This is a genomic window from Sphingomonas colocasiae (genome assembly GCF_019880585.1).
Lineage (GTDB): Bacteria > Pseudomonadota > Alphaproteobacteria > Sphingomonadales > Sphingomonadaceae > Sphingobium_A > Sphingobium_A colocasiae.
Map to the genome: position 1 here is coordinate 1 of NZ_JAINVV010000006.1, position 57671 is coordinate 57671.

General features: G+C 64.4%; 54 protein-coding genes and 2 pseudogenes (1 of these 56 running past the window's edge). 22 read left to right on the top strand and 34 right to left on the bottom strand.

Annotated features, from left to right (window positions below):
- Positions 1-155 precede the first annotated feature (155 nt).
- The 4 genes from K7G82_RS13350 to K7G82_RS13365 all read right to left on the bottom strand — a co-directional run bounded on the left by K7G82_RS13350 (position 156) and on the right by K7G82_RS13365 (position 3950).
- On the bottom strand, positions 156-1379 hold the full coding sequence (locus K7G82_RS13350; protein ID WP_246623543.1) for an NAD(P)/FAD-dependent oxidoreductase: 1224 nt from the start codon (positions 1377-1379) through the stop codon (positions 156-158).
- A 223-nt stretch (positions 1380-1602) separates the two neighbouring features.
- Positions 1603-1848 carry a hypothetical protein gene (locus tag K7G82_RS13355; RefSeq protein WP_222990407.1) on the bottom strand — a complete coding sequence of 82 codons (246 nt, stop codon included), beginning with the start codon at positions 1846-1848 and terminating at the stop codon, positions 1603-1605.
- 450 nt (positions 1849-2298) lie between these two features.
- A complete protein-coding gene (locus tag K7G82_RS13360) occupies positions 2299-3312 on the bottom strand; it encodes a YihY/virulence factor BrkB family protein (protein WP_222990408.1) in 1014 nt (337 codons plus the stop codon).
- Positions 3313-3758: 446 nt separating this feature from the next.
- Positions 3759-3950: a hypothetical protein gene (locus K7G82_RS13365; protein WP_222990409.1), complete on the bottom strand. Its 192-nt coding sequence runs from the start codon at positions 3948-3950 to the stop codon at positions 3759-3761.
- Between the two features lie 132 nt (positions 3951-4082).
- Here K7G82_RS13365 and K7G82_RS13370 point away from each other — a divergent pair, with 132 nt between their 5' ends.
- The gene (locus tag K7G82_RS13370; protein ID WP_222990410.1) at positions 4083-4331 is read left to right on the top strand and encodes a hypothetical protein; all 249 of its coding nucleotides are present in this window, start codon (positions 4083-4085) and stop codon (positions 4329-4331) included.
- 17 nt (positions 4332-4348) lie between these two features.
- On the opposite strand, the gene K7G82_RS13375 is transcribed toward K7G82_RS13370, so the two are convergent.
- Positions 4349-4552: a hypothetical protein gene (locus tag K7G82_RS13375; protein WP_222990411.1), complete on the bottom strand. Its 204-nt coding sequence runs from the start codon at positions 4550-4552 to the stop codon at positions 4349-4351.
- A gap of 192 nt (positions 4553-4744) precedes the next feature.
- Here K7G82_RS13375 and K7G82_RS13380 point away from each other — a divergent pair, with 192 nt between their 5' ends.
- Entirely contained in the window at positions 4745-5002 is a 258-nt protein-coding gene (locus K7G82_RS13380) for a GlsB/YeaQ/YmgE family stress response membrane protein (protein ID WP_222990412.1), read from the top strand.
- Between the two features lie 392 nt (positions 5003-5394).
- Positions 5395-7554: a catalase gene (locus tag K7G82_RS13385; protein WP_246623544.1), complete on the top strand. Its 2160-nt coding sequence runs from the start codon at positions 5395-5397 to the stop codon at positions 7552-7554.
- 252 nt (positions 7555-7806) lie between these two features.
- Here K7G82_RS13385 and K7G82_RS13390 read toward each other — a convergent pair whose 3' ends face one another.
- Together K7G82_RS13390 and K7G82_RS13395 are read right to left on the bottom strand one after the other, a co-directional pair.
- A complete protein-coding gene (locus tag K7G82_RS13390; RefSeq protein WP_222990413.1) occupies positions 7807-8004 on the bottom strand; it encodes a hypothetical protein in 198 nt (65 codons plus the stop codon).
- Positions 8005-8053: 49 nt separating this feature from the next.
- Complete coding sequence (locus tag K7G82_RS13395) at positions 8054-8287, bottom strand: hypothetical protein (protein WP_222990414.1); 234 nt, start codon at positions 8285-8287, stop codon at positions 8054-8056.
- Positions 8288-8527: 240 nt separating this feature from the next.
- On the opposite strand from K7G82_RS13395, the gene K7G82_RS13400 reads away from it, so the two are divergent.
- The 8 genes from K7G82_RS13400 (at position 8528) to K7G82_RS13435 (ending at position 13369) form a co-directional block, all read left to right on the top strand.
- Entirely contained in the window at positions 8528-8770 is a 243-nt protein-coding gene (locus K7G82_RS13400) for a hypothetical protein (protein WP_222990415.1), read from the top strand.
- 223 nt (positions 8771-8993) lie between these two features.
- Entirely contained in the window at positions 8994-9467 is a 474-nt protein-coding gene (locus tag K7G82_RS13405; RefSeq protein ID WP_222990416.1) for an Hsp20 family protein, read from the top strand.
- Between the two features lie 141 nt (positions 9468-9608).
- Positions 9609-9764 carry an isopropylmalate isomerase gene (locus K7G82_RS13410; protein ID WP_222990417.1) on the top strand — a complete coding sequence of 52 codons (156 nt, stop codon included), beginning with the start codon at positions 9609-9611 and terminating at the stop codon, positions 9762-9764.
- 224 nt (positions 9765-9988) lie between these two features.
- Positions 9989-10171 carry an HP1242/YdcH family protein gene (locus K7G82_RS13415; protein ID WP_222990418.1) on the top strand — a complete coding sequence of 61 codons (183 nt, stop codon included), beginning with the start codon at positions 9989-9991 and terminating at the stop codon, positions 10169-10171.
- Positions 10172-10390: 219 nt separating this feature from the next.
- Positions 10391-11206, top strand: coding sequence for a trypsin-like peptidase domain-containing protein (locus K7G82_RS13420; RefSeq protein WP_246623545.1), 816 nt, complete (start codon positions 10391-10393; stop codon positions 11204-11206).
- Between the two features lie 101 nt (positions 11207-11307).
- Positions 11308-12147, top strand: coding sequence for a hypothetical protein (locus K7G82_RS13425; RefSeq protein WP_222990419.1), 840 nt, complete (start codon positions 11308-11310; stop codon positions 12145-12147).
- Positions 12144-12935 carry a MipA/OmpV family protein gene (locus K7G82_RS13430; RefSeq protein ID WP_222990420.1) on the top strand — a complete coding sequence of 264 codons (792 nt, stop codon included), beginning with the start codon at positions 12144-12146 and terminating at the stop codon, positions 12933-12935. The genes K7G82_RS13425 and K7G82_RS13430 overlap by 4 nt, the downstream gene beginning before the upstream one ends.
- A gap of 176 nt (positions 12936-13111) precedes the next feature.
- On the top strand, positions 13112-13369 hold the full coding sequence (locus tag K7G82_RS13435) for a DUF6894 family protein (RefSeq protein ID WP_222990421.1): 258 nt from the start codon (positions 13112-13114) through the stop codon (positions 13367-13369).
- Between the two features lie 433 nt (positions 13370-13802).
- Here the strand turns inward: K7G82_RS13435 and K7G82_RS13440 are convergent, their stop codons facing one another.
- The 3 genes from K7G82_RS13440 to K7G82_RS13450 all read right to left on the bottom strand — a co-directional run bounded on the left by K7G82_RS13440 (position 13803) and on the right by K7G82_RS13450 (position 15322).
- Positions 13803-14213, bottom strand: coding sequence for a hypothetical protein (locus K7G82_RS13440; RefSeq protein WP_222990422.1), 411 nt, complete (start codon positions 14211-14213; stop codon positions 13803-13805).
- A gap of 726 nt (positions 14214-14939) precedes the next feature.
- Positions 14940-15158, bottom strand: a complete 219-nt coding sequence (locus K7G82_RS13445; RefSeq protein WP_222990423.1) for a hypothetical protein — start codon at positions 15156-15158, stop codon at positions 14940-14942.
- On the bottom strand, positions 15155-15322 hold the full coding sequence (locus K7G82_RS13450) for a hypothetical protein (RefSeq protein WP_222990424.1): 168 nt from the start codon (positions 15320-15322) through the stop codon (positions 15155-15157). The genes K7G82_RS13445 and K7G82_RS13450 overlap by 4 nt, the downstream gene beginning before the upstream one ends.
- Before the next feature lie 223 nt (positions 15323-15545).
- Between K7G82_RS13450 and K7G82_RS13455 the strand changes: the two genes are divergently transcribed.
- Positions 15546-15863, top strand: a complete 318-nt coding sequence (locus tag K7G82_RS13455) for a hypothetical protein (protein WP_222990425.1) — start codon at positions 15546-15548, stop codon at positions 15861-15863.
- 58 nt (positions 15864-15921) lie between these two features.
- Here the strand turns inward: K7G82_RS13455 and K7G82_RS13460 are convergent, their stop codons facing one another.
- From K7G82_RS13460 to K7G82_RS13475, 4 genes and pseudogenes are all read right to left on the bottom strand, one after another.
- Positions 15922-16185, bottom strand: coding sequence for a DUF6894 family protein (locus tag K7G82_RS13460; protein ID WP_222990426.1), 264 nt, complete (start codon positions 16183-16185; stop codon positions 15922-15924).
- Between the two features lie 407 nt (positions 16186-16592).
- Complete coding sequence (locus K7G82_RS13465; RefSeq protein WP_246623546.1) at positions 16593-17180, bottom strand: ATPase; 588 nt, start codon at positions 17178-17180, stop codon at positions 16593-16595.
- Positions 17177-17533, bottom strand: coding sequence for a ParD-like family protein (locus K7G82_RS13470; protein ID WP_222990427.1), 357 nt, complete (start codon positions 17531-17533; stop codon positions 17177-17179). The genes K7G82_RS13465 and K7G82_RS13470 overlap by 4 nt, the downstream gene beginning before the upstream one ends.
- A gap of 285 nt (positions 17534-17818) precedes the next feature.
- A pseudogene (locus K7G82_RS13475) lies at positions 17819-17953 on the bottom strand (IS3 family transposase); the annotation flags it as partial.
- Between the two features lie 323 nt (positions 17954-18276).
- Here K7G82_RS13475 and K7G82_RS30220 point away from each other — a divergent pair.
- Positions 18277-18402: a hypothetical protein gene (locus tag K7G82_RS30220; protein WP_343228578.1), complete on the top strand. Its 126-nt coding sequence runs from the start codon at positions 18277-18279 to the stop codon at positions 18400-18402.
- Between the two features lie 286 nt (positions 18403-18688).
- Here the strand turns inward: K7G82_RS30220 and K7G82_RS13485 are convergent, their stop codons facing one another.
- Positions 18689-18865, bottom strand: a complete 177-nt coding sequence (locus tag K7G82_RS13485; RefSeq protein ID WP_222990428.1) for a hypothetical protein — start codon at positions 18863-18865, stop codon at positions 18689-18691.
- A 265-nt stretch (positions 18866-19130) separates the two neighbouring features.
- Here K7G82_RS13485 and K7G82_RS13490 point away from each other — a divergent pair, with 265 nt between their 5' ends.
- From K7G82_RS13490 to K7G82_RS13515, 6 genes are all read left to right on the top strand, one after another.
- Positions 19131-19328: a CsbD family protein gene (locus K7G82_RS13490; protein WP_222990429.1), complete on the top strand. Its 198-nt coding sequence runs from the start codon at positions 19131-19133 to the stop codon at positions 19326-19328.
- 123 nt (positions 19329-19451) lie between these two features.
- On the top strand, positions 19452-21353 hold the full coding sequence (locus tag K7G82_RS13495; protein WP_222990430.1) for an AsmA family protein: 1902 nt from the start codon (positions 19452-19454) through the stop codon (positions 21351-21353).
- Positions 21354-21701: 348 nt separating this feature from the next.
- On the top strand, positions 21702-22292 hold the full coding sequence (locus tag K7G82_RS13500; RefSeq protein ID WP_222990431.1) for an RNA polymerase sigma factor: 591 nt from the start codon (positions 21702-21704) through the stop codon (positions 22290-22292).
- Positions 22289-23335 (top strand): FecR family protein, encoded by a 1047-nt coding sequence (locus K7G82_RS13505; RefSeq protein WP_222990432.1) that lies wholly within the window; start codon positions 22289-22291, stop codon positions 23333-23335. The genes K7G82_RS13500 and K7G82_RS13505 overlap by 4 nt, the downstream gene beginning before the upstream one ends.
- A 77-nt stretch (positions 23336-23412) precedes the next feature.
- Positions 23413-26034: a TonB-dependent receptor domain-containing protein gene (locus K7G82_RS13510; protein ID WP_222990433.1), complete on the top strand. Its 2622-nt coding sequence runs from the start codon at positions 23413-23415 to the stop codon at positions 26032-26034.
- Complete coding sequence (locus K7G82_RS13515) at positions 26031-28271, top strand: Atxe2 family lasso peptide isopeptidase (protein ID WP_222990434.1); 2241 nt, start codon at positions 26031-26033, stop codon at positions 28269-28271. Before K7G82_RS13510 ends, K7G82_RS13515 begins: the two co-directional genes overlap by 4 nt.
- Before the next feature lie 142 nt (positions 28272-28413).
- On the opposite strand, the gene K7G82_RS13520 is transcribed toward K7G82_RS13515, so the two are convergent.
- The 4 genes from K7G82_RS13520 to K7G82_RS13535 all read right to left on the bottom strand — a co-directional run bounded on the left by K7G82_RS13520 (position 28414) and on the right by K7G82_RS13535 (position 32806).
- Positions 28414-30135 (bottom strand): asparagine synthase-related protein, encoded by a 1722-nt coding sequence (locus tag K7G82_RS13520; protein ID WP_222990435.1) that lies wholly within the window; start codon positions 30133-30135, stop codon positions 28414-28416.
- Positions 30135-30806, bottom strand: coding sequence for a lasso peptide biosynthesis B2 protein (locus tag K7G82_RS13525; RefSeq protein WP_222990436.1), 672 nt, complete (start codon positions 30804-30806; stop codon positions 30135-30137). The genes K7G82_RS13520 and K7G82_RS13525 overlap by 1 nt, the downstream gene beginning before the upstream one ends.
- A 60-nt stretch (positions 30807-30866) precedes the next feature.
- The gene (locus K7G82_RS13530) at positions 30867-31004 is read right to left on the bottom strand and encodes a benenodin family lasso peptide (RefSeq protein ID WP_222990437.1); all 138 of its coding nucleotides are present in this window, start codon (positions 31002-31004) and stop codon (positions 30867-30869) included.
- Between the two features lie 509 nt (positions 31005-31513).
- On the bottom strand, positions 31514-32806 hold the full coding sequence (locus K7G82_RS13535; protein ID WP_222990438.1) for a YdcF family protein: 1293 nt from the start codon (positions 32804-32806) through the stop codon (positions 31514-31516).
- A 157-nt stretch (positions 32807-32963) separates the two neighbouring features.
- Here K7G82_RS13535 and K7G82_RS13540 point away from each other — a divergent pair, with 157 nt between their 5' ends.
- On the top strand, positions 32964-33251 hold the full coding sequence (locus K7G82_RS13540; protein WP_222990439.1) for a type II toxin-antitoxin system ParD family antitoxin: 288 nt from the start codon (positions 32964-32966) through the stop codon (positions 33249-33251).
- Between the two features lie 212 nt (positions 33252-33463).
- Here K7G82_RS13540 and K7G82_RS13545 read toward each other — a convergent pair whose 3' ends face one another.
- From K7G82_RS13545 to K7G82_RS13565, 5 genes are all read right to left on the bottom strand, one after another.
- Positions 33464-34465 carry a GSU2403 family nucleotidyltransferase fold protein gene (locus K7G82_RS13545; RefSeq protein WP_222990440.1) on the bottom strand — a complete coding sequence of 334 codons (1002 nt, stop codon included), beginning with the start codon at positions 34463-34465 and terminating at the stop codon, positions 33464-33466.
- Between the two features lie 105 nt (positions 34466-34570).
- Positions 34571-35503, bottom strand: a complete 933-nt coding sequence (locus tag K7G82_RS13550; protein ID WP_222990441.1) for a HEPN domain-containing protein — start codon at positions 35501-35503, stop codon at positions 34571-34573.
- Positions 35504-35702: 199 nt separating this feature from the next.
- Positions 35703-36551, bottom strand: coding sequence for a tetratricopeptide repeat protein (locus K7G82_RS13555; protein ID WP_222990442.1), 849 nt, complete (start codon positions 36549-36551; stop codon positions 35703-35705).
- 31 nt (positions 36552-36582) lie between these two features.
- Positions 36583-39366: an insulinase family protein gene (locus K7G82_RS13560; protein WP_222990443.1), complete on the bottom strand. Its 2784-nt coding sequence runs from the start codon at positions 39364-39366 to the stop codon at positions 36583-36585.
- Positions 39367-39425: 59 nt separating this feature from the next.
- Positions 39426-42962, bottom strand: a complete 3537-nt coding sequence (locus tag K7G82_RS13565; protein WP_222990444.1) for a TonB-dependent receptor domain-containing protein — start codon at positions 42960-42962, stop codon at positions 39426-39428.
- Between the two features lie 338 nt (positions 42963-43300).
- Here K7G82_RS13565 and K7G82_RS13570 point away from each other — a divergent pair, with 338 nt between their 5' ends.
- Entirely contained in the window at positions 43301-43897 is a 597-nt protein-coding gene (locus K7G82_RS13570) for a hypothetical protein (RefSeq protein ID WP_222990445.1), read from the top strand.
- Positions 43872-44786 (top strand): annotated as a pseudogene (locus K7G82_RS13575) (nucleotidyl transferase AbiEii/AbiGii toxin family protein). The gene K7G82_RS13570 and the pseudogene K7G82_RS13575 overlap by 26 nt, the downstream one beginning before the upstream one ends.
- 108 nt (positions 44787-44894) lie before the next feature.
- Here the strand turns inward: K7G82_RS13575 and K7G82_RS13580 are convergent.
- The 10 genes from K7G82_RS13580 to K7G82_RS13625 all read right to left on the bottom strand — a co-directional run.
- The gene (locus K7G82_RS13580) at positions 44895-45629 is read right to left on the bottom strand and encodes a hypothetical protein (protein ID WP_222990446.1); all 735 of its coding nucleotides are present in this window, start codon (positions 45627-45629) and stop codon (positions 44895-44897) included.
- 412 nt (positions 45630-46041) lie between these two features.
- The gene (locus K7G82_RS13585) at positions 46042-48438 is read right to left on the bottom strand and encodes a peptidase M16 family protein (protein WP_222990447.1); all 2397 of its coding nucleotides are present in this window, start codon (positions 48436-48438) and stop codon (positions 46042-46044) included.
- Positions 48439-48852: 414 nt separating this feature from the next.
- Positions 48853-51657 carry a TonB-dependent siderophore receptor gene (locus K7G82_RS13590; RefSeq protein WP_222990448.1) on the bottom strand — a complete coding sequence of 935 codons (2805 nt, stop codon included), beginning with the start codon at positions 51655-51657 and terminating at the stop codon, positions 48853-48855.
- 401 nt (positions 51658-52058) lie between these two features.
- On the bottom strand, positions 52059-52991 hold the full coding sequence (locus K7G82_RS13595; RefSeq protein WP_222990449.1) for a FecR family protein: 933 nt from the start codon (positions 52989-52991) through the stop codon (positions 52059-52061).
- 154 nt (positions 52992-53145) lie between these two features.
- Positions 53146-54003, bottom strand: coding sequence for an energy transducer TonB (locus tag K7G82_RS13600; protein ID WP_222990450.1), 858 nt, complete (start codon positions 54001-54003; stop codon positions 53146-53148).
- Complete coding sequence (exbD, locus tag K7G82_RS13605; RefSeq protein WP_222990451.1) at positions 54000-54428, bottom strand: TonB system transport protein ExbD; 429 nt, start codon at positions 54426-54428, stop codon at positions 54000-54002. Before exbD ends, K7G82_RS13600 begins: the two co-directional genes overlap by 4 nt.
- A gap of 12 nt (positions 54429-54440) precedes the next feature.
- Entirely contained in the window at positions 54441-55313 is an 873-nt protein-coding gene (gene exbB / locus K7G82_RS13610) for a tonB-system energizer ExbB (RefSeq protein ID WP_246623569.1), read from the bottom strand.
- A gap of 189 nt (positions 55314-55502) precedes the next feature.
- Entirely contained in the window at positions 55503-56111 is a 609-nt protein-coding gene (locus tag K7G82_RS13615) for an RNA polymerase sigma factor (protein WP_222990453.1), read from the bottom strand.
- A 435-nt stretch (positions 56112-56546) separates the two neighbouring features.
- Positions 56547-57020, bottom strand: coding sequence for a hypothetical protein (locus K7G82_RS13620; RefSeq protein WP_222990454.1), 474 nt, complete (start codon positions 57018-57020; stop codon positions 56547-56549).
- Positions 57021-57145: 125 nt separating this feature from the next.
- Positions 57146-57671: the 3' end of a metallophosphoesterase gene (locus K7G82_RS13625; RefSeq protein WP_222990455.1), read on the bottom strand. The gene runs 602 nt beyond the window's last position; 526 of the gene's 1128 nt are visible here — the last part of the coding sequence; its start codon lies beyond the right edge, outside the window — the gene reads right to left on this strand; the stop codon is at positions 57146-57148.

The window sequence follows — 57671 nt, forward strand, 5'->3', positions numbered from 1 at the left end:
TCCCTTGACGCTCATGATCATCTCCTTTGCAGATGCAGGAGAAAACCGATCAAGGGGGGTGGAAGTTGCCCCGAGCCCCGACAGTTTATTTTTGCAGCCCCATGCAACCTTGGCTCCTCCGCAGAGTTTGGCAGCGCCGCGCACGCGCACCGCATCTAGAATTCGCGACTGAACCCGAACAGGTCGGCGTCCGCATCGCCTGCCCCGCAGATCTCGCTTCGCAATATCTGGGCCGCCATCATCGAGAAGGTGATGCCGTTGCCGCCATAGCCCATCGCGGCGAAGCAGTTCGGCATGCGCGGAACACGGCCGACGGTCGGAATGCCGAGCGGGTTGTTTCCGAAACTGCCGGCCCATGCGAAGGCCGGAGCCGGATCGATCGCAGGAAGCAGTGCGTGCAGCTTGCGCTCGAGGATAGCGGTCTTGGCGGCGATCCTGGCGTCGCGCTGGTCCGGGTCCGCGATATCCTCGTCCTCGCCCCCGCAGATGACCGCGCCGTCCGGCGTCGTGCGGATGTAGAGATAGGGATCCGACGCCTCCCAGATCATCGCGGCGCCCGGCCAGATGCGCCCGGGCTGGGGCCGCGTCGCGATCACCCAGGTCGACATGATGGAGTTGCCCTTGCGCGGCACGCCTTTCAGCATCTCATAGCCCGTCGCGAAAATGACGTTGCCCGCGCGGATCTCGCCGCCACCGCCGAGGCCAAGCGTGACGCCATGTCGCGAGGGCTCGACAGCGACCACGTCGGCAGGCGCGTAGAGGCGCGCGCGCCGCGACTGCGCGATCCGCAGATAGGCGACGGCCATCCGGCGCGGATCGGCGCTATAATTGCCGAAGCCGACAATCGCGTGGCGCCCGCGAATACCGTAATGCCGCTCGAGGTCCGCAGGGCCGAGCAGCTCGATCTCGAAGCCGGCGTCGCGACGCGCATCGGCTTCGGCTGCGAGCGCATCGGGACCGAGGATATTGCCGTCGAGATAAAGCGAAGGCCTGGTCGCCGCATCGACCTTCAGTCCGAGGCGCTGGCTGCGCGAGCGAAGCGCATCCACCGCGAGGCGCGAGCGTCGCCAGATGCGCGTCGCGCGCTCGCGCCCGATCCGGGCCGTCATGTGCGAGAGCGGCATGTCGAGTTCATATTGCAGCAGCGCGGTGGAGGCCGCCGTCGAGCCGACCGCAGGGCCGCGGCGATCGACGATGACGACGTCAAGTCCCGCCTCGCTCAGCATCTCGGCGATGAGAGCGCCCGAAATGCCCGCGCCGACAACGGCAACGTCGCACGTGATGGAGCGTGTGAAGGGACGCACATCGAGAGCGGGTCGCCGCCGCTCCATCCAGATCGGGCGCCCCGTCCTGAGGTCGCGATGGTGCGTTGCCGACATGTCATCTCCATCCATGCAAGTGCGGACGGCCAGGGAAAAGGCCGTTGCCGGGACACAACGCGCCAGCCGCCGATCGCTTCCATGCGATTGGCGCGATCGCGGCTCGGAATTTCCTGCGGCAGGGTCGCTGTCAAATCCCTTGAACCGAACCGGATCCCCCGGTTCCTCATCCGCATGGGCGTGCCCGGTCCCCGGGTGCAGCGTCCGACAGCAACGTCGCCCCTTATGGGACGATACGCCCGCTCATCGCCCTCGCCCGCTCACCGTCGAGCGTCAGCCGGTAGCGCCGTCGCCCCGCGCTGACCTCGCTCTCCACCAGACCTGCCGACAGCAAGGCGGCGGCGGTGCGCGGATTGATGTCGGGATGAACGCCGCGCCATTCACCCGGACGGAAACGCGCGAGCGCAGTTTGCTGCGATGTGGTGAGACGCAGGACGGCTACGGTTTCGTGGCGCAGTTCCGGCGTCATCGGCCGGCATCCGCCCACGGCGCCCGCCGCGCCGGGGGATCACGCATCGTCTCGCATATCATGGTGGCCGCGCTTCTCGGTCAGCAGGCCGGTTTTGACAAGCCTTCCATAAAACCATTCGTCGCGGCACGGCATCGCCCCCGCCAGCCGCCGGGACGCCGGGCGATGGATCGCGCTTGAGGAACGGGCCGGCGCCTTTAGCCTCAAGGACCTGGACATGCGCGCCGACCACCCGGCAGAGAACCGACGGCCCCCTTTTGCCCGTTCAACGAGCGGAAGACGGCTTCCCTCATGCCAGGGAGCGGCACCGAGCCGGTCAATCAGATCCGTTTTGGACGATATCGCCGCCGACGCCAGGACAGCGGCGGGGATCCGGCCAAGCCACCGCCGTGCGCAAGCCGTCATGATCTGCGCGGCCACGCAACGGGCATCATCGGCGGCCCCGGGGTATCAGGGCGCCACGGCGACCAGGTCGGAAACCCTCGCACCGCGGCTGCCGGCGGACCGGTCCGGCCCTATGGTGGTGTCGATCGCGGTCTGCTTCTCCAGTTCGGCGTTCAGCTCGGCGCCCACGCACAGCAGATAAGCAAGCAGATACAGCCAGAGCAGGAAAACCACCACGGCCCCCAGCGCGCCATATGTCGCGTTATAGCTGCCGAAATGGGCGACATAGGCGCTGAACCCCGTGGTCAGCAGCAGGCCGCCCAGGGTCATCAGCAGGGACCCCGGCGTGATCCAGACCCATTTGGCCCGCGCCCTGTCGGGGGCGTATCGAAAGGTGACCGCGACCATGAAGGACATGCCGGCGCCCGCCAGGAGCCAGACGGCGGCGCGGGCGATCCAGACCAGCAGGATCGGTTGCCCTTCGAGCAGCGCCTCCATCGCCACAAGCAGGGCCGAGACACAGATCAGCGCGACGCCCGAGGCGATGAAGCCGATCGTGAAGACCAGCGTGACGAGGTTCAGGTGGAAAAAGCCGCGCGTCTCGCGTTCCTCATAGGCGATGTTGAGCGCCATGATCAGGCCCGAGGACGCCCGCATCGCGCCGTAGACGGACGTGATGATGGCGAAGAGCAGCGCCCAGCCCTTCGTCGAGGAGGCGGTCGCCACCATGTCCTGCAGCTGCCGGGCGACGATGCTCGCGACATCGGCCGGCATCAGCGAGAACAGGTCGCTCATATATCCGGCGATCGATGCGGGATCGGCGGCAATGCCGTATATCAGGACCGCCGCGCCGATCAGCGGCACGAAGGAGAGAAAGGCGAAGAAAGCGACACCTGCGGACACGAGCGAGACATTGTCCTTGCCGGTCTCGAACCACACGCGCTTCAGAATCTGCCACCAGGCCGCCCTCGGCATCGCCCAGGGCGATCGCGCGTCCCGCCCCGGGGCGCCGTCATCGAGCGCCGTCACCATCATGCCGCCTTCGGGAAGGGACGGAGTCCCCGATATCATCTGGTCCATCCGCTCTCAACGAAAGGGCGATGGTCCGGTTCAATGCCGCCCTGCTCGCCCCCGGCCGTTCACGGATCGACCGCCGACATGTCCCCGGAAAAATGTCGCTTTCTAACAATATGTCGACGGCAAGCCCGGTTAGGCGCAATGCGCGACCCGAAGAGTCCTTGTAACAGGGGGTTCTTTTCCTGGCGACCCGGACGGCATGCCGTCCGGGTCTTCCTTTCCGGCGATCCGCCCCAGGATCGCCCCGGGTGGACAATGCCTTCATCATGGCCGGGCCGGACGCGACACCGGGGACGCTTGGCCGCGTTGACAAATTGCTTCCAGCTCCATGGGAACCAATGCTTGTCGCGCGGGTGTCATGGATCGCATCCATGGCCTGATCTTGACGGGCTGGAACGGCTCGCTGCCGATTGAGGGTGACAGGGACGGGTACGAACCTGCAGGCTCCGCTAATCGGGACGGCTCGCCCGTTCCGGATCCTCGTGCTTCAATTCGCGGTCCGCCTCGTCGATCGCGCGAAGCAATTGCGCGAAACACGGGGCGTCATCCACGGCATATGCGCGCCGGAACGCCGGCCCCAGCCGCCCCAGATCATCCGCCGTCAGAAGACCGATCGCTATGATCCGTTCGCCATCCGCCAAGCGCGCCTCCTTGCCTTGTCCAATCGCAAACCAAGCTCGACGCCATTGGTGCCCTTCGGAGCGAGAGCGAAACAATCATCGGCAATGGAACCTTGTGCCTCCACGATCGCTCTGATCTGAAAGGAGATTTCCATGAGCAACTGGATCGGCGCGCTGGTGGGCGCCGCCCTCGACCGCCGCGACGGCGACAGCGGCCTCAAGGGCGCCGCGATCGGCTATGCGGTACAGGGTGTGGCACGCGTCGCGGTTCCCCTGGCGGTGACGTTCGCGATCGGATGGGCGGTGCAGAAGGGCTTCAAGACCACGATCGACCGGTTGCGCAACGGAAAGCCGGAAGCCGGCGGCGGGACGACCGCGACGGCCACGCGGCAGGCCGGATAGAAGACTCGCCCGCGCGCTTATTCCGGTTCATCCGGAAGCTGGAATCCCCTGGCTTCCAGGGCGACCGCGACATCGGCCTTGCCGCTCTCCTGAAGCGTGTTGCAAACCGAGCAGCGCCAGCGAACGGTCTGGGCGACCCGGAATGTGAAGGGTTGCTGGCCACCGCAGCCCGGTGTCGAGCATGCCAGCTTGAGCGTGTTCCTGAGTGATGGATGGACCATGAAGCCATTTAACCGGCGCTCACCCCGGACGCCAATCCATTCCGCATTTCCGGAACGTCATCCGGCCCCGGCCCGTGCGTGAAGACTTCGCCAGACGCGCCTGAACCGGCGTCCCCGGGCGACGGAACAAATCGTCCCGGCCGTCCGTATCATGGCTGTCGAGCAAATTTTCGCACGAACGGGAGGATCATCATGAGTCTGATCATCTGGCTTGTCATCGGCGGCGTGATCGGCTGGCTCGCCAGCATCGTCATGCGTACCGATGCCCAGCAAGGCATTTTCCTCAACATCGTCGTCGGCATCGTCGGCGCCTTCCTTGCCGGCCTCGTCGTCAGCGGAGGGTCGATCAACAATTCGGGTTTCGACGCCCGGTCGCTGATCGCATCGTTCATCGGCGCGGTGGTGCTCCTGGGCATCGTCAACCTGGTCCGCCGCGGATCGGTACGCTGATCGCATGACAGGGCGGCAGGCGGCGGTTTCGGGCGCCCGCCGCGCCTGACACCATCAAGCCCCGCCGATCGCGACGATGCACGAGCATCCTCGCGCGGGCAGCGGTTCGAAACCCGGGAAACCACTTCGTCGGGCTTGCCGGAGCACGCTTGAAATCGGCGAGCTCCCATCGAACCGCCCCAGCCGGCGCACGGATCGGCGGGAGGCGCGATGCACGGGCTCATGCCGAGCGGGCGCCATCGGATCTCGTCGATCCGCGCATCCGGCGCGCCGGAACCCGCGCGGAGGCACCGACGTTCAGGAGGCTCGATCACCGATCGCCGACGAAATTGGTTCGAGGGCCCTCTTCGCCCGCGGACGACGTCCCCGATCGCCTGCAGGGAGGAAATGTCATGTCGAAGCGGCCAAAGAGCACCATGAGCCCGGCGAGCGACAACGCACTCGCGCAAAACCGGCCCGGGCAGGGCGAGACCCCGGTGGAAGACCATGCCGGCAATGGCGGCGAGCTCCACCAGGATATCGCGCCAGACGCCGGGCACGACGATGCGGACGCGTATCTGACCGACAATTTCGGGCACAGGATCGCCGACAACCAGAACAGCCTGCGCGCGGGCGAACGCGGCCCGACCTTGCTCGAGGACTTCGTCCTTCGCGAAAAGATCTTCCACTTCGACCATGAGCGCATACCCGAGCGCATCGTGCATGCACGCGGATCGGGCGCGCACGGCGTCTTCGAATGCACCAGGGCCATACCGGAACTGACCAAGGCGTCGATCTTCCAGAAAAAGGGCAATAGCTGCCCGGCCTTCGTGCGCTTCTCGACCGTGGCCGGCGGCGCGGGATCGATCGACACGCCGCGCGACGTGCGCGGCTTCGCGGTCAAGCTCTATACCGACAGCGGCAACTGGGATCTGGTGGGCAACAACATCCCCGTCTTCTTCATCCAGGACGCGATGAAGTTCCCCGACCTCGTCCACAGCGTGAAGATGGAGGCTGACAGGGGCTATCCGCAGGCGGCGTCGGCGCACGACACGTTCTGGGATTTCATCGGCCTGATGCCTGAAGCCATGCACATGATCATGTGGGCGATGTCGGATCGCGCCATCCCCCGCTCGTTGAGGATGATGGAGGGGTTCGGCGTCCACAGCTTCCGCTTCGTCAACGCGCGCGGCGAGGGGCGCTTCGTCAAGTTCCACTGGAAGCCGGTGCTCGGCATCGAGTCCACGACCTGGGACGAAGCCGTCAAGATCGCCGGCGCCGATCCCGACTTCCACCGCCGCGACCTGTTCGAGGCGATCGCCGCCGGCGACCATCCGCAATGGGACCTGGGCGTGCAAGTCTTCGACGAGGCATGGGCGGCCGAGCAGCCCTATGACATCCTCGATCCGACCAAGCTCATCCCGGAAGAGGATATTCCCGTCGAGATCATCGGCCGCCTCACGCTCGACCGCAATGTCGACAATTTCTTCGCCGAGACCGAACAGGCGGCATTCCTGCCGAGCAACGTCATCCCCGGCATCGACTTCACCAACGACCCGCTCCTCCAGGGACGGCTCTTCTCCTATCTCGACACCCAGAAATCGCGCCTGGGCACCACCAATTTCCACCAGATTCCGATCAACGCGCCGAAATGCCCGTTCCACAATTTCCAGCGCGACGGGATGATGCAGACGCTGGTCCCGACCGGCCGGGCCAATTACGAGCCGAACAGCCTCGCCGAGGCCGGCGAGGCCTCCGGCCCCCGCGCATGCCCGGAGACGGGCTTTGCTTCCTTCACCGCGAACGCCGAACGAAACGACCCCGCTCAGAAGCTGCGCGTGCGCGCCGAGCTGTTCGCGGACCATTACAGCCAGGCACGGCTCTTCTACCGGTCGCAGACCGGGAACGAGCAGGCGCACATCGCCTCGGCGCTCGTGTTCGAACTCTCCAAGGTGCAGCTCGGGCATGTCCGCGCGCGCGTCGTCTCGCGGCTGCGCAATATCGACGAGGATCTCGCCCGGCGCGTCGCGCAGGGGCTCGCCATCGACCTGCCGGACAAGGCCAAAGCGGCGAAGGCGCCGATCGACATGCCCCCCTCCGACGCGCTCTCCATCCAGAAACAGGCCAGGGACACGCTCGAGGGCCGCAAGGTCGGCATCCTCTTTGCCGAAGGCTCCGACAAGGCATCGATCGACACGCTGAAGGCCGCAATCGAGAAGGCCGGCGGCAGCGTCTTCCTCGTCGCGCCCAAAGTGGGCGGCATCAAGGTGAAGGGCGGCACGCTCAAGGCCGACGGCCAGCTCGCCGGATCGCCGTCGGTGCTGTTCGACGCGATCGCCTCGGTGCTCATGCCCGAGGCGGCCGAAGCGCTTTCGAAACAGGGCGCCGCGGTCCAGTGGTTCATGGACGCCTATGGCCATTGCAAGACGATCGCGCATTGCAAGGGCACCCAGGCGCTGCTCGACAAGGCCAATGTCGAACCCGATGACGGGGTCGTGCGGATCGAGGACTTCATCAAGACCGGGGCGAAGCGCCACTGGGCGCGCGAGCCAAGGATACGCGATCTCGCCTGAGCCCGGGCGGAGAAACGCCGGCAAGGATGCCTGGCGCCATGCACGCCGCGTCCATGGCAGCGAAACCGCCGCCGGGCAAAGCGCGTTGTCTCCGGCATGTCACGCACCTGCCCCGGCCGACCGGCCGGGGCTTTTTCCTTCCGGCGGCATGATGCGAAACCGCCGGCCTGCGACGCCCCGGGCGGGACCTGCGCCGCCTTGCACTGGCCCGGCAGCGGCGACACCTCCTCCTCGCCTCTCCGATCGCGAACGCTATTGCGGCCCGGCCCCCTCGCCCGGCCCCATCAGCCGAACCAGTTTCGAGATCACATCGTGCCAGAAGATCAGGCCCTCCTCGTCGTCGCGCTCGATACAGTCGTCGACCTGGCGCTTGACGAAACCGTCGATCGCGTCGCCATGGCGCTCCAGCAGCTCGGCAGCGAAGGTCCAGCGTTGATGCTCAGTGGCCACAAGGCCGCTCCTTTCCGAGGTCCATCCGAAGCCTGCCCGGCCGGCCCTCTCACTGCTTCGTCGCGATCGCCGCGTCGATCTCGGGAGACGTGTCGCCAAGCTCGACGCTTCTGCGCCACAGGCAAGCGCCCAACGCCAGGAGCTCGGCTGCCTGCGCATCGCTCAGCGCGCCATGATGGTCGTTGAGGAAATGCGCGAGCCGCAGCACCGCGTCGGCGACGCGTTCGCAAGGCGCCTCCTCCGACATGATGGCCATGATCGCGACAAGCCCCATCCGAGCCACGGATCAACTCCATACCAATATGCGACCATAGCAGCTTTTTTTTGTGAAGTGGCCGGGGCCGCATGCCTCGATCGGTCCGCGCATCGCGACGCCCGTCAGGCAGCCAGGGCCGCGAGGCGAAGACCGGTTGCGCCTTCTACACCTGAGGCGCCTTCCATTCATTGATCCAGATTGTTGAGCGCCGGATGCCGGTGTCGTAATTTCCGGATCGCTTCGAGCCGGAGCGGCTGGGAGACGGCCATGACCTTCGACACCGAGAAAGCCTATATCGAACGGCGCCTGCGCCAGGAGCGCGACATGGCCGACCGGGCAACCGATCCATGCGCCTTTCGCACTCATATGGAGCTCAAGCGCCGGTACGAGCAGCGGCTGGCCGCCCTTCTTTCGCACCAGGAGGAAATACGCCCGGACGATGGCGCGGATCGCGAGAACAGCGCTTCCCTCCCGCTCAGTTCGGGGCCGGACGATGGAGCAGGCAGGTGAAATCCCGTCGGGGATGTGATCACGATGCCGGCGCGGCCGCGGTCGCTCCGGGATGGTCCACGCCCGGACGAAGCCGCACGACCGGCCTCTTGAAACCCGGTGCGGCCTGACTAGCTAGATCATGCCGGGCGCCGTTTTCAGGGTCCGGCAGGACATGGAGGGCGTCGGCTCTTTGTTTCCGGCGCAGCTCATGCCCCGATCGCTTCAAACGGAGGATTTGGAAATGAGGACCAATTTCGACTTTGCCCCCTATCGCCGCTCCACGGTGGGCTTCGACCGTCTTTTCGATCTGCTGGAAAGCGGGACGAGAGCCGAGGGCAGCGAGGGCTATCCCCCTTTCGACATCGCGCGCGACGGCGAGGACAGCTATCGCATCACGCTCGCGATTGCCGGTTTCCGGCCCGACGACATCGAGATCGTCGCGCACCAGAACCAGCTCATCGTCACCGGCAAGCCGCGCGAGGATGACGAGAAACGCGACTATCTGCACCGGGGCATAGCGATGCGCGCCTTCGAACGGCGCTTCCAGCTCGCCGATTTCATCGAGGTGGGCGACGCGATGTTCGAGGACGGCCTGCTCACGATCGCGCTCAGGCGCGTGGTGCCCGAAGCCATGAAACCGCGACGGATCGCGATCGCAAGCGGCTCCGCCGCGCACAGGCTCGAAGCACCGGCCGGGACGCATCAAGCCGCATGATCGCATGGGCTTGCCGGCGCCGCGCGCACCGGCAAGCCCGCAATCGCCGGCAATCGCCAGCGGCGATGAAACCAGTCCCGCGACACGGGCGTTGCCCCCCGACCTGCGGCCTTGTCCGCGTGGCGATCCGGAGAAATGACGATGTCCGAAGTGGTCAGAAAATCGGCACGGCAAAGAACCCTGCTGGGTATCGGCGGCGCGATCGGCTCGGGCGCCATCGTTGCCGCATTGCTCTATGCGCGGCGTCGCGAACCCAAGGAAGCGGCACCGGCGCCCCGCCCGCCCGACACCGACTGAACACGCCCCGGGCCCCTGACGGCGCCGCCCGGGTCCGCGCCGCCCCCGGGTCTGCGCCCGACCGGCAGCGTCGCCGTGCCTCCCCGTCCCGGGAACCGGGCCCGCACGGCCGCAACGCGTCGCAATCGATGGCCAGAACGGTTGAAATCGGACCGGGGCCGTTCCTATTATCGCCTCCGCACCCCGCGCGGGTGCAACATCCTCAACTTGGCATGGAGATGAAGATGTCCATTCACATGAGTTACCTCAAGCGCGAGCATGCCCGCCTCGACGCCGAGATCGAGCGGGCCTCGCGCGAGCGCCGTCCCGACGAGATCCTGATCGCCCGGCTGAAGACGCTGAAGCTGGCGGTGAAGGATCAGATGGCGGCCTGTCGCGAGAGCAGCGGCGACAGCCGGGCCGCCTGACGCCCCGCAGCGGCGAAGCCGGTCCGGCTTCGCCGCCCTGGCCTGCGCCGGGCCGAATGCACCGACGGCGCGTCGATCGATCGGGCCGACCCGGGCAGATAGACCCCAGGCAGATATCGGCCTCGCCCACGACCCGACGACCGGACCTGGATGACGGACGCAACCCTTGCCGCAGGCGCCTCCAGGGCGGAGGGCGGCGACATTGAAGTGAGAGGTGAGATGACGCGGAAGATGGTTCTCGCAGTGGCGGCGATGCTCGGCGCGACAGCGCTGGTACCCGCCTGCCAGAAGGCCGGCGGCGGCGACCAGTCCGCGAACGGCGCGGCCCTGGCGGCTTCGGGCGAACCGGTGCCGCTCGACCGGCTGAGCGTGGCCCCGCTGGTGCGCCGCGTATCGCCGGCGGTGGTCAACATCGCGGTCGCCCATCCCTCGCCCTATGCGCAGAACCCCCTGCTGCGCGATCCCTTTTTCCGCCGGTTCATGGGCGTGCCGGACAATGCGGTCAAACCGCGCCTTTCGGCGGGGTCGGGAGTGATCATCGATGCGGGGCGCGGACTGGTCCTGACCAACAATCATGTGGTGGGCGAGGGCTCGGCGATCATCGTGATGCTGCAGGACAAGCGCCAGTTCCAGGCCGAGGTGATCGGGATAAGCCCCGGCACCGACCTCGCGGTGCTGCGCATCCCGGCCGAACGACTGACCGCGGCACCGCTCGCGGCCGCCGATACGTCCGAGGTCGGCGACTATGTGGTCGCGATCGGCAATCCGTTCGGCCTCGGGCAGACCGTGACCGCGGGCATCGTGAGCGCGCTCGGCCGGGGCCTGACGCCGGAGAGCGGCATGGGCCTGATCCAGACCGACGCACCGATCAACCCCGGCAATTCGGGCGGCCCCCTGATCAACATGCGCGGCGAGGTGATCGGCATCAACACCGCGATCCTGGCGCCCGGCAGCGAGGGGAACATCGGCATCGGCTTCGCCGTGCCCGCCAGCGTCGTGCGCTCGGTCCTGAGGCAGGCCGACCGGGCGATCTGAACGATCGCGCGCCGGACCGACCGCCCCCTCGCGGCCCGGCAAGGCAGCAGCAGCGCCTGACCGCCCGTGGAACCAGTGCGAACGTGCTTCGTTTGCGGCCGATGACCGGAGACTCTCCCGATTTTCCCGCCGGCGCCGACAGGCGCTCCACGGCGCAACGCCTGGCGATCGCCCTGCTCGCCGTCGCCCAGATCCTCGTCACGCTTCTTCCCGCGGCGGGGCTGGGCGAACCGATCGGGGACCGGTCCGACGGCGCCCGCACGCTGATCACCCCGGCGGGCTGGACATTCTCGATCTGGGGCCTGCTCTATGCGGGCTCGCTCGCCTATGCGGTCTATCAGCTGCTCCCCGCGCAGCGGCGCAACGCCCTGATCGGCCGGATCGGCTGGGCCAGCGCCGGCGCGTTCCTCGGCAATGCGGCCTGGGCGCTCTATGTCCAGTTCGTCGCGCTGGATATCGTGTCGGTCGCCATCATCGTCGCCACGCTCTCTTGCCTGCTCGACATCTATCGCGTCTTCTCCGCTGCGGCGCCCGGCTTCTCCCGCGCCGACCAGATGCTGGTGGTCCTGCCGCTCAGCGCACTGGCCGCATGGCTGACCGCCGCGACGATCGTCAACATCGCCGCGGTCCTCGGCCATTCCGGCCTGGAGGCCGGCGAGGCGGCGCCGATGCTCGGCGGCGCCGTCATCCTCGCGGGCGGACTGATCGCGAGCGCCGCGATCTGGCGGGGACACGGCAATCCCTGGTTCGCGATCGTCTTCCTCTGGGCGCTCGCGGGCATCCACGGCGCCGGTTCGGGCAGACATGACGAGATCATGGTCGCATTGGCGCTGGCCGCGATCGCGGTCACCGTCTCGGCGCTGGGCCAGCTGGCCTCGCGCGAGAACCGGCACCGCTGGCTCACCGCCACGACCTCCGCCCGGGCGGGCGGGCGGCGATGAGGCCCCGCACCCGCCCGATGCCGATGGCGGTCATGGCGCTGGCCGCCATCGCCACCCCGGCTTTCGCCGAGGACGGCGAGCCGGAGAAGCGCCGCACGCGCATCGGCCTGGGCGCCCAGCTCGTGCCGAGCTACCCGGGCGCCGACACGTTCAGCGTGCGGCCGCTCGTCGATATCGCGAGGGCCCGGGGCGACCGGCCGTTCGAGTTCGAGGCCCCCGACGAGAGCTTCGGATTTCCGGTGTTGCGCGAGGGCGGTTTCGCGTTCGGCCCGGCACTGGGCTTCGAAGGCAGCCGCAAGGCGCGCGAGGTCGGCACGGCCCTGCCCCGGGTGGGGTTCACGTTCGAGGCGGGCGCGTTCGTCCAATATGCCCTTTCGGAAAGCCTGAGGCTTCGCGCGGAAGTGCGAAAGGGACTTGGCGGTCACAAGGGCCTGATCGCGAACATCAGCGCCGACCTGGTGAGGCGCAAGGGCGACGACTGGCTCTTCTCGATCGGCCCGCGGATCACGATCGCGGACAAGGCGCATCATCGCGCCTATTTCTCGGTGGCGCCCGCCAATGCCGCGCCCTCCGGCCTGCCCGCCTATTCCGCGCGCGCCGGCGTGCAGGCCGTCGGCCTGACCGCGGGCCATATCGCGCAACTGACGCGGCGATGGGGCCTTTACAGCTACGCCAAATATGACCGGCTCGTCGGCGACGCGGCACGCTCGCCGATCGTGCGGCGGCACGGCGCGCGCGACCAGTGGAGCGGCGGTCTCGCGCTCACCTACAGCTTCGGCGGGCGCTGATCCCCGGCACACGATCGCGCCGCCGGACAGGCAGGGCGATGCGGCAACAGCCCGCCCCGGGCACCAGGCGATGTCACCGCCTCGCGCGGTGACAGGCCGGAGGCGACGCGCGCACGCGCGATCGTTTCGAAGCGCGAAGCGCTGAAACCATTGCGCCGCACGGTCATTGGCCTTTCATGGCCCGCTTCATCCTCAAAGTGACCGAAGGCATCAAAGCGCCGGAGGCGACTTGCCTCGACCTCGAAAATGCCCAGGCGGCGCGCGAGCTGGCGACGCTTCACGCAGCGGAGATCATGCGCGACTGGCCAGATCTCATCTGGGACGGCGAATTGCGGGTGCAGGTGCTGGATGAAGCAGGCTTCGTCCTCTTCTCGCTGTTCGCGATGGGCCGCCCGTCCCGCGGCGACCGGCAACGCTCACCCGAGCGCTATTGACGCCCTGAGCCTGGGAGGAGCCGCCAGCTCTTGCGTCGCGCCCGGGCACGATCGCCGGACGCGCGGAGAGGCTCACTTATGTCCCAGGCGCGGCGTCCGGCTAGCAGACCCACCATGCCCAGAGAAGCGCGGCATTGAGGGCGACGATCAGCGAGACAACCGAGATTTGCTTCATGCCGGATCAACGGCGCGCCGGCCGTACGGTTCCAGGGAGCCCGAAGGAAAACCCGTCAAAACCAGGATGTTCCGGCATATCCCGACCATCATATGCAAGGAGGCGGACGGACTGATCCGTTGCCGCCCGCCAGACCTCGAACGAACCACGCCGCGCCATGTCGGCGGCTTGCCGCGCGCGCTTCGCCCGCCGGAAAGGCCTTGACGGCCCCCGCACCGACGCCCGGCCGGATACTTCCCGGCGCGGGGCACGCCGGCGCTATGCGGCAGCTCCCCTGGACCAGTCGCCCGAGGCGCCCGCCACAGCCGCCCGCCCCGACACGGGAAGGATCCAGGGGTCGAGCATGCCGGCGCGCGGGCCCAGGCTGATCCGCTTGACCCGGGCGTCGCGGGGATCGGCTTCGAAGACGATGACGCCCCGGCTGCCGAGCCTGGCGGCGACGAGATAGAAGCCGCGATAGGAGAGCCCGGAATAGAGCATCGCTTCCTTCACGCTCAGCGTCTTCTTCGCACCGACCACGCAGAAGAGCTTGGCATCGGGCGTCAGGATCTCGAAGCCATGGTCCTTCCGGAAATGGCGATTGAGAGCCAGGAGCATGTCGTATCGCGTATCGGGGGACAGCGCTTCACAGGGATCGGCGGAAGCGAGATGGGAATTGCCTGTCGTCATACGTCTCCACGCTGTTTGCATCGATGCGACCTCGCCGTTCATCGATGCACGGGGCTTGTGAGTGCGACCTCGAGCGATAGAGATCCGGAAACCGGGTGACGGATCTATCCCCGCAGCTACGCGCGAAGATGGTGAAAAGTTTCAGGCGCCCGGTTCGCCGCGATGCGGGATCATGGTCCCGGCCCCTTCAGCGCAGCCAGCCAATATGCGCCCGTCCCACGACCTGCACGACCTTGGAGCCGTCCGCGCCCGCGTGAATCGGAAGCGAGGATCATGTGCGAGGCTCAAGCGCGCGCGGTTGCGATATTCAGGGCGGCGGTGCCGGGTGCGCGGAAATATCGGCCTGCGCGCGGTCGCAAGGGCTGTTCGAGCAGAAGGAAGCGAGACCGGCAGCAGGCGCGAGCGGTCTCCGAAGCCGGCCAGGATCGCGCGACACGCGGACGCCGCGTCCGGCGATCGCGACATGGCCCGGGACGGCGCCGTTGCGGCTTTCCGGTTGCCCGAGGCGCGTCCTCTCTCGTCACCGCCGCCCGGGCGGGCGGGGCATCGGCGATAACGACACGGACGGGACCGACGAGGGTCTCGACCGTCGCCTGTTGGTCGTTCCGGACCAGAAGGACGCGTATATCCGCGACTTCGCTCTTTGCGAGGCGGCGCGGGACACAACGCGCCACACCAGCGCCATGGCTCTCGAAGGGCCCGCCGGCGAATGTCCGGCGATCCGGCTCAGGCCATCGCGCCGGCGCGGGTCGCCTCCGGTTCGACCTGGCTCATGACGGCACGCCTGGGTTTGCATGCGGCAAGCCGCAGCCATCTCTCGGCGGCCGCGAAATGGATGCGCGCACGGTTTGCGAGCGGCTCGGCCTCGGCGAGGCTCATCGCTTCGCGCGCCCGCTCGAGCAGCATCTCGCGGGTCTCGAGCAGATGGTCGGGCGCGACCGTCATCGCGCGCACCCGCTCTCGTCAGGCCGGGGCGCTCCGGCGCGCTTCTCGCATTCGATCGCCATCTGCTCGTGGAGCATGCGCGCGAAGCGGTCGGGTGCCAGCCGCGCGAGTTCCCGTTCCTCGTCCGCGCGGCGGCGGAAATAGATCGGGTGAATGTCCTGCATATGCACGTAACTCCCCTTCAAGGATGGACGCGCGGCCCCTCGGGCACCGCCCAGTCGGAGCAGAAACCCGGCATGTTTTTTTTGGTTCCTTGACGATCTTGCGGTTCGCCGCCGGCCACGCGCACCCCGCTCGCCGCAGACGCGCGCGTGCGGCCGCCTCGCGACCTTGCCAACCCGGCCGCGCGAACATCGCGGCAGGAACGTTCGGCGCGAGCTCGTGTTCTTGAGGCTCGGTTATGCGCGCCCGCTCGCGATCGTCGCCGGCCTTCTCGTGCTTGCCGTCCTCGCGGTCGCGGCGTTTCCGGTCGGGCTGTTGCGCGCGACGGCGGAGCGCCGCCTGTCCTCGCATTTCGGGGCGCCGGTCACGCTCGGCGCGCTGTCGCGCCGCGAGGCCATCTCCTTCACGCCGGAGATCGTCGTCAAGGACGTGCGCATCGGCCAGCCTAGGCTGATTTCAACAGACAGGTCAAGGATTGCTGGCCAGTGGATAATTGCAACTCGCCCGTTTAGCGCACATTGCCTTTCGATTGGAAAGCCGTGAATCTTTGCGGGGAATGGCTGCCTAACAAGGCTCGATATCGAAGGATAGCCATGAGGTGCTAAGACGCTAACGGTGGTTCCGCCCGCATTGAGACGGCCGGTGACTGCACGCCGACGACCATGATCGAGAACAGGATCAACCCGTCCTCCGTCGTGACATCAAGGCGTACGTCGTCATCCCAGACCATATCCGGGCGCTCTCTCAGCATTTCGCTAACAAACAGGACAGCCTTCCGACGAGCGTCCCCCACATTTTCAAATTCGAGAGGGTCGCCGTCCGGTCCTCCGGCATCGCGTGCCGTGCGAAAATGATACTGAGCCATGCGGCCTCAATCGATTGGTTGCTTTTTTGGTTTCCATTGATTTCCAGACGTAACAAACGCCCCTCACCGGCGAGGCCCTCCCGACGCACTTGGCGGCAGGAGGAGCCGGTTAACAACGATCAGCGGGGTATCGGTAATCCAGCGGCCACCGAAGGCAACAGGCTATATCGCCCGTGCTCGCCCCGGCGCCAGAAATGCCGAGCAGGATCGTTTCCGGTACCCGCCGCAGGTGGGATCCACGCGGACCCGAGGAGATTCTGGAAACAACCGCAATTTTTGGCCGTGAAACCCAGAAACTTGAGCCGGCGCGCGTTCCAAACTGGGCACGCTTTCCGGAAGCGCGTTGGAGAGCGAGGATTGCAAATGTCGATGCCAGCGGCTGAAACTGCCATCATCCGCACCCGACCTCAGATCTCGAGGTCTGTTTCATAAACCGATTTAATCCAGGCCGGCAGCCGCGGCTCCGCGAAGACCAATCGGCCGCTCGAGAATGTCAGGCAATGGCTTGGCGGCTTGTTGAGGCTGGAATTGTCAAAGACCATGCCGCGATCCGCCTTCAGGATCCCGGCGCGGATGAAAGGCGCACCGCGCTCATAGCGGGCACGAATCTTATCCTCGGGGACGACATGTCCGCCTTCTGCCACGCGCGCACCGACACGCGCGACAGAGAGTTCTGGCGTATCGACACCGATATGCATGACGATCACGGTGAAGCCCCTGGCCCGTGCCTCCTCGATCAGGTCAAGCTTGGAGGCATGCGAGAAGACGGTCTCGGTCACGAAATCCCGTTCTCGTGCGAGATAGTCGGCCCTGCGCAAGGACGCGATGCGAGCTGCTTCATAGGATGCGGCCGGTGACGGATCGCACAGTTCATCGCGCTGGATGATGTCGGCGTTGATGAAGGGTCCCGCGAAACCGGGGGCGATGCGAGTCTCGTAGAGCGTAGACTTGCCGGCACCGTTCGGCCCGGCAAGCACGATCATCGTCGGCGTCATGACTTCCGGGCAGTCTTCTCACGCGTGAGGTTGCCCGCCACGTCGAGGCCGACACCCAGTCCAAGTTTCCGCCGCCTAGCAAAGAAGGCAGTCTCACCAGACCCAGCCTGCCCCATTTTCTCGACAAAGCCGTCGAGCCAGACGTCCTTCTCCTCATCAGTGAGGTCGGTTGTCTCGATATCGCCGGCCAGCGCAGCGGTAATACGCGCATGATCGAAATTGCCAGATTTCTCGATAGCACGGCCGATGCGTATCCAGTGGGCGATCTGGCCGGAGATCGAGCGGCTCTGCAACTCGGATTCGCGACGTACGATCTTCATGATGTCATCGCCAAGCTTGATAGACTGGGCCAACGGTCACCTCCAGATTACAAGGTAGCATTTTGCCACCTCAACCTCAAGCTTCACCCATTCCTCGAGGGTGTCTGATTGTTCCCAACAGCGACAGCGGGTGTCCACTATCTTCCCTGAGATGTGATCCGCGCTTCATCTGGCTGCTGTAGGCTTCCCGCCGGAGAATCACGCGTGATCCGACTCATGCGGCTATCGGTGATCCGCGGCCTTAAATTGAGGGGATTTGCGGCAGGACCGCAGCGCTCGATGGCGCAATTATCGCGAAGAACTGAGTAGCCCAGATTTCTAGACGCCTTCGGCTTTAAAAATCTGCCGTCGTTCGAACTCGATGGGTGACAGCATGCCGTTCCTGATCTGCTTGCGCACCGGTCTGTAGAACATCTCGACATAGTGGAACACGTCCTGCCGGGCTGCCGAACGGCCAGCTGGACTATATCTCTGTCCAGTCGTCGAACCTTGCCGCGATCAAGGTACGCGGCATCGATGCCCAGGCGGATTATCGCTTCAGCCTTCCTTCCGCGCTGGCGCTTGCCGACGGGACCGCCAATCTCAGCCTGCAGGCGACCGCGAGCTGGCTATTCGAACGCTCGCAGCAAGTTCTCGCGACGCTGCCGGCGGTCGATTGCGCAGGCCTGTTCGGAACCGGCTGCACTGGTACCGGTTCTCAGGGCATTCCGAGTTTCAAGCTCAATCTTGGGGCTACATATGACAGTGGCCCCCTCACCTTCCGTCTCGAAGGACGCATGATCGGCTCATTCGACCTCGTGCCAGGGCAGACCTGGCCGGTGACGCATGTGGGGAACTACTGGTATCTGGACATGACCGCCAAGGTCCGGATCTTCGACAAGGTCGAAGTGTTCGGTGCCTGACCAACGTTTTCGACAAGCAACCGCCTCTGCTGGGCAATGCCATCGCCGGCGAAGCCAATACATCACTCGGCCTCTGGGACGTTGCCGGCAGGCGCTTCTTCATGGGCGGACGGCTGCAGTTCCAGGATAACCGATCAGGGTCCTGTCAAACAAACTGCACCGGCCGTTAACCGATACAAGCGAAACCGATAAAATGCCGGCCCCGGTCAACGGACCGATGCCATCGCCCCTACGAGAAAACGGGCCCGCTGACGCGGGCCCTGATCGGTCACGGTGGCGAGATGTTTCAGTCTTGGGTGCCGGGCACGCCTGTCTCGGGCGGCTTGCCGTCCTCGATGCGGCCTTCGTTGCGAAGATCGCGACCTTCCTGCGCCTTGCGCTTCGATTCCGGGCTGTCGCCATTCTCGAAGGCTTCCTCCTTCACATAGCCGGCCGCTTCCTTGATCTGCCTCCTGACGCTCATGATCATCTCCTTTGGAGATGCACGAGAAAACCGATCAAGGGAGGGGGTGTAAGTTGCCCCGAGCCCCGACAGTTTATTTTTGGAGCCCCACGCAACCCTGGCTCATCCGCAGAATTTGGCAGCGCCCCGCACGCGCACCGCATCTAGAATTCGCGGTCGACCCCGAACAGGTTGGCGCCACCCTGCCCGCCTCGCCTGCATCGCGGCCGGAACGTTCCGTGCGAGCTCGCGTTCTTGAGGCTCAATTATCCAATGGAGACATGTGATGAACAGCGACACGCTCAAGGGCAATTGGGAACAAGTAAAGGGTCACGTTCAGAAGAAATGGGGCGAGCTCACCAACGACGAGATCGACCAGATCAACGGCAGCCGCAAAATTCTCGCCGGAAAGATCCAGGAAAAATACGGACGGGCGCAGGAAGACGCAGAGCGCGAGATCGACGATTTCGAAAAGACCTATTGATCAACCTGAAACCGGCAAGGGCCCGCGCACGCGATTGCGCGGGCCCCGCCGCGCGCATGGCAGCCGCATCCGCCGAAATCGACGCGCCACGGTGACGCCTTTCCCGACATCGCGGGGCGATCGTTGAGAGCGCCGCCGTTCTCCGCCTATGCGCGGCCTCTCGCAATCGTCGCCGGCCTTCTCGTGCTTGCCATCCTCGTGGTCGCAGCCTTTCCGGTCGGGCTGTTGCGCGCAACGGCGGAGCGCCGGCTGTCCTCGCATTTCGGGGCGCCGGTCACGCTCGGCGCGCTGTCGCGCCGCGAGGCCATCTCCTTCACGCCGGAGATCGTCGTCAGGGACGTGCGGATCGGCCAGCCGGCATGGGCGGGCAAGGGCGACTTCCTCCGCGTCTCGGAGGCGCGCGCGCGCATGCCGATCCTGTCGCTCGTGACCGGACGCGCGATGCCCCGCGCGCTGCATGTGAAGGGCCTGGCGATCGCGCTCGTCCGCGACGCGACCGGCCGCAGCAACTGGTCGCCCCAGGCGCGCGCCGGCGAGACGCGCGACGACGGCGGCGCCACAGGCCTCGAAACGCTGGTCATCGAGAATGGCCGTTTCTCGCTGCGCGACGCGAAACGGCGCCTCGAGCTTGCCGGCACGCTGTCGGCCGATCCCCGCACCGGGCTGGCGGCCAGCGCGGCGGGCCGCTTCGACGGCGCGCCCGCGCGGCTCGAGGCGACGGGCGGCGGCACGGCTGTCGCGCCCGGCAAGGCCTGGCCCTTCCATGCACGGCTGACCTCGACGCCGTTCGCGCTCGATGCACGCGGGACCATGGCCGGGGTGCTCGATACCGGCGACATGCGCATGACCATGCGGGCGCAGGGCGACAGCCTGAAGCGGCTCGACCAGGTGATCGAGGCGGGCCTGTTCGGCACCCAGCGGATCGACCTGCGCGCCGAGGTGCGCCGCACGGGACGCGACTGGTCGATCGACCGGCTCGAGGGCGTGATCGGCCGCTCGCGATTGCAGGCATCGGCGACCATCCTCAAGCGCGACGGCCGGACCAGGATCGACGCGCGCATCCGAGCCGTCCAGCTCGATTTCGACGATCTGGCGGATGATGCCGGGCTCGCCGCGGCGCGCGCGAAGGAAGCGCGCATCGGAAAGCGGGTGATCCCCGACACGCGGATCAACCTGAGCAGGATGGGCCCGACCGACGGCGTCATCCGCTTCTCGATCGACCGGCTGCTGGTCAAGGGCGGGTCGGTCTTCCGGAGCCTCAGGGGCGAGCTGAGGCTCGACCGCCGCGTCCTCACGGTCGAGAACGCCGTGGCGGGGCTCGCGACCGGACAGCTCAAGGGCCGGGTCAGGGTCGACAGCACCGGCACCGTCCCGGTGTTCTCGAGCGAGCTCACGCTCGAGGGAACGACGCTCGGCACGCTGATCGGCCAACCCGACAAGATCGAGGGACCGCTGCGCGGCATCGTCCGGATCACGGGACGGGGCGACACGATCCGGCAGGCCTTCGCCAGCGGCGACGGCAAGATCGCCTTCGTCGCGAGCGGGGGCGCGATGAACCGGACGGCAGCCTATGTCCTCGGCCAGGACCTGGGCGGCGCGATCGGGCAGTCGCTCAGCGACAGGGACGCGATGGTGCCGCTGCGCTGCGCGATCCTCGCCTTCGATGCGCGAAAAGGCGTGCTGCATCCCGCACCGCTCGTCGTCGAGACCGACATCTCGCGCGGAACGGGCCGGGGCGAGATCAAGCTCGACGGAGAGACGCTGCAGCTCGCGGTGAACGGCGCCTCACGTGAGAAGGCCGCACTGGCGCTCGTCGATCCGGTGCGCGTCAAGGGCACGCTCTCCAGCCCCGAGATCAGCGTCGCCCCCGCAAGGGCGGGCGGCGGCGAAGCGGGCGTGCTCGGCACGATCGGACGGTCGATCGGATCCGCGCTGGGCCTGCGCAGGAACCCGAACCGGACCACCCCGCCCCCCGCCGCCAGCGGCCCGGACTGCGCGCGGCTGGCAAGCGCCGCGCTCCGCTGAGCCGCACGCAAGGCCGAACCCGCCGTCTCCCCGTCCCCAACGGACGCGGGCCCGGTCCGCCCGCGCCGCATGCGCATCGCGCGGCAGGCACATATGGAACGACCGCCCCGCACCGGCGCGGGCATGGTCCCTGGACTGCCTCCGGCTCCGGCGCTTGCCTCGCGCCCGCCCAGGCGTCATCATGCACGCGAGCGCGCAGCATCAATCCGGCGAGCGCGCTTCGGGACAGACCCGCCAGGCATCATCGACGCCGCTCCATCGCAGGACCGGCGGCCGCTAAGCGGCAACGCCTGGACATGACGGCGCGCGGGGCATCGCCCCGGGCGGTCATGGCCGCGCGGTATTCAGATGACGCAGCATTTCCCGGGGAGCGCGCCGCGCGCGCGCATCCCCGCCGGCCCGACGAACGGGGCCGGCCATGCCGGCACCGCACAAGGTGACGGACGCGCCGAGATCGATCGCCTCTACCGGGAGGCGGCGCCCTCGCTCAGGCGCTTCTTCAAGAACCGGCTGCGCGACGGCGACGCGGCCGACGACATGGTTCAGGAGACCTTCCTGCGGCTGAGCGGGTCGGCGGCGCCCCGCGCCTTGCGCAACCCTGCCGCCTGGCTGCAGCGCGTCGCGCGCAACCTGGTCTTCGACCGCACGCGGCGCGCCCGCGCGCACGGAGCCCCCGTCCACCTCGCGCTCGACGAGGCGGAGCTGCCGCCGGTCGCCCCCGATCAGCTGCTCGCGCTCGAGGCCGAGGACATGCAGAGATGCTATGAGGCGGCGCTCGCCGCGCTCACCGCGCGCACGCGCGAGATCTTCCTGCTCCACCGGATCGACGAGCTGGGCTATCGCGAGATCGCCGGCCGCCTCGGCATCAGTGTCGCGACGGTCGAATATCACATGATGCGCGCGCTCGCGCATTTCGACAGGATGCTCGGGCAAAGATGAGCCGCGACGGGGACGACGCGATCGACGGAAACGAGGAACAGCTGCGCATCGAGGCGGCCGGCTGGTTCGCGCGGATGCGGCGCGACGACCGGCGGACGTTCGAGCGCGACTTCGAGACCTGGCTCGCCACGCCGGCGAACCGCGCCGCCTATAACCGGATCGCGGCACGCTTCGCCGATGCCAAGATCCTGCACCGCAGCCTGCCCGCAAGTCTCGATCCCGATGCCGCCAGCAACACCACAAACTCCCGCCGGACCGGTACCCGCAAGGCCGCCATCGCGCTCGCCGCGGCGTCGCTCGCGGCGCTCTGCCTCTTCTTCCTCTTCAACGCCTGGCCCGACCGACCGCAAGCAGGAACCACGCCGGCCGAACGCAGCGCGCGCATCGAGACCAGGACCGGCCAGATGCTGCGCGTCCGCCTTGTCGACGGCTCGCGCGTCACATTGGACGCAGGCTCGCTGGCAAACATCCGGTTCGACGACGGCGAGCGCGTGATCCGGATCGAGCGCGGCCGCGCCCGCTTCGGGGTCGCGCATGAGAACCGCCCGTTCATCGTCGAGACCCATGAGGGCCGGGTGACCGCGCGCGGCACGCTCTTCGACGTCGCGCTGACGCCTGCCGGGGCCTCGGTCGCGCTCATCGAAGGCGCGGTGGAGGTCGCGGCCGCCACATCGCCCTCCGCCCCCAAAGCGGCCCGGGCAATCCGCCGGCTCGCCGCCGGCCAGGCGGTCACGCTCGCACGCGGCGCGGTGACGCCGCTCCCCGCCCCGGCTCTCGCCGCGACGGACTGGGCGCGCACGCGCGTCGAGCTGCGCGACGTGCCGCTTAACCGGCTGCTCGACCGCGCCAACCGGCTCGGCGCGGTGCGCATCGACGCCGATCCCGCGCTCATGGACCGGCGCATCTCGGGGCGGTTCCGGCTCGACGATCCCCGGCATCTCGCGACGACGCTCGCGCGGCTGCTCGACCTGGAACTCGACGCAAGCCCGGACAATGCGATCACGCTCAGACAGACCATGAAAAAAATTCCACCCGCCCCCTAAGGTCCCCCCGAAGCCCTGCGTCGAACCTCCCATCGAAGCCTCCGCGCGCCAGCGGCGGCCAACAAGGGGGAGGTTTCATGCATATCCATCTCGACGGGCGCACCGCGCTCATGGCGGGCATCGCCGCGACCGCGCTCGCCGCGGCCATGCCGGTACAGGCGGCAGCCAGCGGACAGTCGCAAGAACCCGCAACGGCAAAACAGGCACGTCCGTCACAACCGCCGCTCATCGCCTGGAACCTGCCCGCCCAGCCGCTCGGCGAGGCGCTGCTCGCCATCGGCCGCGCAACGGGACTCGAGATCGTCTTCGCCAGCGAGGATGTCGCGGGCAGAAGCGCGCCCGCGCTCAATGCCCGGCTCGGCGCGGACGCGGCGATCGCGCGACTGATCGCGGGCACCGGGCTTGTCGCCGAGCGCGAGGGCGACACGATCGTCGTGCGCCGCCCTGCAAACGGAACCGCAAGCGGCGACGACATCGTCGTCACCGGCTCGCGCATCCGGGGCGCCCCGCCGGCCTCGCCGGTGATCCGGCTGACGTCCGAGGATATCCGCAATGCCGGGCAGAGCGATCTCGGCCAGACGCTCCGCGCCATTCCCCAGAATTTCAACGGCGGCCAGAATCCGGGCGTCGGCGGCGGCGTGCGCGGCGCCGACAATGTCAACGTGAACTCGGGCTCCAGCCCCAATCTGCGCGGCCTCGGCCCCGATGCGACGCTGACCCTGCTCAACGGCAAGCGCATGGCCTATGGCGGGGTCAGCAATGCGATCGACATTTCGGCGATCCCGGTGGACGCGGTCGACCGGGTCGAGGTGGTCGCCGACGGCGCCTCGGCGCTCTACGGCTCGGACGCGATCGCGGGCGTCGTCAACATCCTGCTCAAGCGCGACTATGAAGGCGTGTCGGCGAACGCACGCTTCGGCGCCGCCACCGACGGCGGCGATGTCGAACAGCAATATGGCCTGCTCGGCGGCGCGAAATGGTCCAGCGGCGGCTTCATGGCAGCGGTCGACCGGAGCCACAGCAGCGCCATCCTCGCGCGCAACAGAAGCTACACCGCCAACCAGGAGGATACGGCGACGCTCTATCCCGAGATGCGCTCGACGAGCGCGCTCGCCAGCCTGCACCAGTCGCTGGGCGGCGGCGTCACCGTCTCGACCGACCTGCTCTATAATGAGCGCACCCATGTCATCCAGGCGCCCTTCTCGGCGACGGCGCCCTATGACTTTTACGGGACGATCAGCCGGGCGCGCTCCGAGCGTTTCTCGATCGCGCCGCAGCTGAACGCGAAGATCGGCGGCTGGGCGGTGAGCGCGGGCCTCGTCCGCGCCGAGGACAAGGCGCATCTCTCGACCATCTACGCGACCGGCGGCGTCGACCAGTATGACACGCGCATCTGCATGTGCAATTCACTGACGTCCATTGACCTCGCCGCCGACGGCAAGCTGTTCGACCTCGCGGCGGGCGGCGTCCGGCTGGCTCTCGGCGGCGGATACCGCGAGAACCGCTTCGACCAGAAGCGCAGGCGGATCAGCTTCGTGGGTGCGGCGACCACGGTCTCCGATTTCAGCGCGGCGCAGGAAAGCTGGTACGGCTATGGCGAGCTGTTCATGCCGCTGGTGTCGCCCGACATGGCGATCCCCATGCTCGACCGGCTCAGCCTCAGCGCGGCCCTCCGCTACGAGAATTACCGCGCCATGGGCGAGGTCGCGACGCCCAAGCTCGGGGTGATCGCGACGATCTCGCCCGACCTCAAGCTCTCCGCCAATTGGGGCAAGTCGTTCAAGGCGCCGACGCTCTACCAGCAATTCCTGAGCCAGGACACGGCGCTGCTCAATGTCGCGGGCGCGCCCGCCGGCAGCACGATGCTCTATCTCTCGGGCGGCAATCCGGACCTCGTCCCCGAACGCTCGACGAGCTGGACCGCGACCGCGAGCCTGACCCCGCGCGCGCTCCCCGGCTTCACGCTCGAGCTCAGCTATTTCGACATCGCCTATTCGAAACGCGTCGTGACCCCGATCGCCTCGACCACGGGCATCCTCTCCAACCCGCTCTACGCCGCGTTCGTGACGCTCGCGCCCAGCCTCGCCCAGCAACAGGCGGCGATCGCGCTGTCGGGCCTCGGGCTCAACAACCTCACGAGCAATGCCTACGACCCGGCGCGCGTGCTCGGCATCGTCGACAACCGCTACACCAATGTCGCGCGACAAAAGGCACGCGGCGCGGATATCTCCGCGCGCTACCGCGCCGAGCTCGACGACGACGCCGCGCTCACGCTCCAGGCCTCGGCAAGCTATATCGAGAGCGAGCGCCAGCTCTTCGACGGCCAGCCGTTTCTCCAGGTCGCGGGCACGATCTTCAACAGCCCGCACTGGCGGCTGCGCTCGGGCGCGGTCTATGAGCAGGGCGGGCTGAGCGTCGCGGCCTGGCTCGGCCATATCGGCAAGGTGACCGACGACCGGACGGCCACCCATGTCCAGGTCGCGGGGCAGACCAGCCTCGACCTGACGGTCCGCTACCGCACCCATGAAGGCACCGGCGCCACCGACAATATGGAGTTCGCGCTCAGCGTCCAGAATCTCCTCAACGACAAGCCCGCGACGATCCGGACCGACCGTGTCCAGTTCGTGCCCTATGATTCGACCAATTATTCGGCGATCGGGCGTTTTGTCGGTTTCTCGATCACCAAGCGCTGGCAATGAGCCCGAAGCTCGCGGCAACGCTCCTCGTCACCGCGGCGAGCCTGGCATCAGCCCAGGCCGCCTGCGGCGACCTGCTGCCACCCACGGCAGAGAGCAAAATCAAACCACGCCCGGTCACGGCGGAAGATCTCGCGACGCTGCGCGATATCGGCCAGCCGGGCGACCGGGTCGACCTGCCGAGCCCGCTCGGCCTTTCGCCCGACGGCAGGCACCTCGCCTTCATCCTCAGGCGCGCCGATCCGCCGACCAACAGCTATTGCCAGGGCCTCGTCCTCATCGATCTCGCAAGCGACACACACGCGCCCAAGCCCCCGCGCCTGCTCGACACGGGCGGCGACCTGATCCGCGAACGCTACAAGCTGTTCGGCCATGCGCTGCCGGAAAGCGGGGTGCCCCGGATCATCACCCCAATCTGGTCACCCGACGGACGCCATATCGCCTGGCTCAAGCGGACGGGCGAAGCCGCGCAGATCTGGCTCGCCCGGATCGACGGCAAAGACCCCAAAGCCCTCACCACCGACACGACCAATCCGGCGGGCGTCGAGCAATTCATCTGGTCGGCCGACGGACAGGCCATCGTCTTCGGTAGCCGCACCGGCGAACTCGCCGCAAAGGCGCAAATCGCCGAGGAAGCGAAAACCGGCCATCTCCTCGACGAACGCTTCCGCCCGCTGACCGGCCGCACGCCCTTCCCGCGCGAGGCGGGCATCACCACCAGTCATTTCGCGATCGACACGACAACGGCCAGGATCCGCCCGGCGACCGACACCGAGACCAAAGGCCTCGACCGCATCCCACCGACACTGCCCAAAACCACCCTCGCCGCCGCGACCGGCCCCGAGGACCGCCTCGCCTGGACGATGCCAGGCTCGGGCTTCCTCGACCGGCGGCTGACCGCCAGAGTGGCGGGCAAGGATCATGGCTGCGACCTGTGCGGCGGCGAGATCGTCGATTTCTGGTGGTCGGATGCGGGCACGCTCTTCTTCCTCAAGCGCCAGGGCAAGGCACGCCAGGCGCTGGCGCTCCATCGCTGGTCCCCGGGCAAGGGCGCACCCAGGACGCTCACCACCACCGAGGACCTGCTGATCGGCTGCCGCCCGGCCGCACAGGACGACGCGATCTGCCTCACCGAAGCCTCACTCAGTCCTCGCCGCATCGTCAAGATCGACGGCAGCACCGGAAAAACCTCTCCGCTCTGGAACCCCAATCCCGGCTTCGACCGGCTCGAAAAACCCGTACTCAAGCGCCACTACTGGACCAACGAGAACGGCATCGAGACGTTCGGCGATATCGTCCTGCCTAAAGGCAACCAGAAGGCTCCCTATCCCCTCGTCATCGTCCAGTACGGTTCGCGGGGGTTCCTGCGCGGCGGGACCGGCGACGAATATCCTATCCTGGCGCTCGCCGCGCACGGCCATGCGGTGCTGAGCTTCCAGCGCCCGCTCCATCTCGCCGTCCTGCCCCCTACCGACCCACACGCGAACATCGCCGACGCCAATCTGACCACCGCCGGCGCCAAAGAGACGGGCAGCAGAGCCACGGACGCCAAAGACGCGACCACAAGCGATACGGGCGAACATGCCGAGCGCCGCAGCGTCCAGTCGTCGCTCGAACGCGGCATCGCGCTGGCGCTCAGGACCTACCCAATCGACCCGGACCGGATCGGCATCACCGGGCTCAGCGATGGAGCGACGACACTCGCCTGGGCGCTGATCGATGGCGGCCGCTTCGCCGCCGCGGCGATGAGCAGCTGCTGCCTCGATCCCGGGCTGGTGCCGCTCTTGGGCGAAGCGCAGATCGACGCCGTCGCCAAGGGCGGCCTCCCCAGACCCGGCGAGCCGTCCAACGGCTTCTGGTCGCCCGTCGCGCTCTCGATCAATGCCGGCAGGATCACGACGCCGATCCTGATGAACCTCGCCGACGACGAATTTCTGGGTGCGCTGTCGAGCTATTGGGCGCTCAGACAAGCAGGCAAGCCGGTCGAGATGCATGTGTTTCCCGACGAGCATCATATCAAATACCAGCCCGCCCACCGGCTCGCCATCTATGAGCGCAATCTCGCCTGGTTCGATTTCTGGCTGAAGGACAAGGAGGATCCCGCGCCCGCCCTCTCCGCGCAATACCGGCGCTGGCGGGCGATGAAGGTGCAGGCCGGGCCGTCGGCGGAACAACCCGGCACGCAGATCGGCGTGATCTCCGTGGCAGGACCCAAGCCCCAGATGCGCAATGATCGATAAAGGGCAATTCTATCGATCATCATTGCCCATGATCGTGATCGATAGGCACGCCGTCCATCGATCACGCCCCTTGCGACAGCCGGCTCTCATTGACCGATCCCGTCGGATCAACACGAACGGATCCGCATCGCCTGCGCGCCTGTCAGCCTGCCCCGCTCCAGTGCCGCGCCCAGGCCTCGGCATCGACCAGCGCGAGGATGCGATGGACGTCGCCGCGCTCCGCCTCTCCGCACGCGATCGACGCCTCGGCCGAAGCCCCGTCGACCAGCCCTTCGCGGACAAGCAGCCCGTCGAGCAGATGCGCACGGATGCCTGCGCGATTGCGCTCGACGATCTCGACGCAAAACGCATCGGGCCCGCCCTTCGAGCGCCTATGGACGATCGCCTCGGGCAGCCGCCCGGCAAAGGCCCGGCGCGCGACCGCCCGGTTCTCGCCGCCTTCGCACCAGCGCCACCTCGGGATGGAGAGACAGGCCTCGACGATCGGCTGGGCAAGCAAGGGCAGCACCGCCTCGGCGGGGCCGCGCGCATAACCCTCCGCGTAACGCTGCGCGCGGACCAGCGAGGCGATATGCGCGCGCTTGCCCGGCGGCAGGCCCCGCGATTCCTCCAGCCAGGGATGAAAGGGCAGTCGCCTCGCCAGCCGCACCGCCCCGGGCGTCAGGAACGCGGCATCCTCGCGCCACATGCCCCGACCACGGCGCAGCATCCGCCCCGCCACGCTTCGCCAGACCGCGGGAATGCCGACCCCTGTCAGGCGCGCGATATCCGCCGCGCTCGCCATCGCCGCCCGCGGCCCCTCGGCCATCAGCCGATCGATGACGGGCGCGGCCGACATGGTGAGCCCGAAGACATTGTCGCCGCCGTCGCCGCTGAAGATCGCATCGGCGCCGAGCGCGCGGGCATGGGCCTGGCGCAGCCGGTCATAGCCTTGCGCGAAGGTCCGCGCCCCCGGCCAGGGCGGATGCTCGACCGAGGGCAAGCGCACATCGATCCCGCCATGATCATACCAGCGCGAAGCAAGCGGCCGGCCGAGCGATCGTGCGAGCATCCCGGCATAGCCGCGCTCGTCACCACGCGGATCGCGACTGGCGACGGTCAACAGGTCGACGGGGCATGGCTGGCCGGCAAGGCTGGAAGCCAGGATGGAGGAATCGAGCCCGCCCGAGACGGTCAGGACAATGCGGTGATGGCGGCCGGCAAGCGCATGGACGGTCCGGTCGATCACCGCCTCGAGCGCCGATGCGTCCATCCCGAGATCGCGCACATGGTCCGAGGGCCGCCACCAGCACGATGCCGACGCACTCCGCCCGATCGTCAGCATTTCGCCGGGAAGCAGTTCGGTAACGCCGGCAAGACAGGTGCGCGCGCCATGATGGCCGGGAAAGAAGAGGCGCGCGGCGAGCGACGTATAATCAATAGCGATGCGGGTCTCGATCACATCGCAGAGGAGCCGCGCATCGCCCGACACGATCCAGAGGCTCGGCAGCTTCGCCCAATAGACCGGAACGGCACCGGAAGGATCGCGCAGCAAGCGCGTCTCGCCCGATGCGGAATCACAGACAGCCGCCACATAGCCGCCCCAGTAACGATCGCGCAGCACCGAGGCCGGATCACCCGCAATCGCCGACGCCGCTTCGTCCCCCAGCCGCCCGACGGCCGAGAAATCCTGGCTCCCGAACAGGCGCCCGACCACCGCCAGCCCGGCAACGCCATCGGCCGGCACCGGCAAGGTCAGATCGGCAAGCAGCGTGAACCCGCGCGTCTCGCAGCGATTGACGAGGCCCCATTGGCCGGCGCGCGTCTCGATCTGGCGCCGCCCGCCCGTGTCGGCGCCGATCGCCAGGATCCAGCGCGGCGACATCAGGCGACCAGGATGGGAGTAAAGAGCCGCGCCTGATCGAGCGGACAGCTCAGCACCCTGTCGCCCAGCTGCACCCAGCAATGCGCGGCGAAGGGCCGCGCCGAGACTCCGAAGACCAGCCGTGCATCGGTGCCGTTGCGGCGCAGCGCCCGGAACAGCGCGACCGACTTGGCGAGACACCGGTCATGGACGGAGAACCATAGATCGGCGCGCCGGTGCGCGGCGACGATATTGCCAAAGGGCACGCGCTCGCCGCCGCCACGCAGCGGCACCCCCCGGACACGCCGGACGAGCGCGCCAAGCGGCCGCCCGCGCACGGCAAGGCCGGCGCGGAGCTGGCAGACCAGCGCAAGCGCGACCGCCCTGCGCGACAGGACGGCATCGTCGCGACCGACAAAGTCCCGGCAAACCGGCTCGGCGATCACAGGCACGATCCCGCCCGCGCCCCCGCCCTCGAGGTCACCCTCGACCAGCAACCCGGCGGAGACCAGCCGCGCCAGCGACGGACATATGTCCGCCCCGTCCGTCGTCCCGCCAGCCATGGCGAAATCCAGAAAGGCGCGCTCCTCGTCCGCCCGCAGCGCGAAATAGCGGTCGCGCGCGAGATCGAGGAAGATCGCGCGATTCTCAGCGACGCAGAAGGACAAACCGGATCGAAGTCGAAGGCCCATGGCGCACCCACATGAAAAAAGTGCGCGGAAGGCCGAAGCCTCCCGCGCACCCGTCACGGATCAGTCGTCGGAAAGACCCGAGGCCGGATCCTGTTCGTCGGGCACATCGCGCTGGCCCTTGCCGAAGCCCCGGGTTTCGAGGCTGGCGACGCCGAGGTCGAGCGTGACGCTGTCGAGCGTTTCGGTCTGACGGTTCATGACTTGCTCCTTTCCGCCGCCGGGATGGCGGCATGGAAAGGCTGGACCCGGACAAGCCTTATACGAACTCTATAGTCCGCCGATGGAGCGAATGTCGGCGGACAGGCCGATCCCGCCGGGCGCCGGATCCGAGCGCCAACGCCAGCCCTCCTCCGGCGCCAGCGAAACGACGCACCCGTTCTCGAAAAAGGGACAATAAAAGGGCGGCGATCCAGAACCGGTCCGACCAGGGCAGGAAAGGGAATAACCGCCCGCCGGATACCGGCAACGCGCGACCGCCGCCCCCCAGTCAGTTGTCCGGCTTGCCGCCGGTATAGTCCAAACGAGCAAGCTACCGATATCCGCAGCAGGCTTGCAACGAGCACGAAAGCGGCACCCGGTGCATCGATTCCGTTCATTCCGTCTCACGATATGTGGGACGCCGGAAGCATCGCCCGCGCGGGGCGCGGTGATCCCTGCGGGAGCAGCGCGGGTTGTGCGGCGACCAGTTGGGCGCGCGCGGTAAAGCTTCAGGGATCGAGGGGTTCGTTGGGGTCGGTGTGAAGTGCGCGGAGATCCGGCATGACGCTGGCTTCCACCGGGGAGATGGTGCGGGGGTCGCTATAGGGCGGGTAGCCGAGTTCGCGGCGGGACCGTTCGGCGAGGCCGTCCTTGCCGGGGTCGGCGATGTATTGCGTCTGCCAGACGCTGGTGGTGACCAGGAGCGGTTTGTCCATGGGGGCTCCGGCGCGGAAGAGGAGCCGCACGGCGTTGCGCAGATTGGTGGTGGTGTGGCGTGCATAGGGATCGGTGAGGATGGCGCGTTCGGGCACGCCGTAGCGCTTCATCAGCACCGCCTTCATCTCGATCGCCTCGGCATGGGGCGAGCGGTTGGGGTGGACGTGGCCGCCGGAGAGGATGATGAGCGGCGCCTGCCCCGCGCGCCAGCGTTCGGCGGCGAGGCGGAGGCGGAGGACCGCGATCGCCGACAGGGATTTCTCGCCGGGCTCGAGACCATTGCCGGGCACGAGGATGGCGCTGTAGCGGTAGCGGCCCCAGCGCAGGCCGCGGGCGAAGTGGTTGGCGGTCCTGTTCAGGCCGGCATCGAGGGGCTCGTAACGCGCGGCCTCGTCGCGCTGGGCGAGGATCAGCAGGTCGACGGCATAGACGGACCAGACCGAGCCGAAATATCCGCTCCCACTACCAAGCGCGGCACGCATGGCCAGCGCATCGCCCAATCGCCCCTGGAAACGCGGCAAAGCGGCTTCGCGGTCGAGACCGTCGATCGCGGGGTAAGCGGGTTTTTCGCCCAGCGCGTAGAGGCGGTAGACGCGATTGATCGCGCGCGCGGCATCGCGCCAGGCGGCGGCAAGCAATTCGGGATCGGAAAGATGGGCATGGAGCTGATAGCGGCCGGAGGGACGGACATGCCCGGACACAAGAGACGCAACAGCGGGATCGGAAACAGCCAGCCGGACCAGCACCGAGGCGACAGTCTCGATCTCCCCCTCGCCCAGCATCAGTCGCTCGACGGGACATGATGTCGCATCGGCCGCCGCGCACGCGGCCTGCACCGCCGAGCGCGTCTCGACCAGTCGGTCGCGGACCGCGCGCAGCGCTGGATCGCGGAATAAGACGTGTTGAACTTCGGGAGATTTTTCGAACAGAGTCAGCAGATAGGCGATGCGGTCCTGCAATGGCTCGGCGGAGACGAGCGGCCGATAGGATGCGGACTGTGCATGGGCGGCGGGCAAGGCGGCGATCGCGACAGGCGCGAACGCCAGGGTCAGCGCGGCTCTCGCCGTGATCAAGGGTCGGGTCATATCCACCGGGTTGTTCGTGTTCGCACTTCAAACGAACCAGGCGGCGGTCCCCGCAGTGCTGCGATACGATCTCCTTTCGCTAACCTCGAATGCGCGACGGGCATGTGTTGGCAGATGCCAAATGCGCTATGGTGCCTCGGCTATTGGAGATGCAGCCATGCCACCCCGCAACGTCGTCCTGACCGATCGCCAGTCACAGTCGATCGATAGGCTGGTGAAATCCGGGCATTATCAAAATGCCAGCGAGGTGCTGCGGGACGGATTAAGGCTGGTCGAGCATGACGCGGCCGAGAATGCCGCGCGGCTCGAAGCGCTGCGGACAGCAGCGCAAGCCGGCTGGAACGATGTCGAAGCCGGACGCTTCGTGGATGTCGCGGAGGACGCGCTCGACGGGTTTATCAGCGGTTTGGGCCGACAGGCCGGGGATCGTGCGACCGTGCGCTGATGGCCTGATTCCGGAGTGCTTCAGGCAGAGGGTTCCGCAGCGGCGGCAAGTACCGCGATCCACGCTTTGCAAGATGGTGATTTTCGAGCCAGAACTCGGGTCAGCCGCCAAGGGCGGACAAAATGCCGAATGGCAGGCCGCGTCCCCGCGGCCTCACGCTCAAATTTCCTGCGTTCCCGACATTCTCACTCCTTACGCCGGGACTGTCAGCTTTACCAGTCGGGTCGTTCGGGTTGCTTCCACTGCGCGCGCCATTGGTCGAAATAAGGGAGGAGTTCGGCGGGGAGACCGGCGGTGAATTCATTGTCGAGTTTGAAGCGGGGCATGGCGCGGGCGACGGCGTCGAGGAGAGCCATTCCTTGCTTACGGTCCTTGGGACGCTTTTGCGGATGGCGTTTGACCTGATCGGACATCCACAGTTTCTGCAGCGCGAAATAGCGGGGATCGGGAACAACCAGTCGGGCCGGGGTTCCGTCGCGGCAGATGAGTATCTGATCGACCTGTTCGCCGAGCAACAGCCATTCCTGCTCGGGCAGCGGGACGGGGATCGGCTGGTCGGTGCGGAACATGCCGCCGGCGCGCGACGGCGCGACGAGGATCTCGACCTCATAGGCATCGCGGTTGCGGGCCTGGAACGGGCGTTCGGTGTTGACGGTGTAGGAGCTGTCCGCCGCTTTAAGCATGTCCCACAAAGGCCGTGCGCCTTCCTCCGCTTCCATGCCGATCCACGCAAGATCGAAATCCTCGGTTTCCTCGGGCGCATCGCGGATGAAGCCGTTGGCCTCCAGCGCATAGGCGCCGACGGCATTGGTGCCGACGACGAGAATGTCGCGGCCGAGCAGCCCGCGGCGGTCGGCTTCGCGCAAGATGCGGCCCGCCTGACTGGGCAACATCGGCAGGCGCAGCGCGCGGTAGAGGCTGGTTTTTTCTTCGAGGCCCGCCCGGGCACCGTCGCGCTTGTCCTTGGCGTCGGCCTTTTCCTCGCGGTAGTGATCGAAATCGCGCTGTTTGTCGGCATCGAGAGGGCCACGGCTTTTGCCGTTGCCGCTCCGATCCCTCGTTTCATACAGGTAGCGCGTGCCGTTGATCTCGCGAATTTTCAGGTCGTAAGGAAGCGCGCCCAGACGCCGTTCGGCGTCCATCCAGGCCGCATAGGATTGCGCCAGGTTGACGATGGTCCGCGCCTGCTCATCAGAAAAATTCTCAAAGGCCATGGCGCGTTTTAACCCGCAAATCCAGAAATTTCAAAATTGCGGGTTAAATTTGCATTTTCAGCTATTTACAGTCCCATCTCGTGCCGGAAGAAGGCGCAAAGGGGTTCAGGAGGTTTGCTCGGTGGTAGCGGCGGCGAGCGCCGCGATCCGTTCGCCGCAGATGGTGTGGACGATCGCGCCAAGCGCCTCGACGCGTTCGCCGAGCCAGACAAGCTCTTCCTGAGTGATGCGATAATGTTTCGAGTATCGCGCCTTCACATAGGCGTCCTTGAGTTTCTCGAACATCGCACGCTCCCGCCGCTGCTCGCGGGGCCAAGCATCGACGAGGCGGATATCGAGCCGCTCGGCCTGCGTCCGGAGAAACCCCAGATTGTGGACGTGCGGCGTGTAGAATGTGCTGACCAGCAGCACGCAGTGGTAAAGGTTCTCAGTGGCCTGATGGAATAGGAAAGCCGCGCGCTTATAGCGGCCCTTCTCGGCCAGAAACTCGCCGCTTTCCTTGAAGTCGGCTGCGGCCGGAAACCACTCCTCAAAATATTCCTTGGCCATGGCCAGCGCCTGCTCAGGCGTCTTAGGCTTCGGGCTATGAAGCTCACTCCCTTCGCTCTCGTACAGAGCGATGCCATCGCGGGCGATATCCATGAAGAAATACCGCCCATGCGCCAGCCCGTCATTCACCTCCTGGAGGGTATGGACGATGAAATTGACCGGCGTCCTGATCGTCCTGGTGATGCCGAACTCACGAGTCAGCCGCTCCTCGGCCTTTTCCCAGAATTTGACCGGATCGGTCAGCCTTGGATCGGACACGATGATGAGGAGATCGAAATCGGACTGATAGCCTTTGGCTGTATGCGGCTCATCCACCCAGCCGCCGCGCGCATAGCTGCCGTAGAGGATGATCTTGAGAATCCGCCCCTTCTTCTTCCATTCCCCCGAGGCAAGCGCGGTGGCGTCGCCGAATTCCTCGAAGAGGATCGCGATAACGCGTTCGAGATCACGCTGCTTGGCGGCCGGAAGATGGGAAAGGTCGGTACGCATCGAAGCAAGGATTCTCGCGGAAGGCTGCGGGTTTGGCAAGGGAGGCGGCAGGCGTGAGAGGGAGACTGGTCAAGAACGGATGAGGTTAAGGGGACAAGGACGGCGGCGCCATCCCTCGCATGAGGGAGGAGGAAGACAGGCTATTTCTTCAGGAGCATGCGCATCAACCACGGGCTGACGCCTGATGCACCGTGCGTGGTCAGCGGAGCGGATGCTCAGCCATGATCTTGCGGGCGGCAGCATCGACCGTGGTCTCGCTGAGTCCAAATCGCTCAAACGAGGCCCGCGCTTCGCGCTGTTCTTTTTCGCTGAATTTCAAGAAGGCGCTCTCGGCCACCTTCAGATGTCCGCCAAAGAGTTGGCGCAAGCCCGCCGGATCGTTCAACTCTTCGACTTTCCCGATACCGTCGGCTTGCAGACTCCTCTTGCCGAGCGCGATCTGCTCATCGGAGAGCGCCAGATACGCTTTGATAGAGAGAAGCTTGCCATATACGGCCGGGGTCCAAGTCCCGTTAAAGCTGGCGATATCATAATAGGTGAAGGCCTTCTGGAACTCGCCTTTGCGGAAAGAAATGAGGCCCAGGCTGTCGAAGAGGCGATAGTTGGGCGAACCAAGCTCCAGGGATTTCAGGCAACTGAGTTTGGCGCGATCGAGATTTTCGTCGAGCCCAGCAAGAATCCAGCATTGCTGCGCTTCCTGGCCTGCAACGCCGGGAAGCAGTTTGATGGCCTTTTCGATATCGCGCAGCGCTCCGCGGAAATCATTTACTCCAACCTTGGCGTATGATCTGGCGTGCAGCAGCCTGGCGCGATCATGGCGCTTCAGGTCGCGACGAGCCAGAGCAACATCGCATGCCTTGATGTTGATGCTCAGATCATCCTGAAACATCGCGCAGGCATTGAGCTCAGCTTCGAGATTTGTACCGCTATCTCCTGAGAGAAGCATGTTGGCCGGCATCACCGTTTCAGCGGCGGCGGGCATCGCCATGAGGGTCGCAAGCGCCAAAGCCATCGCACCGGATCGATGCAGAATTGGAAAATGTAACATCAGTAAATCCTTGGGAAAAATCGGACTGCCCTCAGGGGCGTAGTTCGAAAACAATCATGTCCTCGCGCCTTGTCGCCCGGATCGCTTTCGTTAGCTCGTCAACGCTTGCCGGAACGATAGTCCGACTCCCGGCGGCTTCTTCTGAGGTCAAAGCGTAACGCTCCGGAGCACCCAGTTCATCGATCAGGCGAACGACGGTGGGCCTCAGCGCTTGAACACGGGCGGCCGCATCGGCGTCCAAACCGTCGCGCTGGATCGCGGCAAACTCGTCCCATGTGGCCGCAATGAGCCGCTCCGAGTCAGCAGGATCGCAAACGAAGCTGATCTGAATAAGAGCGTGATCTCGCCTCCCACGGCGCGTGCTCACATATTCCATCGGCGCGTAAGCACCTGCCTCAACCACACGGATACGCTTCCAAAATCTACCCATAAGGGGAAAGGCGGCTTCCAAACTCCGGATCATCCCGTCCCGATCAGCGTTTTCCGCGAAGTTGACCGGAATGTAGATGGACAGCGCAGTGTCGGGACCTTCACCACGGGTGACGACATAATGATTGTCGGCTTGTGGCGACATTTGAGCTTGGGGTACAAGATCACTTGAAAGCCGGTGCCGAGGCTGACCAAATTTGTCGGCAAGAGTCCGAAGCCCTTCGACAACCTCGTCTTCCTGCGATCCGTGCGCGACGATCACCCATCGCTTCGCGTCACCGAAAAGCTGTGCCCAAGTTTCGGCTAACGCAGCATCATTGGGCAAGGCCGCAGCGGCATTGCATATTTCCGCAAATGACGATGGGGGGGGAAGCCCGGACTGCAGCGCCGCGTTGATAGCCCGGCCCATGTCGTTAAAGCCGCATTGTCGGACGGGAAGTCGACGCAGATAATGCCGTCGTACATTTGTATCCACGTTGGGACCGTTCAGCACGGCGACAAGCAAATTCATGCCCTCCTCCATTTTCCCGGAGGGCCCACTGACGGTCAATCGGCTGCTGGATCCGACGACAATATCGAGCCGAAGCCCGGCACTCGCGAGATAAGTCTGGAACTGCCCGGCATCATATGGACCAAATCCGCTCAGCCGTGCCAGGCCCATGATCTTGTCGGCGAGGCCAGGCAACGTCTGCCCCAAACTCTCCAGTTTCGCTCCATAGAGATCGATCCTGAACGTGTTTCCCGGCGCGCCTCGCTCGACAAAAATCGGTGTTTCGCTGTTTGAAACGCGAAAGATCCCGTCGCGCACCGCTTTCAACGAAAGGGCGTAAGGGGCTTTCGCCAATCGGATATTCCGGGGCAGTTCGGGCAGAGTAATGGCAGGCGTCAGCTTGTGAGCAGGCGCTGCTTTTGTGGCGAACGCCTTTCGCACCGCAGCCATGCTGACCTGTTGGTCGCCAGTGCGGGTCACAGCCCGGAAGCCAATCGAACGCGGATCGAGTAACTGCTGCAACTCCGATTTTACATCTGCAAATGCTACCGCCGCGATCTCCGACGATGTCAGGCTCCTTCCGCAACCCGCATTCGAAGGCATTTTGACGGGCAGCTGCCCCCCGCCATCCGAGGCCCCCGGAATGTCGTCCTGACATCCTCCCTCGCCGCCCGGAACAGATGTTTGGACTTCGGCCTTCACGCGCTCGAATTCAGCCGAATTGCCTCCCGCAACGACGGATTTCAATGTTCGGACCAATTCCTCTAGCGCATCCGGAAACTCTCCAACGAGCGCCGAAAACTCGACATCGATCCCACCAGCGCCCCCACCCTTCCGGGCTTCACGCGGCAAAAGCAGAATGTTTCCCGCAGGAAATGCATTGCGCGCGCTACTTTTCTCCAACGCACGGCGCCATAGGCTTTGAATGATGAGTTGAACTGCAGTCTTGTGTCGTAGATTTACGGCATCTCGATCATTGTAACCTAGGTGCAGCCCCGCGAGACATGCATCGAGACCAGGGAGATACGCAATCACTCCCTCGGCCAAATCGGGCAGAGAACGACCTGGAGGCGAAAGCCGAGCGCCGCCCGGAATATCCGAGAAGCGTTCATGCACCGCCTGCTCCATCGCTGCAGCGTCGAGATCGCCTTCGATATAAATTGTCTGATTGTTCGCTCGAAAACGCTCCTCATAATATCTTTCGACATCGTGCGGGCGAGTTTTTACGATGCTGTCAATTTGTCGCTCTTCTAGCGCCAAAGCATCGCCTACCTGGAAAGACGTCAAACGGGAAAAAACCTTCCTCGCATGGAATTCTCGATCCCAAGCTATGGATTTAAGAGCCTCGGCCTTCACGATTGATGCTTCGACAAGAATGTCGTCGCGGCTGAGCAACGTCTTCCTCGCGATGCCCCTCAGGTAACCGAGAGCTTCAAGCTCTCTTCCCTTGGGAACATCGAGCCGGAAATCGATATTACCTTCCTCATCCGTGTTGGCGATATTGGTCGCCTCGAGGCCCCAATATCTGAATAGATCTACCGGGGATTTCAGAGTGTCACCTTCCGGCGTCTTGAACTCTCGAACCAAAACATGCTCAAGAAGATGCGGGACTTGAATCAGATCAGCCTCACCGCCATTCACATGGAGTCTCATCGAGATAGTAGTTCTACGTTTATCAGCTGGCAGCGAACTGTCAGAAGTAATGACATAACGAAATCCGTTCGATAGAACTCCGGCGCGGCTGCTTTCCCGATGCCGGTCGAGCAATGTAACAAAATCGCTACTGCTTTCCCGCGCGCTAACAGAAGAAGATATTATTCCCCCTAAGAAAAAAATACCTGAAATCGACCATACGATGAAAGGCAGATGAGACTGAAGACGAAACGCCATTAACATCACAAATTCCGCGACGAGGTGTTCGCCGAGCGAAGGGGCGCCCTCCGCTCGGCACCCATTCATTTCTTTTTGCTACCAAAGGCCCACCGAAGTCCCATGGTGATCAAATGGCTATCATAGTCGCCCTTGAAGGTGCCCACGCGTGGAGTGAGCGGCAGATAAGTGCGATACCGAGTGTCAAGGTTGAAGGTATCCCATTTCAGACCAGGAATGCTGGTGTAACGCCATGTCCCGTCAAGGCGCAGACGATCAGTCAGGGCCAACGACGCACCAGCTAGCACCTGCCATGTCAGATCATAGCCGACATCGACCCCACTAATTGGTTCTTGCGCTTGCCGATCAAACCTAGCGCGCCAATTATCGGGACTATCGGGACCAATTCCGGCCATCTTTCCAAAAAGCTGCACGTTATGACGTGCAATTCCCGCTCCAGCACCAACAAACGGCTTGAAGACGGCATCCCGTGCACCAAACTCGTAGATCAGATTGGCCATCAGCGCGATGCTCTCAATCTTCCCAGGCACCTTGTTGCAATCGAATGGCTGTCCAGCAGCAGCGTTGACCGCGCCGCAAACCCCATAAGGCGCGACGTCCGCCCCACCGATCCGCCCCCAGCCCGAGTTGCGATACTGCCCCTCAAGCTCACCGCGCAGATTGCCCGTTAGATAAGTTCCAAGCTGAAACACATAAGCTGGCTTGTTCTTGGTTTCAAAATTCCAAGCAACTGGAGTCATCCCATCTTGGGCTTTTCCATCAGCAACAGCATGGATGCTTCCAGCCAGCGAGGTCCCTACACCAAATCCGGCGTACCAGTCAGACGGCTCGCCAAAAGGTGCGAGGCCCGTTGTGGGGCTACGACCATCTTGCCGAGCCAGACCACGCCGCTGCCACTTCACCGAAGCCATGAAGCTTCGCGGAGCCCCATAATATCCGCCGGATGGAGAAGGAGACGTGAAATACTTCTTATCCGCTATGTTCTGGATAAACACATTCGCCGATATATTATTGGTCAATTGATACCCGAGCCCAACATCGAATACCATCCAGGGCTTCTGATTGACTATATAATCTTCCGATCCAAGCACCTCTCCATATGTAGGACTACCCGGATCTCTATCCGTAATAAATACAGATCCCGTGCTATAGTACTTTGATTTATACCTCGCCCCAAGCTGGACATCGACCCCACGCAAGAACGACGGACTCCAGTCGATGAATATATTCCCTGAACTTTGCGGCGATATTTCGCTAAAATTCCTACCAGATATTGGGCTTGATGAAGAAAACTTGGACTTGTTGTACGCATAGTTTACAAGGAATGACAATTCAGCCGAAATCCTTCCGCTCGCCTCGAAGTCAAACCCTTTAGATTTCATATTTTCGCCCCCAACCGCATAACACGTAGAAGCGAAGTTGCTTCCCGATATCCCTGGCGGGCACGCCAGAATCGGATTTCCTTCAATTCTTCCAATACCATGCTGACTTTGCTTGTACACCGAAGCGCTCAGCGACATATTTTTGTCGGAGTACCTCAGGCCAGCTTCTTTATTTTTATAAGAAACCGGATCTAACTGCTGATAAGAATAATTGCCAGCCTCCCCTGACCTAGAATACAAGCCATCCTGCCTGTAGAACCCGTCCGCGTAGCTACCGTACAGCGTAAAGCCTCGAACGGGCTTAAGAGATAGATTGTAGCCAAAACGCCAGTCAGAAGTTTCGTTGCGATATGATGTATTTATCTGATAGATAACACTTCCACGAGGAAGCAATGGGTCGTCGGAGATCCTGATGTTTCCGTAGCTGGAAGAATCTCGCCTGGCAGTTATTCCGGCCTCGACGATATCCCCGACATTAACCGTATCACCTATGACAAGCCCCAATCCAGAGCTCTGCGTGTCCTTGATATAATAACTACTCAAAACATTTACGCCGGTGTAGTATGTAAATTCTGGATTCCTCAAAGCATCGATGGATGGGATCGGGGCAAATGCTGTAGTATAAGCCTCGCCAGACGAAAGTCCGCCGTTTGTGTTCGAGTAGTAGCTGATCATAGAGAATACGTTATGACTAATACCGAACGTATCGAATTTTCCCGTTATCTTCGACATTACCGAAAGATTGCTACCGGAACTTGGAACTCTTTCGACCATGAGCAGCTGGCTATACGGTTTATAAGCGTCTGGAACCGTCCCATCTTCGCGGAACGATAGCGCTGGAGAGACGGACACTCCACGGCCACGCTCACCTCGGTAGTCCGCTCCAATCTCTATGTTCCAATCATCCGCCACTTCGACAAATAGCTTTCCGAAGATATTCCAGCTTCTATCCCGGGAGTAGATATTTTCTATGTTCGGTGCGAATGTACGTGGCAAATCGAGGAGCGATCCATTCAGCGCCCGGAATGCACCTGGGCTATACCCATCGGTATTCGCTATCGTGTAGCTACCGCCCCACTCCAATCGACCGTCGTCACCCAAAGGCGCATCAAAAATCCCATAAAACGAAGCGTTCTTCGCCTGATAATCATCGTAAGGCGTTGTTTCGTTGCGACCACTCACGACTGCGCGAAATGCGATCGGCGAACCGAACAGGCTCGGCGTCGAGACATCTGCAACAGCACCGTACCTACCAAAACTCCCACCCTCCACAGTGAGCGATTGCATTGGGACAGCGCCAGGGCGCTTGCGAACCAAATTGATCGAGCCGCCAGGTGAGCCGGCCCCGGCAAACAACGCATTCGGACCACGCACAATCTCGACCCGCTCATATTGATCCAGGCTCAATCGGCCGCCGAATATATTCATTGAGTTGGTATCGGCCGCCCCAGTGCGGGCTGGGCCGGTGCTAACACCGTCGACTGCGAAGCTGGTAACCGGAAGACCGCGGACGAGTATTTGATTCTTGCCCTCGTTGGTCGGCTCATCGGTGAGGATCACACCCGGCGACCGCCGCAACGCATCCCCCAGCGTCGTAATATCCTGCTTCTCGATCTGCTCCTGCGTCACCACCGAGATCGAACGCGGAATATCTTCTATCGCTACGGGAGCGCCCGTCGTAATGCTCGCCACCTTCGCCCGATACCCATCGGCCTCCTGATCCTGCCCACCGCGAACACCGCCGAGCTGCGCGATGCCCTCACCGCGCACCGGCGCCTGATACACACCGCTCCCCTGATCCCCCTCGACGCGCACCGGCCCGAGCACGCGCTCGCCGTCCTGCGCCGCGACCTCGCCGGCGGCCCCGGCCTGGACGATGGTCGCATTGTTGCCCGACATCTGCGCCGACAGGCCGGTGCCGGCGAGCAGCCGCGACAGGGCCTGGCGCGCGCTCATCTCCCCCGAGACGCCGCCGCTGCGCTTGCCGGCGGTGAGGCCGCTGGGATAGCCGAGCTGGATGCCGGTGCGGGCGGAGAAGGCCTGGAGTGCCGCGGTCAGATCACCGGCGGGAATATCGAAGCGCTGGGCGGCGTCGGCGGCCTGCTGGGCATGGGCCGCGGGCGCCAGGGCGATGAGGGCCGGCGTGGCGAGCGCCACCGCGAGCGCGGCGCGCGAGGCATGGGAAAAGGTCGCGCGCATGAAGGCTGAACGAACAGTCATTGGATCCCCCTGATAAACCGCGGGTCGTTCCGCGGTTACTTCTCCAACGCGCAAGGGTGGGGTTACCCCAATGGGGGGAGAGCGCAGAAGGGTGAAAAAATGGGGGTGGTTTCGAAGAAAGGTTCAGGAAGGAGGCAGGAAGGTGGATTCAAGAAGAAGCGCGCGCGCCAGATGCGCGCGGGCCGGCTTGGGGCCGGCGGGTTCGGGCGGATATGATGGTAGCGGTGACGGGATTTCCGCCGGCGCAGCCCCTACGCAGCAGCAGCCTCCCCCCTCGCTTGAGTTTCAAGCCCACCGCGCCTATATCGATGTCGTAAACGTCGTATTTTGGCAGACAGATGGCCCGGCTCACCGACCAGATCCTGGACCGCTTCACCGAGGGTGAAACGCTCGGGCGCACCGACCTGGCGCTGCCCGCCGATTATGATTCGGTCGGCCGGGCGCTCAACCAGCTCGTCCGCGAGAAGCGGCTCGTCCGGGTCGCGCGCGGCCGGTATCGAAAGGCGGACGAGGTGCCTGCCGGTGTGGCAGCCGGCTCGATCGCGGATGCGCTGGATCGCAAGGTTCGGCAATCGAAGCGCAATGTCTTCCTGCGCGGCGACTTCGCCACGCTTGGAAGCTATGACGCGGTGGGGCGCGCCCTGCGGCGCAAGGTCGAGCAAGGCTCGCTGGTCCAGATCGGCTATGGCCTCTACGCCAAGGCCGAACGCTCACCGTTCACGGGCAAGCCCGCCCCGTTGGTCGGCATCAAGAAGCTCGCCACCGAGGCTCTGCGGCGGCTCGGCAAGACGATCGCCGCCTCCTCGTTCGAGGACGCCTATAATCGCGGGCGCTCGACACAGGTCCCGACCGGCCGCACGATCGCTGTCCGCGATCGTATCCGGCGCCGCATCGGATATGATGGACATTATGTCGTTCTCGAACGCACCCGCTGAAAAGATTCTCGGGCGGGTCGCGGGTGCGCTCGCGGTCGACGAAGCCTTTGTGGAAAAGGACTGGTTCGTCGTCAGGGCGATCGAGGATCTGGTCGCGCTAGGCGATGCCGACATCCAGCCCGCCTTTTCGGGCGGGACCGCCTTGCTCAAGGGCCATGGCCTGATCAAGCGCTTCTCCGAAGACGTTGATTTCAAGCTGATGCTCTCGGACGCCTTCCTCGCCAGGAGTGCGAGCCAGCAACGCAGGGCTTTGGGCGATTTCCGGGACGCACTCGTGGCGCGCTGGATCGAAGCCGGCTTCGTCGAAAAAACCGTCGTGTCTCGCAACGCCAATGGGTTCATCCAGATCAAGATGACCTATCCATCGCGCCTGCCACCGCATGAGTCCCTGCGGACGCACGTCCTGGCCGAACTGTCGGCGAAGCCGCCGAGCCTGCCGACGTCCCGCCTCCCATTGTCGTCGTTCGTCACTGACTATCACCGTCGCTAACCCGAGATCGGGGAAATCCCGTGCGTCGATCCGGTCGAGACGGCGGCGGACAAGCTGAGCGCCTTCACCTGGCGCATGCTCGGGCGCGATCGGGCGGCCAAGGGCGACGATCCGACGATCGTCCGGCATATCCATGACCTGGCGATGCTCGAGGCGCGGGCGACCGCGCATGGCGGTTTTCCGGAGCTGGTCCGCGAAACGATCGAGGCCGATCGCCATCGCGGCGGTGATGCCATCGCGCAGCTGGCGGCGATGCGCGAGCAACTGGACGCCGACCCACTGTACGAAGAGGAATATCGGCGGTTCGTGGGCGGCATGGCCTTTGCCGGCGAAAGCGAGGTGCCGGACTTCAAGGAGGCATCCGCCGCTGTGCAGCGATTGGCTCGCTGCCTCGACTGAGGGTTGCGTTTGGGGGCCACGGCGCAAGCGGACGGTCGGCTCAGCCCACCAAGACCACTCCAGGCAGACTGAGCCGGCAAGGATCGCGGCTATTTCAAGCCGGTCACATCACGGCATCTTGAACCCGAGATCCGCGAAATACTTCTTCGCCTCGGCCAATCCGGCGCCGTCCTTATAAGCCGTGCTGATATGTTTTTCGAGATTGGCGTCCGTGATTTTCGCAATTTCCAGCGACTCGGCGCTACCCGATTTCCTGTACTCGGCCGACAAATTCGCGGCAGCTATCGCCGACCCATAGGCCGCCTCGGAAAACTTCTTGGCGTTCTGCTCATAAAGGCCATCAAGCAACGTGGCGGCCCTGCGCCAATTCCCCGTGCGCATGCTGTAGATCGCATCACTGTGCCGCGCATCGGTCCTCGCACCGCTGAGCCCCACCGCCTGGGCACACGCATTTTTCGCACCCGGCACGTCGGTTCCCGACACAGCCGATGCCCAGCAAAGCTGGTTGAGTGATTCCCACCGCTCCGGCGCCAGCCGCGCCGCCTCTTGCGCGTCCGACAGCGCTTGCCTGTAATCCTTGCTCAGCACATTCGACTGCGATCGCAATACAAGCAGGATGGAACGCTTCAGCGGATCCTTCTCGACCTCCAGCGCCTTGCCGCACGCTTCGATCAACGCGGCGAGTTGCTCGCGCGGCGGCGCCTGGCAAGCAGAATATGCTTTGCGAACTTCGGCTGGCTTGTCCAGCGGCAGGAGATAGTTGCCGCTGAGATAAGGCGTCGCAAAGGCCGGGGTCGCGGCCGCAACACACCCTGCCGCGATCGCGGCATGCAGCAGTTTCATCCTGAACCTCATTCAATCCTCCCGAAGCATCACCCCGACTACGCCCGGGGACCATCTCCTCAACGAGCTCGGTCAGGAAAGCCGCATGGCAGGACGAGTGCTTCGGACCGCAAAGTGATACGCGTTCGATGCGCGACCACCGGAACCAGAGAATGAGAACCGCCGCGCCCTGACGCAGCCGGCCGGCTCAACCGACCAGGATCGCCCCCGGCAGACGGCGCACCCTGATCTTCTGGGATTTCGCGATCGTCATCACCCAGTCGTCGATCCGGTCGAGATTGATTGTGGCGTTGATGCGCTGGCGCCCGGCCCGATAATAGCGATCGATCTCGCCGACCGAGCAATTGACGAAGACGAGCTACCAGCGCGACCAGGCGAGCCCGGCCGCGGCAGGGGAGTAATTTACAGCATATCAGCCCACAAACGAATACAACCTCACATCTTTGTTCATATTTTTAACATTGCCCTCGACCCATTCAATTGCACTTTGAGCATCTTCTCGCAATGTTACAAATTGAATAAGCTGATACTTGACCCCTCCCAAAACCTTAACGTCGCCTGCAACAACGGTATAGGCAAAGCCAGCCTTGTCCCTGACGATTCTGATCGCATCCCTTGTGGTCAAATTTTTCCAAGTGCCATCCTCAGGAAGCCGCAAAAACATCATTATCTGCGCAAATCGGCTTTTGGATGTACCGATGTAATGCGTACCAGGGGAGAGGTCACTCTCCACCAGCGAGGCCGGCTGAGCCAGAGACGTGAGTTCAAGCAGCGATTCTTTTGAAACCGGCTGAAAGACCGCCGGGATTTTACGCTTCTCGACGATTGCCACGGCAAGGCCACCCAGCCATTCCAGAGATTGATTGTCCGCGACTGCCGCAACGTCGTCAGCGCTGTAATTCCCGGCGAAAAGCGCTTTGCGGTCCTCGTAGATTTCCTGCATCAGCGGCTCTGCGGATGCCCGTCCGCTTAACGTCCAGCGCATTCCCGCGGCAGATTCAGTTATAGATTCGACAACTCCCTTTCGCGATTTCTCCTGCGTATATTCCTCCTTGCCCATGGCCGCCGCCGGGACGCTGTCGGGCAGCGAGAGCAACGCATCCGCCACCATTCGCTGCGCGGCGCTCACCGGCCCTCTCGCAAGCTGGATTTCATATTTGAGTTCACGGTCGGGGAGTCCGGCATCCGACACCCGCGCAGCATCCGAACTTGACGGCAATTCCCGCAACGTGTCTGCGGGCAAAATGCGCCTAACGGCTTCTTCGCCCTGGCCAGCGTCGCTCGATACTATGTACTGCAATTTGCCGTCGAGCGCGGCGGTCGCGAACGCCTTCAGATATTCGGCTTTCTCGTCATTATCGAGGTCTCGGATATCCCGCTGGAAAGGATTATCACAATCGCGCGCGATCGCTTGATCGATATAATTTTCGGCTGAGTTGGGCCGCTCGTTTCTCTTTTCCCGGCGCGGAATATTGGACGCCACGACAGACGAATTTTTCTCGATTTCCAGCAAAAGACCCTTCAATTCAGCCAAGTCCGAACCGACGAGAGATGCAATCCGGCCGGCTTGCGCGACACGATAGATCTGAAGTGGCGCTCCCATCCGCCACACCACCCCCTGTCGGAACATTGCAAGTTGCCGACCATATCCCATTTTTTCCAAAGCACCCATGACCATGCTCCAAGCCGACTCGGGCGCAATCTCCACTCCGGATTTCAGCTTGATGTTTCCACTGTCGCCCACGCCGACGACCATGCGAACGTCTTTTCCTTCGGGAGCGACGAACAGCCGCACCGGCCGGCGATCCCTGGAGATTTGAGGGTCCGGTCGGATGATACAGGCACCGGACAATGCCGCCACGTTCGTGCGCCCCCTCTTCATGTTCCCGAATTTTTTCTCGATCATCGCCTTGATCAGCAAAGGGTCCAAAGACGTGGCGACGTAGAGCATCTCGCGTTCAGGAACATAATATTCGTCAGCGAATGCGCGCACTTGATCGAAGGGAAATTTTTCCGACGCCTTTTTCCAGCGATTGACGGAATGATCCGCCATGCCGGCCATAGCGTTAAGCATCCGCCATGACCGGTGTTGAAAGCCATCCAGATACGGACTTGCCGAAAATTCGAGTTCGACCGGCCGCCGCTGTATTTTCACCTCATCGGCCGTGAAGCGCGATCCCTGTGCGATTTCCCTGACCCGCTCAAAAAGAGCGTCAACTTCGCCGTTGGGCGCTTCCAGATGGTATCGGGTATCGGTCCAATTCACACCGCCCGCGCTGACCGCATAGGCTCGCGGCATCCAGCTTTCGCGCAGGTCGCCCAACAGCTTACGCTTGCCTTTCCCATCGGTATAATAGGTCAGCACCAGATGCTCGATGAGATGGCCGATCTGCTGTTGGCCCTCCTTCTCGTCAACCATGCCTACGCGAAGCATCAGCCTTGCCGACGTCATCTCGAACGTGTCCGGCAATCCTATGATATGATATCGGAATCCATTCGGAAGCGTGCCCGATACTGTCGTTCGCGCGTCGACAGCAGCCCGCGCAACCTTACCAGTCGATTGCGCCGCGACCGGCGACCGGCCGCTCAACGACCGAGGTCCGCGAACCGATGGTGACGTCGCCAAGGCTGCGGGCGTCGCATGGCCACCACCACCATGTGCGGACGCCGAGACATGGTCTTGCGGAACCCTGGCATAGCCAAATGCCGCAAGACCACCCAGGGCTCCCGCCACCCCGACGACCAGAAGGGGGCGCGCTTTCGAATATATCATGGCCGTTACCTTTTTCGAATATGTTCTGAATTTCATCGAGCAACGCAGGCGCGTCCCGGCTGAGAGCCCCAGACCATCGCGCGCATGGAAAAACCTCGCCTTTGCCCGAAGACAAAGCGGACGCGTTCAAGCTCGAGCGAACCGCACAGCGTCAGGGCAGGCCAGCCAGCTCTGGTCCTGGCAGCCACGCACGGCCTCCGACATAGGCCGGAGCACTACCCGCATCTCTCGCGGAGACCGGTCTCCAAGCATCGAGGCGTCAATCAGCAGCCTGCAAGTGCCCGATCAGCGCAGTGCACTGCAAACTTCAGCGAGCTTGCCGATCGGCAAAATATATATCTGCCCGAAAGGCGGTGCTGCGAAGGCCCGGGCACCGGCTGCGCCGCGTACCTGCGTGTTTTGTTCGGGGCGATCCACAAGGATCGCCCCGACGCAACAGACGCTAACAGCCTACCATTTGGCGCGGAGAGACGCGGTTACCGATCGGGGCGCACCATACCAGTGCCCACTGCTGGGCGAGTTGGAGACAGTCTGATAATAGGTCTTGTCGAGGATATTCTCGAGATTGAGCGCCAGTGACCATTTATCGGAGAAGCGATAGTCGATACGCGCCGAGACCACCGCATAGGCTGGAACCGTGAATTCATACGGCGCAAAGTCGGGCGGCCCCCAGGACGCGCATTCCTGCTGACCATTGACCGGATTCGGCTCACCAATGTAATTCTGGCAGAAATATCCCGTATAATAGGCCGAAGATTGTCCATTGACACCGCCGGATAACGTCAATCCGGAGATCTTGCCGCTATGGCCAGCAGCTCCGAAATCATAGCTCATCCAGAGTTTGTAGACATGCCTTGGCGAGATCGAGTTATATGTCGTCCCGGCCATGCCATATTCTTCATATGTCTTTCCTTCATAAGTGGTTTTATTATAGTTATAGCTTGCCGAAAACTGCAATCCGCGCCGCAGTTCGCCACTCACTTCAACATCAATTCCCGTGCTCTGGACGATATTATTCGGATCACCAATATAGCAGCAACGAACCCCCTGACTCACCTCGTACTCTGGAATGGACATGTCACGGATGGCACTTCCTTTCTGCTGCATACGATAGGCAGCGAGGGTCAGGTTAAGCTTACCATCGCGGGCCGCCCACTTCACGCCAGCCTCCCAATTCCCCCCCGTAACCGGGGCCAGCGCCGTTTCCTGGACAGTTCGATACTGCGATTGGCTCGCATAGATATCGGTATAACCGGCATAGACCGTCAACGCTTTCGTGACATCGAAAGATAGGTTGGCGGCTGGCGGCCAACTGAAGTCGGTGCTGCCATAATGCCGATTAAGCGGTTCGCTGCGGACATCGCCAATGGCTTTGCCGACGCAGCCGCTGGACGCCAAGTTTACACAAAGCGCCTGCTGGATTTGATTCGTTTCTTCGCGAGTCCAGCGCAAGCCAGTGGTCAGATGCAGCCTGTCGAACGCCGTCAATCTGAGATTGAGATAGGCGCTTGACCGGACCTGACCGTTTTCGAGAAAACGCCCACTTGCAAGGGGAGCGCGCGGCTCGGTGTAGATCGGGTCATTGGGGTTGAAATTGAGAACATTGACCGGCGGATAGGTGCGATTGACGGTTCCAGCTGGACAGAAAGCCGGCCCGCTACCGCAATAGATCGGCCCGTTTGCATATGGCTGATAGAGATTAAAAGAGGCTCCGAGAATAAGGGCCTGATAAGCGAATCCATCGGTAGCATCACTGGCGACACGGTTGACACCCATGGTCACCTCCTGACGCTGCCCGAAGAGCATGAACGCACCCGTCAACGTCGCCTCGGCGGAAAGCTGCTCCGACCCAGTATCATAATAGGCGCCAATCATGTCCGGCCCGAGTCCATTGACCGGGTTTACCGCCCCCTCGCTGCCAGCGGTTTTCCGGAAACTGGTCTGCCTGTTCTGCGTCACGTTGAGCTTCAGCAGCCATTCCGAGCCGATCTTCTGCTCAAGCGTGCCGAACAGTTCGCGTGTCTCGAAATCCCAGCGATTCCATGGAAATACAAGAGACGTCGAACGCGGCAGCTTCAGATCAGCACCGGTCTGGTAGCGGGGCAGACCGCCGATCCAGGGCACGGTATCCTGCTTGGTATAGTTGAGCCCGGCCGTGAGCAGCGTGGTCGGCGTGACATCGAGCTCGGTGACGCCGTAGATCAGGATCTTGTTGAGCTTGGCCCTGTCGTAAAAATAGCGCTGATCCTGATAGGTTGTCACCAGGCGACCGCGCAGCTTGCCATCGAACGCAAGCGGCGTCGTTGCATCAACGACAAGACGATAGTTGCTCCAGCTCCCCGCCTGAGCGTCGATCGTCAATTGCCCATGATCGAGCGGCTTCTTACGAACGAGATTCACAGTGCCCGAGGGATTCCCATACGCACCGAACTGCCCCGCTGCGCCGCGCAATATTTCGACGTGATCGTAGATCGACATGTCGATCTGAGGATTATATCCATCGCGCAATCCAAATGACATCGATAGCGGCGCACCGCCATCGATCTGGATACTGTTGATGAGGAACCCGCGTGAGAGAAACTGGGTTTCCATGCTCGATCCACCTTGCACGAGCGTGATGCCCGGCAACTGCCGCATCGCCGTCGTAAAATCGGTGACGTTCTGTTGCTCCAGCCGCTCGCTGGTCAGCACGCTGATCGATTGCGGCACGTCCTTCATCGACTGCGCCACCTTGCTCCCGATGGTCAGCGCACCCGATGTAAAGCTGCCGGTACCCTCGGTCGCGGTGATATCGCGCGAGCCGTTGACGCCGTTGACGCCCGCAGCCCTGCCCGCGCCGCCGAAATAGGGGGAACCCTGGTCGCCCTCGATCCGCACTGGCCCGAGTACCCGCTCGCCGTCCTGGGCGGCGATTTCACCCGCGGCGCCGGCCCTGGTGATGGTCGCGCTGTTGCCCGACATGCGCGCCGAAAGTCCCGTACCGGCGAGCAGGCGCGCGAGCGCGGCCTGGGCGGTCATTTCACCCGACACGCCCGACGAGCGCTTCCCGACGACGAGATCGCTGGAATAGACGAGTTGGATGCCGGTGCTCGACGAGAATGCCTGGAGTGCGGCACGGAGATCGCCAGCAGGAATGGAGAAGGACTGGGCCGCAGGCTGCGCATGGGCCGCTTGCGGCAGTGCGATGACGGCAGGCGCAGCGAGCGCGATGGCGAGCGCGGTTCGCGAGGACCGGGTGAGATGACGCAGTTTCATGAAAACCCCCCTGAATTCGGCTCGATGATTTCGAGCGCTATCCCCTCAACGAACTGAATCAGCGGCACCGCATGAAACCGATCAACTTCCCGATTGGGGCCTGACTTTCGAACGCCCGTGGGCCGGCACGCAGATTGCCGTAACCGCACCGGTGATGAGCGGATGCGTCATGAGAATGAAGAAGCGGCGATCGATCCGCCTCGCCTTACCGCCCTCGCATCTTGAACGTCATCCCATCCTACAGGAGCCTCGCCCGAACGCGCCCGGAACTTTTTCCTCCACGAGCCCGGGCATGAAATCCCCACGGCAGACAGGCGCTTCGGATCGCGGCGGGCACGCGGCCGCTCTTCGGACAGCACGAGACGATCTGGAAAAGCCGCCCCATGACACGGCGGCCCCGGTCAGCCGACCAGGATCGCCCCCGGCAGACGCCGCGCTCTGATCTTCTGCGACTTGGCGATCGCCATCACCCAGTCGTCGATCCGGTCGAGATTGATGGTGGCGTTCATGCGCTGGCGCCCGGCCTTCTCGTCGACCAGGAACAGGGCTCCGGGATAATAGCGGTCGATCTCGCTCAGTATTTCGCCGAGCGGGCGATTGACGAAGACGAGCTGGCCGCGCGACCAGGCAAGCGCGGTCGCGGCGTCGACCTTCGCGACCGCAAGCGCATTGCCATTGCCGAACGCGGCCTGCTGGTCGGGGACGAGCTCGACCGAGCGGCCATCCCCTCCCGTCACGCGGACCCGCCCGCGAATGACGGTGACGCGCGCGCCATCGCCCTCGCGCTTCACGGAGAAAGCGGTGCCGAGCACGCGAACCTCGCCCGCCCCCGCGCCGATGACGAAGGGCCGGGCGGGATCGCGCTTCACGTCGAAAAAGGCCTCGCCGCGCGCCAGCGTCACATGACGCTCGCCGTCGCGATAATCGATGTCGATCGCCGAGCCGGTGTTGAGTTCGACCGTGCTGCCATCGGCGAGAGGCACATGCCCCCGCGCCGAGCCCTGGGTCGCATGGTCGAAGCGCCAGACGGTCGCATATTGCTGCGCGCCAAGCGCCAGCACGGCGAGGCTCGCGGCGATGGCGGCGACATTGCGCGCCCAATGCGCGCGGAAACGCTCGAAGCGGCGCGGCCGGCCGGTGAAGGTGACGATATTGTCGGCGGGACCCGCCGACTGCATCATCAGCGCCCAGACATGCTCCAGCTCGGCATAGGCCGCGGCATGTTCGGGATCAGCGTGCCAGCGCTCGAAGGCGGCGCGGTCGGCATCCGCGACCGAACCCGAGTTCATGCGGACGAGCCAGTCGCGCGCCTCGTCTTCGGGATCATGCCCCATTCTCAACCTCGGCGTTTGGTGATCCTTGCCGGTCATCGCCTGACGTCCCGCGCCCTCCCTCGGGAATCTGCGCACGACATCGCGCGCGGGGACATGGTCCCTCTCGCTGCGGTTAGTGCGAACGCCGATCCACGACAACACGGGGCTGGTCCTTTCAGCGTTTCTTCATGAAGAATTCGACGGGGACGAGGAGCGCGATCTGCTCGCCCGTGACCTCCTGTGGCGGCTTGGGCAGCGGGCTGGCGCGGCGGACGAGCGCGGCGACCTCGCCGTCGAGCAGCGAGAAGCCGCGGCTGCGCCGGATCTGCGAATTGATCACGCGCCCGCTCCTGTCCATCACGATCCGCACCTGGACGACATCCTCCTGCCCCGCGCTCTGCGCCGCGTCGGGATAGCGCTTGCGCCGCTCGAGCGCGGCCAGCACCTTCGCTTCCCAGCTCTGCTCGGCGCGCGAGTTGCTATTGGAGGGCGCACCGGTCTGCGGCGCCTTGGGCTTGTCCTTGTTGGGCGCCTCGGGGGCCGCCTGATGCGTCGTCTCCTCGGCGGGCTTGTCCGCCTGCTCCTTCTTCTCCTTTTGCTTCTCGCGCACCGGCACCGCCACATCGGGCGTGATGTTGAACGCGAGCTTGGGGATCGGCGGCAGCTTGAGCTTGTCGATCACCGGCTCGGGCTCGGCCTTTTTCTGCTCGTGCGTCGGCGGACTGAGCGTCGGCGGCGCCGGCGGGGCCGATGGCAGTTCCGCCATCTCGACCACCATCGCCGCCATCGGTGGTGCGGGCGTCGCGCCGGCAAATCCCACGAACAGCGCCGCCGCGACCGCGCCATGCACGCCGAGCGATGCCAGCCCCGCGCCCATCAGGCGGCGGCTGTCGTCAACCGGCACGATTGCCGCCATGACCGGGCTTGCCCCGGCCTTCCCGGCCACGGCGGCGTCCTTCACGCTCCTGGGCGGAACCGACGTTACACCGGCGGTCGACACCCCGGGCTTTTTCAGGGTTGCCTGCACGTTCATGGCTGCGCGGCTCCGGGTTCGAGGCCGACCAGCGCCACCTTCAGATAGCCCGAGGCGCGCAGCTCGTTCATCAGCCCCATCAGGTCGCCATAATTGACGACCTTGTCGGCGCGCAGGAAGATGCGTGCATTGAGATTGCCCTTGGTCCGCTCGCCCAGCCGCGCCGCAAGCGCCGCCCGCTCGATGCGGTCATTGCCGAGACTCAGCGACAGGTCCTTGCCGAGGCTCAGCACGATCGGCTCCTCGGTCTGGGGCTGCGCCTGCGCGGTCGAGACCGGCAGGTCGACATTGACGTTCACGGTCGCGAGCGGCGCCGCCACCATGAAGATGATCAGCAGCACCAGCATCACGTCGATGAACGGCGTCACATTGATGTCATGGTTGAGATCGAGACCGTCGTCGCTGTGGGAAAGCTTCATCGCCATGGCGCGAGATCCTCAGGCGGCCGCGGCGCGGACGGATCCGCGCGCACCGAGCTTCACATCGACCTCATGGCTGACGAGACACGCGACCTGGGTCGAGGCATCGGCGAGGTTCCGCCGATAGCCCGCAACGCTGCGCGCCACATGATTGTACATGATCACCGCCGGGATCGCCGCGACCAGACCCATCGCGGTCGCAAGCAGCGCCTCGGCGATGCCCGGCGCCACCACCGCCAGGTTGGTCGTGTTCGACTGCGAAATGCCGATGAAGCTGTTCATGATCCCCCAGACCGTGCCGAACAGTCCGACGAAAGGCGTGATCGCGCCCACCGTCGCCAGCACGCTGGCGCCGCGCAGCATGCGCTCGATCGCGCCCGCCTCGACGGTCACGAAGCGCGCCGCGAGCCGCTCCTTGACCCCCTCGCCCGCCTCGACCGTCGCGATCTCGCCCGTCCGCGCGAATTCGGTGCGCACCAGCTGGAGCATGCCCGCCGGCGCCCCGTGCTGAAGCTCGCCCACCTTGCCCAGCGCATCCACCGTTCCCAGCATCGCCAGGTCCGCGCGCAGACGCCGGTTCGCGTTCTTCAGCTCCACCAGCTTCGAGATCCAGATCGTCCACGTCGCCACCGACGCCATCAGCAGCACCATCATCACCAGCTTCACCACCAATGTCGCATGCGCGAACATCTGCCAGTAGGTCAGGTTCTTCGGCACCACCAACGGAACCGCCACAGGCACCGCCTCTTGCGCAAACGCCGCAACCGGCATCGTCAGCCCCGCGACCAGGGCAGTGAGCGTGACCGCGCCCGATAGGTGCCCGACCGCCCCACACAGACGCCTGAACGCAAGCCCCTGCTTCACCACCGGATTCATCGTCACCGAATTCATCGCCACGCGTTTCTACTCCCCCTCGCGCGACCGAAGATGATCGCACGGCCTTTCAGCTGCAAAACGATCGATCCCGGCATCCCCCCAATGCCAGCCCGACGAAAATGCGCGTCCACGCAGTTTCGGCCGGCGCCAATACGGCGCACCCGGACGCCGAGGCCTGACCGCTGATCGATCGCTCCGGCACGATCAGCCCCGGTTCGCGGATCGCCGCGCCGATCCGGCCTCCGGTTTCGTCCCCGGCGTCGCCCCGTTCTCAACCTTCGCCGCGTCCAGCGCATCGATGTCGTTGACCTGCGCGAGACGCTGCCGGCAATGCTGGAGGGCGCGGCTGATATGCTTCTCGATCATGCTCACCGACACATCGAGACGCGCCGCGATATCGCGATAGCTCTCGCCGCTCGCGCGCCAGCGCAAAATGTCGCGCAGCTTGTCGGGCAGTTCGTCGATCGCCTCGCTTACGACGGTCAGCTGCTCGGCCGCGATCGCGGCAGGCTCCGCGCTTTCGACGACGCTCTCGAAATGCACGGCATTGTCGCGCAGGATCACCGCGCGCCGACGGCGCGCACGCGCATGGTCGATCGCGATGTTGATAGCGGCCCGGAACAGATAGCGCTGCAACTCGTGCGCGGGCATGCGCGCATGATCGCTTCTGGCGAGGCGCAGATAGAGATCGCCGGCAAGATCGGCAGCCACCTGCGGACATCCGACATATTTGGCCATCATCCGCTCGAGCGCAGGGCGCGACGCGATGAAGACCGATGGAAAATCCGGCGGCTCGCGCGCGTCTCCGGTCACGCCGGCACGGCCCCGGCCAAAGCCGCAAGGCATGAGGCCTTACGCCGCGCATTACAGCGGCTGCGGAACCGTCCCACCGAACCCAAACGCGCCGCGTCCATGCCAAGACCCCACCACCGACAATCACAACGAGCGAGATCCGCACTCCCTCACCGCTGAAATCGTTTCGGATGAAATTTTTCTCGCGCCGGCACATGCGGGATGGAACTGCGCCAGCCGGCGGCAGCGATGGTATCGCTTGATCACGGGCGGCGGCAAGCCGGATGGCGCCTCTGATGGGGCCGGCGTTGGGAGCTGGGCCTACGGGTGGCCCGGAGGCGCCGCGACGTAGTGAGATCGCCCAGGATCTAGATCAGGACGAGGCCAGGCAGCGCGAACCGCCGCCCGGCCGAACACGTCTATTTCGCCGCGATGGTCAATTTGACATCAACAGGCTTATCGGCGGCGACAATGACCCGGCGCATGACCGCGACTGACCTGCCAGGGTCCGCATATCCCTGGGCCGTTCAGGAGAATAAAGGTCGACAGATAATAGGTGCCGGCAGCCAGGCCGGAAAATTTGAACCGGCCGTCCCGGTCGCAATTAACTTTCAACTGGCTGGCCTGATAGTCCGGGTTGGACGGAAGCGTGGGAATTTCGGCATTGGGCTTGGAGCCGGCCTCGATCGTCCCATAGATCGCCTTCATCCGCGCATCCGCATAGGCCGATCTCGGGACGAGATTGACGGGCATGTCCGCGCAATTTGTCTCCGTACCGTCGATCCGGTCGATGGCGCTGCCGGTCAGAACACCCCTTCCCTTGACCGTCGCCCAGCTCACGTCCGCCGACTTGAACGGCGGCAAAGCCGGTTCTTGCGACAGCGCCGCGCCAGATGCGACGAACAGGGCGGGAGGAAGATATTTCAGCATGATTGGGCTTTCAAAATATTCAGCACGGCTTCTGCATCAGGATGCGACTGAGACGATGAAGCTGGACAGTCGGAGGCGGGTATATTGCTTTGGGACGGACAGGCCGGAGCTCTCCGCGCTAGCCGTCACCGGCTCTCCGGAAACGTTTTGCGTGCGCCCAATGCGTCGGCGACCTGCCAAACCCCACGAAGGCGGATGGCGGCTTCGATGACGGGTTTCCCGTCCTTGTCGCACTCGGGGTAGACATGGACCGCCGCGACCTTGCCGCCGAAAAGGAGATTCGCATGTTCCTGCGGTGTATGCCCGACGAAAATCCGACGGGCACCGAAAACGGCGAGTGCCTGCGACACCTCGCCATCGCCCAGTACGGGGCCGTATTTCGTGTTGCCGGGCGTCGAAAAATAGCCCCGGTACCAGAGCGGCCCCGCCTCCCCGGCCAGCAGCGCATCCTGTCCGGAGAGCCTCGGCCCGTCCTTTCGCCAGTCGAGCACGGCACGCAGGCGCAGATTGATGTCGGAAAGATTCATCCCACTCTTCGCGAGATCGGGCGAGACACCTCCATGGGCGAAGAGCATATCGTCGATCCTGAACAGCGACGGCTTCGAACGGAGCCAGACGCCGAGCAGCGTCGATGCATCGAACAGGTCTGCA

Coding starts and splice junctions, on each gene's coding strand:
- K7G82_RS13350 (WP_246623543.1), bottom strand. CDS start 1,379: ATGTCGGCAACGCACCATCGCGACCTCAGGACGGGGCGCCCGATCTGG.
- K7G82_RS13355 (WP_222990407.1), bottom strand. CDS start 1,848: ATGACGCCGGAACTGCGCCACGAAACCGTAGCCGTCCTGCGTCTCACC.
- K7G82_RS13360 (WP_222990408.1), bottom strand. CDS start 3,312: ATGGACCAGATGATATCGGGGACTCCGTCCCTTCCCGAAGGCGGCATG.
- K7G82_RS13370 (WP_222990410.1), top strand. CDS start 4,083: ATGAGCAACTGGATCGGCGCGCTGGTGGGCGCCGCCCTCGACCGCCGC.
- K7G82_RS13375 (WP_222990411.1), bottom strand. CDS start 4,552: ATGGTCCATCCATCACTCAGGAACACGCTCAAGCTGGCATGCTCGACA.
- K7G82_RS13380 (WP_222990412.1), top strand. CDS start 4,745: ATGAGTCTGATCATCTGGCTTGTCATCGGCGGCGTGATCGGCTGGCTC.
- K7G82_RS13385 (WP_246623544.1), top strand. CDS start 5,395: ATGTCGAAGCGGCCAAAGAGCACCATGAGCCCGGCGAGCGACAACGCA.
- K7G82_RS13400 (WP_222990415.1), top strand. CDS start 8,528: ATGACCTTCGACACCGAGAAAGCCTATATCGAACGGCGCCTGCGCCAG.
- K7G82_RS13405 (WP_222990416.1), top strand. CDS start 8,994: ATGAGGACCAATTTCGACTTTGCCCCCTATCGCCGCTCCACGGTGGGC.
- K7G82_RS13410 (WP_222990417.1), top strand. CDS start 9,609: ATGTCCGAAGTGGTCAGAAAATCGGCACGGCAAAGAACCCTGCTGGGT.
- K7G82_RS13415 (WP_222990418.1), top strand. CDS start 9,989: ATGTCCATTCACATGAGTTACCTCAAGCGCGAGCATGCCCGCCTCGAC.
- K7G82_RS13420 (WP_246623545.1), top strand. CDS start 10,391: ATGACGCGGAAGATGGTTCTCGCAGTGGCGGCGATGCTCGGCGCGACA.
- K7G82_RS13425 (WP_222990419.1), top strand. CDS start 11,308: ATGACCGGAGACTCTCCCGATTTTCCCGCCGGCGCCGACAGGCGCTCC.
- K7G82_RS13430 (WP_222990420.1), top strand. CDS start 12,144: ATGAGGCCCCGCACCCGCCCGATGCCGATGGCGGTCATGGCGCTGGCC.
- K7G82_RS13435 (WP_222990421.1), top strand. CDS start 13,112: ATGGCCCGCTTCATCCTCAAAGTGACCGAAGGCATCAAAGCGCCGGAG.
- K7G82_RS13440 (WP_222990422.1), bottom strand. CDS start 14,213: ATGACGACAGGCAATTCCCATCTCGCTTCCGCCGATCCCTGTGAAGCG.
- K7G82_RS13445 (WP_222990423.1), bottom strand. CDS start 15,158: ATGACGGTCGCGCCCGACCATCTGCTCGAGACCCGCGAGATGCTGCTC.
- K7G82_RS13450 (WP_222990424.1), bottom strand. CDS start 15,322: ATGCAGGACATTCACCCGATCTATTTCCGCCGCCGCGCGGACGAGGAA.
- K7G82_RS13460 (WP_222990426.1), bottom strand. CDS start 16,185: ATGGCTCAGTATCATTTTCGCACGGCACGCGATGCCGGAGGACCGGAC.
- K7G82_RS13465 (WP_246623546.1), bottom strand. CDS start 17,180: ATGACGCCGACGATGATCGTGCTTGCCGGGCCGAACGGTGCCGGCAAG.
- K7G82_RS30220 (WP_343228578.1), top strand. CDS start 18,277: ATGATCGGCTCATTCGACCTCGTGCCAGGGCAGACCTGGCCGGTGACG.
- K7G82_RS13485 (WP_222990428.1), bottom strand. CDS start 18,865: ATGAGCGTCAGGAGGCAGATCAAGGAAGCGGCCGGCTATGTGAAGGAG.
- K7G82_RS13490 (WP_222990429.1), top strand. CDS start 19,131: ATGAACAGCGACACGCTCAAGGGCAATTGGGAACAAGTAAAGGGTCAC.
- K7G82_RS13500 (WP_222990431.1), top strand. CDS start 21,702: ATGACGCAGCATTTCCCGGGGAGCGCGCCGCGCGCGCGCATCCCCGCC.
- K7G82_RS13505 (WP_222990432.1), top strand. CDS start 22,289: ATGAGCCGCGACGGGGACGACGCGATCGACGGAAACGAGGAACAGCTG.
- K7G82_RS13510 (WP_222990433.1), top strand. CDS start 23,413: ATGCATATCCATCTCGACGGGCGCACCGCGCTCATGGCGGGCATCGCC.
- K7G82_RS13515 (WP_222990434.1), top strand. CDS start 26,031: ATGAGCCCGAAGCTCGCGGCAACGCTCCTCGTCACCGCGGCGAGCCTG.
- K7G82_RS13520 (WP_222990435.1), bottom strand. CDS start 30,135: ATGTCGCCGCGCTGGATCCTGGCGATCGGCGCCGACACGGGCGGGCGG.
- K7G82_RS13525 (WP_222990436.1), bottom strand. CDS start 30,806: ATGGGCCTTCGACTTCGATCCGGTTTGTCCTTCTGCGTCGCTGAGAAT.
- K7G82_RS13530 (WP_222990437.1), bottom strand. CDS start 31,004: ATGAACCGTCAGACCGAAACGCTCGACAGCGTCACGCTCGACCTCGGC.
- K7G82_RS13535 (WP_222990438.1), bottom strand. CDS start 32,806: ATGACCCGACCCTTGATCACGGCGAGAGCCGCGCTGACCCTGGCGTTC.
- K7G82_RS13540 (WP_222990439.1), top strand. CDS start 32,964: ATGCCACCCCGCAACGTCGTCCTGACCGATCGCCAGTCACAGTCGATC.
- K7G82_RS13545 (WP_222990440.1), bottom strand. CDS start 34,465: ATGGCCTTTGAGAATTTTTCTGATGAGCAGGCGCGGACCATCGTCAAC.
- K7G82_RS13550 (WP_222990441.1), bottom strand. CDS start 35,503: ATGCGTACCGACCTTTCCCATCTTCCGGCCGCCAAGCAGCGTGATCTC.
- K7G82_RS13555 (WP_222990442.1), bottom strand. CDS start 36,551: ATGTTACATTTTCCAATTCTGCATCGATCCGGTGCGATGGCTTTGGCG.
- K7G82_RS13560 (WP_222990443.1), bottom strand. CDS start 39,366: ATGTTAATGGCGTTTCGTCTTCAGTCTCATCTGCCTTTCATCGTATGG.
- K7G82_RS13565 (WP_222990444.1), bottom strand. CDS start 42,962: ATGACTGTTCGTTCAGCCTTCATGCGCGCGACCTTTTCCCATGCCTCG.
- K7G82_RS13570 (WP_222990445.1), top strand. CDS start 43,301: ATGGCCCGGCTCACCGACCAGATCCTGGACCGCTTCACCGAGGGTGAA.
- K7G82_RS13580 (WP_222990446.1), bottom strand. CDS start 45,629: ATGAAACTGCTGCATGCCGCGATCGCGGCAGGGTGTGTTGCGGCCGCG.
- K7G82_RS13585 (WP_222990447.1), bottom strand. CDS start 48,438: ATGAAATTCAGAACATATTCGAAAAAGGTAACGGCCATGATATATTCG.
- K7G82_RS13590 (WP_222990448.1), bottom strand. CDS start 51,657: ATGAAACTGCGTCATCTCACCCGGTCCTCGCGAACCGCGCTCGCCATC.
- K7G82_RS13595 (WP_222990449.1), bottom strand. CDS start 52,991: ATGGGGCATGATCCCGAAGACGAGGCGCGCGACTGGCTCGTCCGCATG.
- K7G82_RS13600 (WP_222990450.1), bottom strand. CDS start 54,003: ATGAACGTGCAGGCAACCCTGAAAAAGCCCGGGGTGTCGACCGCCGGT.
- exbD (WP_222990451.1), bottom strand. CDS start 54,428: ATGGCGATGAAGCTTTCCCACAGCGACGACGGTCTCGATCTCAACCAT.
- exbB (WP_246623569.1), bottom strand. CDS start 55,313: ATGAATTCGGTGACGATGAATCCGGTGGTGAAGCAGGGGCTTGCGTTC.
- K7G82_RS13620 (WP_222990454.1), bottom strand. CDS start 57,020: ATGCTGAAATATCTTCCTCCCGCCCTGTTCGTCGCATCTGGCGCGGCG.